Here is a 57,671-nt window from a genome sequence, read left to right as displayed (position 1 = left end):
TGGCCATGGCTAATGCCTGCTCCATAGACTCGGCGGCTCCCTGATCAAACAGGATTTGCGCGAAGTAGCCGACTATCATCTCGTTTTCACTGAAATCTTCGACAAACTTAAGCGCTATACCTCCACCGTTCCAACCCACATCGGTAAAGCGATAACCTAAGCTGGCATCGATATCTTGAGGCGTATTGATGTTTAGCCCCATGTAAGCTGGCAGAAGCGGCTGATTATCAGCGCGGCTGGCTTCCAGCTTATCGATCACATTCACCACCACATTGGCAATCTTAGGCCCCTGAGTGGCATCTGACAGAGAGTTCTCACTGCCACTCACTGCGATAGCCGGAATACCACGACTGAGCGCAATCATGGTCGCTCCTAAGGTGCCGGAGTTATTATTCATATAACCTAAGTTATTGCCTTCATTGGGACCGGAAACCACTAGATCCGGCGCCTTACCCCACTTCTTCTGCGCCGCGACATCTATGCCATACAAGACAGACATAACCGGCGTGCCTTCGACATAATCTTCGAAAGCTTGGCTAGTATCCACATCCCCAATACAGAACTCATACTGATCGGCCTTAGTCTCATCCACCTTCACCGATTTAAAGAAACCAAATGAGCCGCCCTTACCACTCTGCCCAGTACAAGGCGCTGCCATTATCACATCGTGCCCTTTAGCAACCAGCGCCTCTTTCATCGCCTTGATGTTATGGGTATTCCAGCTATCGTCGTTAGTTAACACAATATTCAACGCCGCAGCAGGAGCGGAAACCAATAGAGCTTGAGCAATCAGCGCAGACAAGAGACCAGTTTTAATTTTCATTTTATTCCCTACTTCTTTATCTAATACCAGACGAGCTATCACTAAGGCTATTTATCTGGACGAACACCAGAGTTGGCCACAGAAAACCTTTGATAGACGACATATCATTCACTAAAAGCCACCAACCATAGAGAAAGAAAATGAAGGGAATGTGACAACAGAACAGCTGAAACCATAAAAATACAAATTGATTCACTTGTCACCTCACATGAAGAGCACCAAGTGTGGCAAATAGCTTTGAAGGTTAGGATTTCGTTTCATTTGGCTGGTTGAATGTTTGATGGATTGAAGCGAGTAATACCTTCATTGTGACTTATCACCTCTTCGACTTAATTAGGTCGTTTCTGAAATAGCGAGTGTGGAAAGACTATTTTCAAGGAAAGGCATTAGAGCTTTGGGATCGTCAGATTCAAATAGAGTGATACTGTCTTCGTCATGTCCTATTTCGATATCCCATTCAGAAGCGCTGAAACGAGTAGCTGTGGCGGAAAATACAGTGTATCTATATAGCCTCTTCATAAGAGGTTAATTACCCATACTCTCAAGATATTCAACGAAAGGGGCGAAGTCGCCCTTATCAGCTTCTTTAAGACAAGAGATATAAGCACTGCGCTCATTGCTTATATTAGCAAGATCTCCTTTGGCCCATATTAGAGGTGACTCTATCCAATAGAAAAATACGAACGACGTCAGTAAAAATACGAGAATGCCTGCCATTGCCATTTGGAAACGGATGAATCCATACAAGCCTGTGCTGTATACGAGCGCAAAGCTCTAGATTTGAGTAGTGTTCATACTCTATCCAAAGCTTCGCATCTTCAAGAAAGTTGCCAAGATTTACTCGAACCTGGAGCGGATCACATCCAATGCTAAGCTCGCGAGTTCTTATGTTCCCAGCCCACATCCAAACATCACCAAATAGATTTTGATGTAGATCCAGAACAAAGTCTGTAGAGAAGATGGAATCAAGGGTTAGATCTGTCCTATAGCTAGCCCACATCTGCCCTGCAAGAATGTTGGCTTGCTCAAGTTCATTAAGCTGGTCTCTTGTTGTGACGTGCGCGTGTTTCAACCCTTCCATATCATCAGGATCGAGCGGTGTAGCGCCATCTGGCTCATCAATAATCAAGCTTTCTCGTCCTTACTCTGCAACCATAACTTGCGGCCGCCTTCACGCATGATCTCTTCAGCCAGCTCGTCAATCAAATACTGCTCCTTGTCCTTGCTAATGGATTGAGCTTCCAAAAACATATTCTTAGAAGCCTTTCTAACTTCCGTTGAGGCAATTTTAAGGGCTCGATCGCTAATAGTCTCAGCCACTGCCTTCTTAGGCTTTAGTGTGTATGAGAACTCACAATCCAAAGCATCTGCTAATGCTTTTAGCTGGTTGAGTGTTATATCCCCTCCAGCTTCTCGCCTCTCAAGAACAGAGACTCTATTCCTGGTCATCCCTGCACGAACAGCGAGTTGGGCGCCTGACATATCAAGCGCTTTTCTAATCGTTCGAACCCACCCCTCTTTTGGTACTGTGGGGGTAAATATATTAATCACGCCATCGACAATTTCTCGATATTGTCTAAGAAAGAACAACCAAGACACCCAGGATTGTCAGATGAAGATCCCTTGACTACGTTTAAGTAAGAGTTGTTGAGGAGGGGGTGTTATGCCAACACCAAGAAAAGCGTTAGTCAGTTTAGAGGACACACTCTATTATCACTGCGTATCTCGTTGTGTTAGAAAAGCATTTTTGTGCGGAGTCGATCATCATACTGGTCAATCTTATGAGCATAGACGGGGTTGGGTTGAAAGTCGGCTACTGGAGCTGGCATCTGTGTTTGCTATTGATATCTGTGCTTACGTAGTGATGAGTAATCATTTACATCTAGTGTTACGTATTGATGTGGAATTAGCTAAGCATTGGTCAGATGTAGAAGTGGTTACTCAATGGCAAAAGCTGTTTAAAGGCGATAGCCTTAACCATGATTTTGTTAAAGGTGAACCACTTGAGTCTTATCAACAAAACATTATCAATAAACGAGTAAAAGAGTACCGCTTAAGGCTGATGGATATCTCTTGGTTTATGCGGGCACTCAACGAACCTATCGCTCGTAGAGCCAATGCCGAGGACAAGTGTAAAGGCCGTTTCTGGGAGGGACGATTCAAGTCTCAGGCTTTACTTGATGAAGCTGCAGTACTTGCCTGTATGGCCTATGTCGATTTGAACCCTATCCGCGCTAAGATGGCTAAGACACCGGAAACCTCAGACTTCACTAGTATTCAAAAACGCATCCAAGCTGCCATGAAAGGTGAGCAGCCAACATCACTGCTGCCCTTTGTTGGTAATGAGAGTAAAGGCATACCTAAAGGACTCATGTTCAGCGCTAAAGATTATCTGCAACTTGTTGATGATACAGGGCGAATAGTCAGAGCAGACAAACGAGGCTCTATGAGTCAAGAGTCTGCTAATATTTTAAATAGACTTAATATCCCGCAAGAAAACTGGATAAAACTGACCACAGAGTTTACTAAGATTTTCAAAGGGGCTGTGGGCAACACCCAAGAATTAACAGCGTATTGTGAACATCTTGAGCGCAAGCGCCGGCAAGGTGCAGCCAATTGCCATCGATGGCTAGATAGCGCTTAATCAAGAGTTAGAGATACCCATTTCAAATTATTGTATTTAAGCATTACCAAATGACTGTTTGGTTCTTCTGATGTCTTATTTTCAAGGAGGTAGTCGAAATTTCACTCATAACAGAATATTTGAGTATTGTCTGGACAAGCAAGTGGGTGGATTGATACCGCAATGAGTTTATCTGGAAATCAGGCTGTAGTCGGTACTGGCTATCTAACGGAGAATAATCTTGGGTGTCTTGGTTATAGCCGTTGGTTATATTCAATATTTCTATCTGGAAATCAGGCTCTAGTCGGTACTGGCTATCTAACGGAGAATAATCTTGGGTGTCTTGGTTATATTTCTTTGCCAGTAATCAAGATGACCACAGTAAAAACTGGGCATTTTTGCAAGATGACTCGGGTCGCTGGAGTCCAGCACCGTTTTACGATACTACCTACAGCCCACATCCCTTTAATGAACACTCAACCTCATTTATTGGTCATGGGAAGCACCCCCCATTATCCACGGTTCAGAAGCTTGCCGAAACCGCAGGCTTTAACCGCTGGCAAGAGGCCAAGCAGCTTATAGAGGAGATCGTTGATATCACTGCTAGTTTTGCTGAATTAGCAAAAGATATTGGCGTATCTAAACAGACAATTAAAGAGGTTGAAAGCACACTTTCACAGCGTAGAATCGAAAACAGCTCACTATTTTGAGTTAAAACTGGAGTTAACTTACTTGTCAGCTAACAAGTTTGGGTAATGGCTTTTTGGTTTCATTGGGCTTAATTATTATTTGGCGGATTGAAGGTAATCGGACCTTCATTGTTACTTATCACCTCCGGTGAGGTAGGTGCAGATGCTTCTGCGAGACGCTGTGAAGCCATCCCTGGCCGCTTTACGGTTTCATCCTTGAAACCGAAACTCGCAGCCGCATCTACACCTGTTGGTAAAGCAAAAACCTACCTCTCCGATTTAGCTTCTACAGCCCAAAGAGACACGCCACCTTCCAACTTTTACCCAGTCAGTTAAACGAATATCAACTGCCTCAAATCGGGATAAAACCGATTTGAGGCAATTAGAAAGGCTATTAGCCTCACCATGTGAGGCAATTAAGCTTGTTATTCGCCTCGCATAGTGAGTAGAATAACAGTGTTATTTGACTAATAGCTACTCATAGAGGTTCTATATGTGGATTTGGCAACAAGCTAACTGGCCTGACTTTCGCTGGGAAACTGATAATATAGCCTTATTATTACGTCAGGTTAGTTTCAACCAGGGCTTGCTGCTTGGTAAATTAGATAGTGAGCCATCAGCTCAAATGACACTTGATACCTTGCTGGCAAATATCATTCATTCCAGCGCAATTGAAGGCGAAAAACTCAATGCCTTCTCGGTACGCTCATCTTTGGCCAACAAGCTAGGTATCAGTGATGAGAAGCCCTATCCCACCACGGTTCAAACTGATGGCTTAGCTGAGATGACACTAGATGCACTACAAAACTGGCAAACAGAGTTAAGTTTACAGCGGATCATGGATTGGCATACATTACTCTTCCCCGAAGGTTATACCCTGTTTAATCCCGTTCAAGGTGGCGTGTTACGGGGTAGCGAGCCTATGCAAGTTATCTCGGGGCGTATAGATAAGCCAAAAGTCCATTTTGAAGCCCCACCTCGCTCTGGGCTCGAAGATGAACTCACAAGGTTTATAGATTGGTTCAACAGATCACAGCAAGATGTGGCAATGGATCCCTTGATCCGTGCAGCCATCACTCACCTGTGGTTTGTGACTCTACATCCACTCGATGATGGTAATGGCAGAATAACCCGCTTACTAACAGATTTAGCTCTCGCACAGGCAGAAAACCGCTCTATCCATTTTTATGCCATGTCAGTGAGTATCCTAGAGCGCAGACAAGCCTATTACGATATTTTGGAAAGCACTCAAAAAGGCGAGTTAGATATTACCTCCTGGTTAGTCTGGTTTTTAGATACGCTCAATAGCAGTTTGCAGAAATCACTCAATGATATCGCCCAAACAGTAGCGAAAACTAACTATTGGCAGCGTGTCGATCAGACGTTATTGAGCGGTGAACAAGTGAAAGTGCTTAATAGACTGCTGGATGGCGAATTTGAAATAGGTATAAGCAGTAGCCAATACCAGAAGGTCACTAAAGTCAGTCGTGCAACAGCGACTCGTCATCTGGCACAGCTTGTTGAGCAAAGCTTTTTAGTGAAAGCGGGAGCTGGTGGGCGAAGTACAAGATACTTGCTAGCTAGCAAGTAACGCAAATAGCTTTCTGGTTAGGTTTTCGTTTCATTTGGCGTTATTTTTATTTGGTGGGGTTTTAGTCGTTCATAACATTTATGATGCTAATCGCCTCCAACGGGGTATGTGCATACGCTTCTGCGAGGCGCCGTAGTCCCTACTTCCCTGTCATCGAAGCTCGCAGCCACATCAACTCCTATTGGTAAAGCAAAAGACTCCCTCTTAGATTTAAGTTGATTTAACACTTGTGACTTGCAAAAAATGACTTACCTGGCATAGTTCTTCTCAGTCAAATATTATTTGAGTTTTATAATGCAAACAGGTATTTATGAACAACTTATAACGAAAGTTATCAGTAATAAGTTGGATAAAGATAAATTCTTTATTTCAGAAAGAAATATGGATACAACTGAGCAAACTCTGTGGTTAACTCGTGCATTAGTTCGTGTTTTTCACCTTGCTATATCTGAATCAAAAAATATAAAAGACTCACCATTAGCCCAAATAGAGCTCGCTAATGAGCTTATTTATTGGCTTCAGGAAAGAATAGATAACCTCGATTTATCTGATTACACCATAGCCCAACCAGCAAAACTACTTACTGCTATTTTCGATAAACAAGATCCTGTTTCGGCTAAATTATCCGCACATATCGATAAAATAACGCCTCTTACAGGCCTCACACAAAGCGAGTTATTTTGCGGTAGTAATCAAGGTATTTCACTGGAGAGTGAAATTAAGCGTGAAATACTATCTTCCAATAAAATCTGTTGGATCATTTCATTTATTAAATGGACGGGTCTCAGAATTTTCATGAATGAACTTCGGACTTTCACGAGTAATAACAAGCATAAGCTTCAAATTATTACGACATCTTATATGGGGGCTACGGATCTTAAAGCCGTTCAATGGCTAGCCAAGCTACCTAACACCGAAGTTAAATTAAGCTATAACCATAACCATAACCAAGAACGTCTTCATGCCAAATCTTATCTATTCATGCGAGATTCAGGATTTCATACCGGCTATATAGGCTCATCAAACCTCTCTCGTTCAGCACTCACTAATGGATTAGAGTGGAACTTGAAGATAACCAATCAAGAAATCCCACACATCATAGACAAGACATTCAGTACATTCGAGACTTACTGGCAGCAACCTGAATTTGATTTTTTTGATGGTTCAGAGAAAGCGAGTAGTAAACTAAATCGTTCACTTAGCCTTGGTCGCGGTGATAAAAATCACACAAATACAGTGTTTTTTGATTTAGCACCACATCAGCATCAAATTGAGATATTAGAAAAATTAGATGCTGAACGTAATCTACATGGCCGCAACAGGAATCTAATCGTCGCCGCTACAGGGACAGGAAAAACTCTAATATCAGCTTTCGACTTCAAACGTTTCTATCAAGAAAACCCTACAGCAAAAATTCTATTTATAGCTCATAGAGAAGAGATATTAAAACAAGCAATCGAGAGTTTTAGAGCAGTACTAAAACAGCCAAACTTTGGCGAGTTATGGGTAGGCCAACATAAACCAGACTCATACGATCAACTTTTCGCATCAATTCAGAGCTTTAATAATCAGATAGATAACATAAACCTTAAGTCAGATTACTATGATTTTATTGTTATTGATGAAGTTCATCATGTATCAGCTGAAAGTTATAGAAAGTTCATCAGCCACTTTTCACCTAAAATATTACTAGGACTCACCGCTACACCCGAACGTCATGACGGTAAAAACATATTGGATGATTTTGGCGGTGTTATAGCTGCTGAACTTAGATTACCAGAGGCTATAAATCTAAGGTATTTATGCCCTTTTCAATATTTCGGCATAGATGATAATACCGATCTAAGACAGGTTAAATGGGAAAATGGCCGTTATAACCCGAGTGAGTTGACCCAAGTCTATACCCAAAATGATCAACGACTGCAGAAAATACTTCAAAATATAGAAGAGCTTGTAACTAATCCATTAGAAATGCGCGCATTAGCTTTTTGTGTCAACCAAGATCATGCTCAGTATATGGCTGAAAAGTTTTGCCTTAAAGGAATACCAAGTGCGGTACTTACCAGTAAAAACGCTTTTGAAAGACACTCTGTAAGGCAAGATTTGCAACTAGGAAATATTAATATTCTTTGTGTTGTCGATATATTCAATGAAGGTGTCGATATCCCAGAAATAGATACACTACTCTTCTTACGACCGACAGAGAGTTTAACCATATTTTTGCAGCAATTAGGGCGAGGTTTACGTCATAACGATGGCAAAGAGTGTGTCACTGTTTTGGATTTTGTCGGTAATGCTAGAACCGAATATGACTTCTCTCAAAAGTTCAGAGCATTGATAGGAAAAACTCATACAGCTATAAGTAAAGAAATTGAGCACGGTTTTCCGCACCTTCCTCTTGGCTGTCACATTGAACTGCAGAAAAAAACTAAAGAAATAATCTTAAACAACATTAAAAAAGCCATATTAAATCAGCAAAAGCTAAAATCACATATTCAAAATTTTCAACACCATACAGTTCAAAAGCTAACGTTGAGTAATTTTTTAAACTTCTACCCTAATATCCGACTAATTGATATTTATAAGAAAAAACCTAAAGAAGGTGGTGGATGGACTAGCTTATTAAGCGATCTACTGTTAATCCCTAGAGTAAACGAAACTACAATTGCCGAAAATTATCACAGAGCTATTTTTAATAGCTTAATTAAATGTGACGCTCGGACTTATCTAAAATTTATTCGCTCATTAGCAATAAATCACTTTAAGTGGGTGGATAATGGCGATGCAATAGAGCAAAGAATGGCTTTAATGTGTCACTATGACTTTTGGAATTGTTCAGGAGATAAGCTAGGTTTCAACTCTCTATCTGAAAGCTTAGCAGCACTTACTCATCCTGAATATCAAAATGAGTTAATACAAGTTATCAATTACTTACTGGATAATAACGATACTCAAGTTCAAAGACTTCAAACAGACTTTCCTTGCCCACTTCAACTCAATGCTCGCTATACACGAGAGCAAATTATCGCAGGATTAGGAGGGGCGAGTTTCGAAAAGCAAGCTATGAGCCGTGAAGGTTACTTCAACCTAAAAGAACTCAATGTAGAACTACTCTTTGTCACACTACAAAAATCAGATCAACACTTTTCACCTACGACGCTTTATCACGACTATGCAATGAGCCCTACTCACTTCCATTGGCAGACTCAGAATTCAGCAAGACCTGATAGCGGTAAGGGCTTAGCCTATATCCAGCATAAAGATATTGGTAAAAAACTTATGTTATGGGTGCGAGAATCCAATAAAGACGAAAATGGAAATACGATGGGATTTGTGAACTTAGGTTGGGTTAACTTGGCAGAAACTAGTGGCTCCCAACCTATGAATATAACTTGGGAATTACATGAGCCAATGCCCAGTTATCTCTGGAAAGATGCAGCAAAGCTAGCAAATAGTTAAATATACAAGTCTAGCTAATCGAAGAAACCATCTGCTTTTTAGAGACAAGGTGTAGGTAGGCAAGAGGGTCTCGAAAACAAGGATGTTTTCGCGAAGCGGCCAAGGCCAATTTTATTCCATACAAAATTTGGCATTTCCTCCGTCCGTGGAGGTCAGATTGCTTTATCGCGTCCCGAGAGCTTACCTACACATACCCCGCTGGAGGCGATTAACACAAGAAAGGCCATAGTTTCCCATAATCAATCAAACACCCACACCGCCCAATGAAACCAAAGCCTAACCAAAAAAGTTCCTTCAACCTTGTGAACCGACAAGAGTCCAAATTTGTTGCCCTACGCTATCACTACTCTTCCTAAAGTATACAAACTAGTTTAAACAGCACTTCTTGTATTTCTTGCCACTGCCACAAGGGCATGGGTCGTTGCGGCCGGCTTTAATCTCTGCGATATGCGGCTCTTTTATTTCATAACTGTCCACATGAGCATCCAAATAAGAATCAAAGTCCATATCATCAAGCTTGTTGGGGGTATTCATCAAGTCATCGAAGATTTCCATTAATTCCGCATCGCTCATGTCACCTTCAGGACCGAATCCGGTCCACTGACTGAGGGCGTCTATAACATCATAATCCCCACTGATTAGGCCATTATCCCATTCTGAATAGCCAATACAGCTATTATTCCAATCGATGATGCTCTGGTTTTCGATTGGGCCTTCATCGATCACCTTGTTTTTTACATACTCTAAAAACTGAGCATGATACTGATTAAACTCATGAGAAATTAATAGATTAACTAATTCAAATAGGGCTATTGATTGGTCATTAGCGACTAGGTTTTCGATAAAAGCAGGAATGCTTTGATTCAGTGTCTCTCTATCGATTTGATCGGTGTGAAATTGAGCAAATAGGACCCCCAAGGCAGCCATTTTTACAATCTCACCGGCTTGATCTGAGTTAACCAGGCGACAAAGTTGCTCAGGTTTTCCTTGAGCCAAAATATAGTAAGCAGTCGAAAGGTCTGAACCAATGAAATCACCGAGTAGACGCTCTAATGGACTATCACAGTCTTCTTTATTGGTTAGGTTTATTAGAGAGTCAAAACAACTAAATTGCTTACGATCGATAATCAGACAGATGCCGAAGAAGAGGAGATTAGCTTCGGATTCGCTCAAGTCTTCTGTATCGATAAACTTTTGCATCAAATCATCTATCACAGGTAATAACTCCGACCACTGCTCTCTGGCACTCAGTAAAGCTGCAAGTGGAAGTTCTGTTAGGTCATCACTACTGAGAATGGAGATTATCTCTGCTAATTTCATTTTTAACTCAAACGGAAAGAGGTGAACTCGCATCATAGAATAGTAAAAGAGGAAGCTAAAGCCCCAAGTTATAATTGTGCACTTGTATATTGAACACAGCACAGATTAAGAGGGCGTAAAAAGAATATCTAGCTGGACTGATTAACTAGCAGATCACCGATATATTTATTATTAGACCGAACCAGTTTCCACTCTTGGCAGTGATTAAACCTGGCATATTCATTTATCGACAAGCCTAATGCTGCAACAAACTCTTCAAGCTCAGACTCACCGACTCTTGGTCTAGTACAGGATCTAGTGCTGGAGCTAATACAGAGCTTAGAGCTAGGAGAGAAAGCCTGCTCTTCAATCGTTAATTGCTGAAGTAACAGTAAACCCTGTTTACGCTCGGCTTTTACATCTAGCCTACCGACAAAGCGATCACGCCATAAGATAGGTAATGAGTAGTAACCATAGCGGCGCTTAACAGCGGGAACATATACCTCTATCTGATAATCAAACCCGAACCAATGCTTTAATCTCTGCCTTTGGATAACCAGATTGTCGAAGGGATTGAGTAACCAAACACGATCTGGCACTGGAATTAAGGGCTGCACCTCTGGAAAATAAAAGTACTCCTGTCCAGATTCAGAAAAGCGGGCTAGCTCTCCAGCGAGACACATCTCATTCAGAGTCTTAACTAAGATAGGTTTTATATTTTTACGCAGGTAGAAGATCTGTTGAATAGTGCCAAAACCATGAGCACTTAAATAGCGATGGATAAGGTAACGGGCGAACTCTGTTTCATCAGGCAGTTGATTGTCGACATGGGATGGCAACACACGTTCGGTTAAGTCATACACCTTTTGAAATTTATCCCTGTGAGCCACCATAAGCTCACCTTGCATAAATAATTGCTCCAGAGCCCTCTTAGCTGGCTTCCAATCCCACCACCCTGTGCTAGCGCCTGTCGAAGTAGAAGCAAAAGTAGAAGTATTGGCAAAATGGCTAGCCTTCAACGGCCCTTCGGCGGTGATCTTAGCTTTTACCTCCCGCATGACCTTATGCTCAGGTTCAAACCAATGCTTACCCCCCTGCTTTAGATGTGTTTTGTGATACAGGCTGTAACGGTAGTCGGATATAGGCAAGTAAGCAGCTGCGTGAGACCAATACTCAAAGATCTCCTTGTTAGCCATCGCCAAATCCAGTTGAGATGCTTGATACTCAGGTATTCGATTATGAAGCACATGATGATGCGCCCGCTCCACCACGTTAATAGAATCTATCTGAATATAGCTCAGCTGCTGAATCGCTTCACTCACCGAGCTGACAGGTTTCAACAGTCCCTGCTGCTGCAGATTTAACTGCAACCACTCCTGAGCTGAATATGGACTCGTCATAACTGCCCACCACAGGCGGTGCTTTTCAAGATACTCTTCATCCCTTTTACTCATATGCCACTTTCAAATACACTGCCACCAATATGACCTACACAAGGCACAATTTCAAAATAGAATTAACCAAGGTTTATAAGAAGAAAAATAAAAAACGAAGAAGCACACTCGCAGTTTTAATATCAAGTGTAGATGCGGCTGCGAGCTTCCAAAACATGGAAGTTTTGGCAGAGCCTATAGGGACATATTCACGGCGACTCGCAGAAGTATCTGCACATTCAGCGAACCGCAGGTTATAAATTTAAATGAAGCTATGGTTTCCTATCAACAAACCAAATACCTAACCAGCCAAATGAAAAATGTTATTTCACTATTGTTAACTGACAATAGACTTACTCACTGCCACAATCTGAATTGCTATCACAGCTCAGCTCTTCGATTAAGTTGTAGCGCTTAACCTCATTCAACTGGCTGTCTAACTGATGCTCTTGGTTAGCCAGCAGAGATTCGCTTGGCACTGGCTCATCGAGATAAGAAGTAACATCTTGGTAAGTTAACCAAAATGCGTAGACGATTATGATTGATAAAATAAAACGTAACATAAGGACTCTTTATTCACTGATTTAGTGAAGTAGTTCGTAAACTTATTCATGAAACTATTCATAAAAGAATTCGTGAAATTTCTATACTAGTGTCATGGCTAAAAACAGACAGTAAACCTGATGCTTTAATAGCGGTGACGAGATAATACAAACTATTTTAGAGTGAATTTCATACACTAGATACTGTCAAGATGTTGTCTGTTTTAGCAGCATTTTTTGAAATTTGACTGGTCATTAGTTGCGTCAAACATCCTACTCTGTGTCATTTTATTGAACGCTTAATAAGTGATGGCTAAATGTGGATTTTTTGAAGGGATGAACCAATAGATGCCAGCTTGTGACTAGGCCAATAACCAGCGAGTATAAATTTTATTGCGGAACTCATAACAAGCAAAAAAAACAGAAAAGACCAATATTTGATCAATTCAATTAGTCAGTTAGCTGTTACCCATAAATTTAGTCTAAAAAATATTATGCCATCGCGCTTGTTCGTTTGTTCACTTGTATCTAATCCAATCTGCTAGTAAACAAAGCGGTAAAAATCAAATTTACTAACCAGTAAAGCCTAGTTGTGAATTGAGCAACTTTTCTATTGGCACCAGGAAAACTGCAATATTTATAACTAAAAAATATAGTTAGTGAGTAAAACATTATAAAAAAACATCAGTCCTAACCTCATACAAGCCAGTGTTTAAGCCACTTTGACAATAATATGACGCTATTGCACTTAGGGTTTTACAAAAAACACCACTCTGTCTGAAACTTTACCCTAGTACAAATATCTCAGTATCCTAGTTTTTTTATAGCTAAGAGTTCTCAAAAACAATCGAGAAACTACTGCCGATAGACCGTGATAGAGGTAGAATGCCGCCGTCTGTTCCAACCTATGCATTTATGATGATCGATCTCGCTGTACTCCCACTGTATTTAACGACTGTTATCGCCCTTTTACTGATCCCTGGCCCGGACATGCTATTGATAGCAAGTTCTAGCTTAAGCTATGGCAAAAAAGTCGGTGTGTTTGCCAGCCTAGGCAATGCCACCTCAGGGCTAATACTGACACTATTGGCCGCCATGGGCGTGTCGGCATTAATCGCCATGAACCCTATGGCTTTGCAGGTGCTACGCATCTTAGGCGGAGCTTATCTAATGAAGATGGGTTGGGATTGTATGCGCAGTGGCGCTGCTGATGCCCCGGAAATTGAACAGCAATCGGGTCTGGCTAAAATGCTATATCGCCGCGCGGTATTCAGTAACCTGTTAAACCCTAAGGCCCTACTCTTCTTCGTGCTGTTCCTGCCTCAGTTTGTTTCGCCTCAGCTAACGGCGACGTCAGGCGAGCAAATGCTGGCGCTTGGCCTGCTACTCAATGTGATGGGGTTACTGTTTAACTTATTGCTGGTATTAATGGTGGGAACTTTGGGCAAGTCACTACTGAAAAATGACAAGTTCAGGGCTAATCAGAACAAGTTTATGGGGATAATATTCTTCGCCTTAGCTATCTGGTTACTGGGCTCTCAAGTTCAAGCCATGGGCTAGTAAAAACTAACCTGAGCGGGATGATAAGTTCTTTAATTAAAAAGAGTACGCCAATCCCGCCCAGCCGATTCTACTTATCGTTTTTGACCGTAATCTATGATGGTCTGACGGTAAAGAGACAACAGACGCTCATCTTCTACCGAAATCCCCACTCTTTGTGACTCATGACTTTGCCATTCATCGTGCATATAGTTACGTTTATCAAACTTTTGTATTGTCATGCCTTCTGCCGGACCATCGGTGACAACGCGCACGGGTCCTTCACGCAGAGTAAACAATGATGGGTCAATCACATAAGCGATAGCCGATGGATCATGCACATGACAACCTTCCAGCCCCACTTTCTCGGAATAGAACTTTAAATAGTAACGGCTAATGTCCCAGATAAACTGGCCAACCTCACCGGCATCATCCCTGAGTCGATCCAGATAATCCTTGGTGAAGAAGCTCTGTTCGGTCACATCCAGACCTATGATAACCACGGGCCAGGATGCACCAAACACTATATCGGCGGCGTGGGGATCGTCATGAATATTGGCCTCGGCATAGGGAGTCACATTGCCCCTGTGATCGTTGACGCCAAATGCACCACCCATCACCACGACTTCTTTCACCAGAGTCACGATTTCGGGAGCCGCCTCTAATGCCAGAGCCAGATTGGTCAGCGGACCCACGGCCACCAGAGTAATTTCACCTGGTTCGGCCCTAAGGGTATCGATAATGTATTGATAGGCTGGACGCGGATCGGCTTTAACGGATAATTCGGCTGGCGCCTGCACATCACCTAAACCTGACTCGCCATGTACTACAACTGTAGCCCCAACAGGCGGGCGAACGATAGGTTTAGCGGCCCCCTTAGCTACATCGGCCTGCAATCCGTATTTTTGCTTAAGAAAAAGTGCGTTATGAGTGCCATTTTCTATGGTGGCATTACCATAAACACAAGTAATGGCCTTAAGTTCTATCTCAGGGTGCGCCTCGGCAAAGATGATAGCCATGGCATCGTCGATGCCGGGATCTGTATCTAAAATTATTTTACTTGTCATAAATACTGCCACTTAAATTGAATAAATGCCTAATATACCCGCCTCTGGCAGGCATAAATGTGATGAAAATCTAACAGCATCTTATTTGTTTTGCCTGTTTTTTACCAAGCAGATTTCATAAAGCGGAGGCATTCTTACGAATTAACACATAGTCATGATAGAGAGTATCTTTATTGAAATGACGATTGCCGAAGGGATCGACACTCGGCTCAAACACGGCGTGCAGCCGGCCTTGTGGATCTAGCAGATAGATGGCAACCCCATGGCCCACCTGATAACTGTCTTCGCTCCCTATCTGAGTGCTTATTTTGACTTTTATTCCCAACTCTTGTTCGAACCGCTTGGACATGCCATCGAACACCCCAACCTCAACAGGCTTCAAGCCAATGATATCTTTACCGAAAAATGCCACGTATTCGGCCAATCTTTCAATCGAGTCCCTGCCTGGGTCTATGGTATAGAAGAGCAATTGAACATCTGTAAATTGATTATCTTTTTGCATACTATGCATCAGACTATTCAACAGCAGCAGAGTTGCCGGGCACACATCCGGGCAATTAAGGTATCCATAGGCCAACAAGTGCCACTGGCCGAGCAAGTCAGCTTGAGTAAAATCTTGGTTATGGTGATTAACTAAGGTGAAATTTGAGAGTGTGATCGGCTCTTGTAGCAGACTCGCACTTTGCAGCGGTAAATTAACCGAAGGGCTGGCCTTGACCAGAATAAATGAGATACTAATCAGCACTAAGGTGACTATGATAAGTATGCTGGCACCCAGCAAGAGTTTCGTCTTCACCTCGCGCAGCATGTTAGCGAGGCTCTTTCGCTAGCGGCTCATAAATCTCTGACTTATCTCTTTGCTTCCTTCTCACAGGCCTTAGCGCGTAGCGAAGGCTTTGCCTTAACCTAAGCCGAAGCATAACTTCATACCGAGATGAAGGATAATAAGCGATTAACAAAAGTGTAGTCTCCCTCTATGGCCATCAAGCTAATAAACACTACTATTGCCAAAGGCGGTAAGAACAACACCAGTTTTAATGCCATCCGTTCCCACCTGACATGCATAAAGATAGTGATGATAAGCCCGGCCTTCAATGACATAAATAACAAGATCAACGTCCATCTCAATATGCCCTGCACTTCGAAGAAATCCACCATATAGGACATGGTGCTGAGCACAAACAGTAGCCCCCATATTTTCAGGTAGAGACTGATGGGATGCACCTTAGGCTGCGCTTGTTCTTCCTCCGCTGGCACCGCATCTTTATTTGTAATCTGACTCATACACCACCTCAATACACTTATCACTTTTAACCTATTTTCTATATCGCTTACCAGAGATAACTCTTTACCAAAGATAGAAGATCACGAAGATAAACACCCAGACCAAGTCGACCATAATTGCGCCCAATAAAGCTCTTATTAATCACCACAAATAAAACAAAGCGAAAATAAACACCCAGACTAAGTCTACGAAGTGCCAATAAAGGCCTGTTATCTCGACTATGTGATAGCCTTTGCCTTCGTAGTGGCCTCTAGCGACCCGCCTTGCAATAACCAATAGAAAAATAACACCAGCGGTGACATGCAAACCGTGAAAGCCGGTGATCATGAAAAAGGTGGCACCAAATTGTGCCGAGCCCATGGGATTCCCCCAGGGACGCACCCCCTCCTCTACGATCAACTTAGTCCACTCGAACGCCTGCATACCGACGAAAGATGCTCCCAATAAAGCAGTTGCAGTCATAAACAGGACTGTCTTGCGTCTATCACCACGATAAGCAAAATTCACCGCCATCGCCATGGTGCCGCTACTGGTGATTAAGATGAAGGTCATGATGGCGATAAGCACTAGCGGGATATGGTGCCCGGCTATGGTCAGCGCGAACACTTCACTGGTGAGAGGCCAACTGTCCATGCTGGACATACGCACGTTCATGTAGCCGATCAAAAACACGCTGAAAACAAAGGTGTCGCTGAGCAGAAATAGCCACATCATCAACTTGCCCCAAGGCATATTGAAAACCTGCTTGTCGGCTCCCCAATCACTCACGGCACCCTGCCAATTGTCGGAGGCTATGGGCGCTGCTACTTTTTCTTGTTTATCATCTATGCTCATGTGTCTACTCCACTCCTAACACCAGCCTTAACACGAGTCCTACAAGCCACATCAGGCACTTTTTCCTGTTTATCATCTATGCTCATGTGTTGATTACTACAAACCTTACAATGACAAATCCTACAAACCACACCAGGCTGCGATGGTGTTATAGGTACTGGGTGAAGCCGTCAACAAGGCGAAGATAAACAACCAGAGCAACCAGAGGTAATGCCAATACCAGGCGCATAAGACTAAACTTCGCTGCAATATATCCAGCTTCACTTTGCGGCTAAAAATAACCAGCACCCGAGCCAAAGCAAATAAGCCCCCCAGCAAGTGCAGACCATGAATGGCGGTCAGCATGTAAAAGTAACTGTTGGCCGGATTAGAGTTGATAACAAAACCTTGCAGACTCAGCTGTTGCCATACACTCCACTGACCGAATATGAAGAATAGGGAGAAGATCACACTCAGTGTCAGCAGACCCAGTAACCTGTTGATCTTATCTTCGCTCACCTGGCCGACAGCAAAATGCAGACTCAGGCTAGCCATCAATAACCAGCCCGTATTCACCCATAACCAGATAGGTTGATACAGAGGTGACCAGGGCTCACCACCCAGAGCCTGAAAGTCGGCATATTGAGAACGCGACAGATAAGTCACGCTAAACAGGAAGAAGATGACGGTGACCACGGCGATGAAAAATTTCAGCCCCGTCTTGCCGGGAGAGCTAGGTTGATATTCGATTAAGCCTTGATCCAATGCTCCTGCAGGCTGGGCCAACCAAGGCTTCTCTGTAAGCTTGCTGAAAATGCTCATCAAGCGCCTCCCTTATCATCGTCCGGCTGTGCTTGTTTAATATGGGGAAAAATATCTAGCACAACCTCTTGCTTAACATCTGCTTTAATCTTGCTAGTGCCAGATGTCGGCTCATCCATCATCTCGACCTCTTCCGGAGAAACATTCTGCGGAATAAAATCGGCCTTCACACCAGGTACGCTGTAATCGTAGGCCCAACGATAAACCACAGGGATCTTTTCCCCCCAGTTACCGTGTCTTGGCGGCGTATATTCGGTTTGCCATTCCAAGGTGGTGGCATTCCAGGGATTAGGCCCAGATTTCTTGCCTTTAAAAGTGCTCCAGATGATATTGAACAGGAATATCAGCTGCACTACGCCGACAATCAGTGCAGATATGGTGATACTGGCATTGAGGGATTGAGCCGACTCGGGAATAAACTCGGTTGGCCCCATGGCGAAGTATCGCCGCGGTACCCCGAGAAAACCCAGATAATGCATAGGAAGATAGATAGAATATGTGCCGATGAAGGTCATCCAGAAATGAAACTTACCCAGACCCGTATGGAGGAAACGTCCAGTGACCTTAGGGAACCAATGATAGATGGCGGCGAACAGCACCATGATAGGTGAAACCCCCATCACCATATGAAAATGAGCCACCACAAAGTAGGTATCAGACAGAGGTAAGTCGACCACCACATTACCGAGAAATAGTCCGGTTAATCCGCCGTGAGTAAACGTGAAGATGAAACCTATGGCGAACATCATCGGCACAGTCATATGTATGTTGCCCCGCCACAGAGTCAAGGACCAGTTATAGACCTTTAGCGCCGTGGGTATGGCGATAATCAAGGTAGTGGTGGCAAAGAAGAAACCAAAATAGGGATTCATGCCGCTGACATACATGTGGTGTGCCCAGACGACAAAACTTAGCCCGCCAATAGCGACGATGGCCCACACCATCATGCGATAACCGAAGATATTTTTTCTGGCATGGGTCGCTATCACATCGGACACCATGCCGAAGGCCGGCAGCGCCACAATATAGACTTCAGGATGACCGAAAAACCAAAATAGATGCTGAAACAAGACCGGACTACCGCCGGTGTAATTGAGAGGCTCACCCAATGACAAGATGGCGGGCATAAAAAAGCTGGTTCCCACTAGCTTATCTAACATCATCATGATGGCACTCACCAATAATGCCGGAAATGCCAACAAGCCTAAAATGGTGGCGGTGAAGATCCCCCAGATAGTTAGCGGCATACGCATCAGGGTCATGCCTCTGGCGCGAGCCTGCAATATGGTAGTGACGTAGTTGAGTCCGCCCATGGTGAAGGCAACAATAAATATCGCCAGAGACACCAACATCAAGATGATACCGCCATCATTTCCCGGTGTGCCGGGTAAGATAGTTTGCGGTGGATACAGGGTCCAGCCAGCGCCAGTCGGGCCTCCGGGAACGAAGAAGCTTGCTAACAGAACGATGACCGCCAGTAAATAGGTCCAGTAACTGAGCATATTAAGGTAGGGAAAAACCATGTCCCTGGCGCCCACCATCAAGGGGATCAAATAATTACCGAAGCCACCGAGAAGTAAGGCGGTGAGCAGATAGATCACCATGATCATGCCATGCATGGTGACAAACTGTAGGTAACTGCTGGGGTCAATAAAGGAGAAACTATCGGGAAAGCCTAGCTGCAAACGCATCATAGCCGACAATGCCAAGGCAACTAAGCCAACGAAGAGAGCCGTGATGGAATACTGAATGGCGATAACCTTATGATCTTGGCTCCAGATATACTTAGTCATAAAGCTGGTGGGATGATGGGACTTGTCGGCTTGATCGACAATGGCGGTATAATTCATCGGCTCACCTCCTGTGTGTTATGGCTCTGGTCTTTGATGATCCGGAATTCAATGCCTCTAACCGCCCTACTCGCCGATTGATGATAACCAGCATCAGAAGCTGGCTTTAATCTGGTGATATAGGCAATAACATCATCTATGGCTTGTTCGTTCTGCAGTAATCGCGACATCATAATCATCTGAGTGCCGTAGAGATCTTCTCGATGAGCACCGCGGATGCTGGCTCGATAATTTTGTAGCTGACGCTTGAGATACCAGGCATGTTGCCCCGCTAATCTGGGAGCATTAAGGGCAAACTTACCTTCAGCCTTGTCACCATGGCAGTATGCACAGTTAGTAAATAGCCGTTGACCGCTCTCTATGGATCGAGCCAGAGGACCGTTATTCACCGCGGCAGGAAAGATAGCCAGAGCTGGCAAGGATGCAATATAAGCCGTGACATCTTTTACCGCTTTAGCATCGACTAAGGTATTGGCCATAGCGGCCATCTGCTGACCATAAATATCCTGCTGGTGGCTGCCACGAACCTGACTCTTGTAATAGTTAAGCTGGCGCGTTAAATACCAGGCTGGCTGGCCCGCCAACATAGGTGCATTGAGCGTTTCATTACCCTGAGCCTTATTGCCATGACAGACGGCGCAGCTAGCATATAAATTTTGACCTAACTGCAGATCCCCCGCTGGGGCGTCGAGTGACTCTCTGAAGGTTAACTGTTTATCCAGCCAAGCTTGATAGTCTTGGGCCGTGTCCACCACAATCTGGCCTCGCATGGTGTAGTGAGCCATGCCGCATAACTCCTCACACAACATCTCGAAACGACCAAGCCGTGTAGGCGTAAACCAAAGGTAGGTCTCGATCCCGGGCACCAGATCCATCTTGACCCTAAATTGCGGCACAGCGAAGTTATGTAATACATCTTTAGATCGCATCAACACCTTGACCGGCTGATCCAGCAAGATATGCATCACATTGCTGGGGATCAAAATGTCATCTTGAGCATTAATATCATCGGGATTAAGACCGAAAGGGTTTTTCTCATCCATCAAGTCGACGGCGCTTTGGCCTAAGACACCATCTTTACCAGGTAATCGATAACTCCAATGCCACTGCTGACCCACGACCTCGAATGTCTCTGCATTGTCGGGAACCGTGACAAAATCCCCCCAGACGATCAATCCGGGAGCAAGCATGGCCGCCACTCCGATAGTAGTGAACACAGTGAGCCAAACTTCGAGTTTCTTATTCTCTGGTTCATAATCGGCACGTTTGTTTTTATCAAAACGAAAGCGGAAAACACAATAAGCGAGAAAGCCATTTACCGCGATAAAGACGATACCTGTGATCCAGAAGGTGATAGTGATGGTATCGTCGATGGCGGTCCAATTGGACGCGATAGGTGTAAACCACCAAGGGCTTGCGAAGTGAAATACCACAGATACGAGTACTAATAACAGGATAACAACCGCTATAGCCATGCCACCCATCCCTATAAAATCTAGCCTCACACGCCTACTAAGAGAAGATGTGTAGCGACCAGACTGAAAAACAACCAGATAATTCAGTTTTTCTGACTAAATATACTTATTAAGATAGACCATATTTTGCATTCTCTCCTGATCTTGGGCTAAACATCAGCAATAAAAAAAGCGCCTCAATGGCGCTTAATCGTGACAAACACAGTCATGCTTCGGCATGAAATATGGGCAAGCTTTAAGACTTAGATTTAGGGCATGGTCTTCATGAAACTGTGGAACTTATCTTGCCAGCGAACCACCCAATGTGGGGTCGCCGCTCCCAACCCCGCAGGCTCTAACTTTGGATGAGCATTAATAATCTTGGCAAAGACGGGCTCCTGATTAGGGTCGACATCGACAAATAGCACATGTTTGCCCTTATGAAGTAGCTCCTGAAATCGTTCGAAATGTACATTTGGTTTCTGTATACCGATAAAACCGCCTTCCCAGGTACAGAAACCCAGTATCACTATGGCTAGAAAGATAAACGGTAGCCAACCCGCCGCACTCTCGGTCCAGCCCATCTCATAAGCAAGCATCAAGGTCGCGGATGAGATAACAAAGCCTATCACGGCACCTATTTCAGTCGAATGAACCACATCCTGCTTTAACACAGGCTCAACTTCATGCAGATGATGATTTTCGACATCGGCATCTTGTTCACTCAATATATGTATCTGTGGTTCTGTTATCCCTTCGGCCTCGAGCTCCTGTTCTACCTTTTCTAGATCGTCGAGATCACTGGTAATAAAGTAATGTCTTAACATGCCCTTACCCTCACAATAGATCTTTTCATTCTTTAGGTGATACCTTGAACGGGTATCTCAAGTAATGAAATTGATACCTCAAGTATAGCAGTGATTCATTATTCGCTAATATGTGCAACAGAGCGGATAAGCAGCTGTGATAAGGAATAAATAGAATGAGGAAGACTTGGTATAATCATATTAATGACTAATTTTGAGCAAAATATATTGTGTTAGACAGAAGCAAATTAACTTGTAGTCACAGTACGGGCCTTGATACGGCTAAAGAAATCGCTAAGTTTGATCGCTTAGCCGAAGAGTGGCGCGATCCCAAGGGAAAATTCAAACAGGTATTGGCATTTAACCAGACACGGTTAATCGCCATCGAGAAGATGATAGCTCAGCACTTAGCCCGCGATCTTAATAACCCAGATCCTCTGGCAGGTCTAAGTTTACTGGATATAGGCTGTGGTGCAGGACTCCTATGTGAGCCTTTAGCCGAACTTGGCGCAGACGTCACAGGGATAGATGCCAGCGAGAACAACATATTAGTCGCTAGCCAACATGCTAAAACAAATTCTATTTCAGTCAATTACATTCATTGTTTAGCCAGTGACCTTGAAGATAAAGCCGAAACTAATCGATACGACATAGTGCTTAATACCGAAGTCATAGAGCATGTCGCCGATCAACAAGGATTAATAGATACCTGCTGTAAGCTACTAAAACCCGGTGGTTTATTGGTAATGGCGACCCTAAATCGAACCATAACATCATATATAGTTGGTGTCATTGGCGCCGAATATGTCATGAGGTACCTCCCCATAGGCACACATGAATGGCGCTATTTCGTAAAACCACAGGAGATATCGGCCATGCTCTCGAAACAAGGTCTCGAGACAATAAATGTAACAGGTATGACGTTTAACCCTTTCACTAAACACTGGTCTGTAAACCAGAATACTCGGGTTAACTACTTACTTTTCGCAGCAAAACCATCTGATATCTCATCCGTTTAGTTCAGGCTGCGAGTCATAATCAGCTAGATTCCAGATGTAAATCCCACTAACTAGCAAGATCCAAGCAGGCTTTTCACTTACTATTAAAGCCAATTGGGAAGCATCTCTGGTCACTTATAGAGTCAAACTTGGCCTGTTCAGCACTATATACCAACCCTATTAAACAGACATAGCAGTAAGAATAAGGAAACAAGATGGCAAAAATAGACATATTAGTAGGCACAACTCTGGGTAATGCTGAGTACGTTGCCGACGAATTCTCGGCAGTTTTAAGCGGATTAGGCCATGAAAATGTCATACATATGACCCCTAAATTCACCGATCTTAACCTAAAATCATTGTGGCTGATCGTCTCTTCTACACACGGTGCAGGGGATCTTCCGGACAATATAATGCCATTTTTAGAGGAGATCTTGTCTCAAAAACCCGATCTTAGCGGTACTAAATATGCGATTTGTGCGATCGGAGATTCGAGTTACGACACTTTCTGTCAGGGACCGGAAAAATTAGCTCAAGCATTGGAGAGTTGCGGTGCACAAGTCTATGTGGATAAGATCCAGATCGATGTGCAATACGATCATGTACCAGAAGATCCCGCACTGGCTTGGTTAGAGCAATGGCAAGATCGTCTTTAAGATCTTTTTAGAGGATAAGTTAAGGATCGGCTCACAGATTAGATCTAACTTATCCACATATTATGATCTAAAATGATAAATATGTGGATAACCTATTATTTTCTTCTGATTAAGCTCTGTATTATTCAAGGTCCGATCCGGTCAAGGATCCACCCTGTGGATAAGTGGTCGATCTACCCACAGGCTTATATTAGTTTGATCATAATAAGATCACAGGATCTGATCCTTGCTAACTCATGAATTATAAAGGAAAAAAGCGGTTACCCACAGAAGATCGCTCCCTTAATAGTAATAATAATAAAGGATCTATATAAAGATCTTAAGATCTATTAAGCAGATCCACTTGCGATCAAACGATCGAAAATGATCTTTCACCTTGGGTCCATCAGGTGCTAAAATATGCACCTCAAATTCACATTAGTTCTTTATCGACGTCAGTTTTAATTTAAGGTTTTGTAATGCATTTTCATGAACGGTTCGATGTAATTGTTGTTGGTGGTGGTCATGCCGGTACGGAAGCAGCCCTGGCCGCAGCAAGAATGGGATCAAACACCCTGTTGCTGACACATAACATCGATACCTTAGGACAGATGTCCTGTAATCCTGCGATTGGCGGGATCGGCAAAGGACACTTGGTAAAAGAGATTGATGCATTGGGCGGAGCTATGGCTGTAGCCACTGATTTTGCAGGCATTCAATTTCGAACCCTCAACTCAAGCAAGGGACCGGCGGTAAGAGCCACTCGAGCACAGGCTGATAGAGCACTCTACCGAGCTAAGATCCAACAGATACTGCAAAACCAACCGAATTTAAGATTGTTTCAGCAAGGCGTCGATGACCTGATTGTTGAAAACGGCCGTGTCACCGGAGTAGTCACTCAGATAGGACTCGCCTTCGAAGCTCCTACCGTTGTCTTGACTGCAGGTACCTTCCTCAGTGGTAAGATCCACATAGGAATGCAAAACTACAGCGGCGGACGAGCCGGTGATCCACCATCGATCGCCCTTGCCGATCGTTTACGTGAACTACCGATCCGTATTGGTCGATTAAAGACGGGTACCCCACCAAGAATCGATGCCAATACTATAAATTTCGATCTTATGGCCGAGCAGAAAGGCGATACACCCTTGCCGGTTATGTCGTTTATCGGTGATGTAAAAGATCATCCTCGCCAAATCTCTTGTTATGTGACTCATACCAATGAGCGTACTCATGACATTATTCGCGGTGGTCTGGATCGTAGTCCTATGTATTCAGGGGTTATCGAAGGTATAGGTCCACGTTATTGCCCTTCTATTGAAGATAAGATTAATCGTTTCGCCGATAAGACATCTCATCAAATCTTTATCGAACCCGAAGGGCTCAATACCAATGAGATCTATCCAAATGGTATTTCAACCAGTCTGCCCTTCGATGTACAACTGGATCTGGTTAGATCAATCAAGGGAATGGAGAATGCACAGATCATTCGTCCTGGTTACGCTATCGAATATGATTATTTTGATCCCAGAGATCTGAAGAACTCTTTAGAGACTAAATCGATCGGCGGACTCTTCTTTGCAGGACAGATTAACGGTACAACAGGTTACGAAGAAGCTGCTGCTCAAGGGTTATTGGCTGGCATGAATGCATCTTTACAGGTTCAGGGTAAAGAATCTTGGGCTCCTCGTCGCGATCAGGCTTATTTAGGCGTTTTGGTTGACGATCTTTCGACTCTTGGCACCAAAGAGCCTTACCGTATGTTCACCAGCCGCGCCGAGTATCGCTTATTGCTTCGTGAAGACAATGCAGATCTGCGTCTGACCGAGAAAGGCCGGGAGTTTGGCTTGGTCGATGATAACCGCTGGAGTCAGTTTAGTGAGAAGCGTGAGTCTATCGAGTTGGAGTTGCAACGTTTAAGGGGCCTGTGGGTTCACCCTAATTCACCTCTGTTAGATGTGCTAAATCCTGAATTGAATACGCCAATTTCACGCGAAGCGTCTTTCGAAGATCTACTTCGTCGTCCTGAGATGGATTACCCTAAATTAATGAGTCTTGAAGGCTTTGGTCCTGGACTCGAAGATCAACGCGCCGCTGAGCAAGTACAAATCCAGATTAAATATTCTGGTTATATTCAGCGCCAGCAAGATGAAATAGACAAGGCACTTAAACATGAGACTACCGGACTGCCGTTAGATCTGGATTATCAAGAAGTGCCGGGATTGTCGAATGAAGTGATCGCTAAGATGAATGAACATAAGCCTGAAACCATAGGTCAGGCGTCGAGAATTTCGGGGATGACCCCGGCTGCTATCTCGATTTTATTAGTTCATCTGAAGAGACGTGGTTTACTTCGCAGAAAAGCTTCGTAAATTTTTACTCTTTTTCATGAATTGTTAGTAAGGGAAGCGCTAAAGGCTTCCCTTACTGTTTTGACGGCTTCATAATAGCCTGTTCATGCCGATTTAAGTTTGTTATTAAGGATTAATCCCGTGTTATCAGCCCTATTAGATGAATATCTAGCTGAAATGAATTTGACTGCCACCGAGCAGCAGAAAAAACAGCTGGTTGGATTTGTTGAGATGCTCAACAAATGGAATAAGGCGTATAACCTGACATCGGTTAGAGATCCTGAGCAGATGTTGATCAGGCATATCATGGATAGTCTGGCTGTGTCGGCACATCTGGTGGGTGAACGCTTCATCGATGTTGGCACCGGACCGGGTTTACCCGGGATCCCGTTGGCGATAATGAATCCAGATAAACATTTCGTTTTATTGGATAGCTTAGGCAAGCGAATTCGCTTCCAAAAACAGGTTCAGTTTGATCTGGGTATCGATAATATTAGCTCTGTAGAGAGTCGTGTCGAAGCCTATGAGCCTGAAGAAAAATTTGATGGCGTGCTCAGTCGAGCCTTCGCCTCTATCGAAGACATGTTGCACTGGTGTCATCATCTGCCGGCGGATAACGGCTGTTATTACGCACTTAAGGGTCAATTGGCCGAAGATGAAATGACAAAAATTCCTGAGGGTTACGAGCTCACTGATGTCATTGAGCTGAGTGTCCCCCGTCTGGATGAACAGAGACACTTGCTAAGAGTCGTTAAAAAGTAGTGTTTCAGTTGCTTTCTTATAGTGATTCAAGCAACTTGGTATTGGATTCAATTACGCGACATACAGGATGGTATTGTGGGTAAAGTGATTGCCGTGGCTAACCAGAAAGGTGGTGTCGGAAAAACAACAACTTGTGTCAACTTAGCAGCATCTTTGGCCGCCACAAAGCGCAAAGTGCTGTTAATTGATCTCGATCCCCAGGGGAATGCGACCATGGGAAGTGGTATCGACAAGTACAGTGTCGAGAATACCGCTTATGAGTTGTTAGTCGATGAAAAATCTTTCGATGAAGTTGTCTATAGAGATACGAGCGGAAAATATGATCTGATCGCGGGTAACGGTGATGTTACTGCGGCAGAGATCAAGTTAATGGAGTTCTTCGCCCGTGAAATTAGATTAAGAAATGCATTAGCACCGATTAAAGACGATTACGACTACATCTTTATTGATTGTCCTCCCTCACTGAATATGCTGACGGTGAATGCCATGTCGGCTGCAGATTCGGTTCTGGTTCCTATGCAGTGTGAATATTATGCACTCGAGGGCTTAACAGCTTTAATGGATACCATCAGTAAGATTGGCGCCATGGTTAATCCTGGTCTGCATATCGAAGGGATACTGCGTACCATGTACGACCCCAGAAACCGTCTGGCTAATGATGTATCCGATCAGCTTAAGCAGCATTTCGGCGAAAAAGTTTATCGTACCGTCATTCCAAGGAATGTCAGGCTGGCTGAGGCGCCGAGCTTTGGTGCTCCGGCCATGTATTACGACAAATCGAGTGCCGGCGCTAAGGCTTATTTAGCCCTGGCAGGCGAAATCATTCGCAGAGCGGAACAGCATCAAGAGCTAGAACAAGCTTAAATAAAGGCAGTGGAAATGACATTGAAAAAACGTGGACTGGGTAAAGGCCTGGATGCATTACTCAGTACTAGCCATGCGGCAAGTAAGAAACTTTATTCAGCTGAAGAAGCCGCTGAAGTGACGGCTAAAACAGATGACCTGTTAATGCTGGCCATAGATTTGATGCAGCCTGGTAAGTACCAACCGCGTAAAGATATGTCGACCGAGGCGCTCGAAGAGCTTGCCGAGTCGATAAAGGCTCAAGGCATCATTCAGCCGATTGTCGTGCGTAAAGTTTCTGCGACCATGTTTGAGATCATTGCCGGCGAACGTCGCTGGCGTGCGGCTCAAATAGCTAAGCTGGATAAGGTGCCTTGTATCGTCAAGCAGGTGCCTGATGAAGCCGCTGTCGCCATCTCACTAATCGAAAATATTCAGCGTGAAGACCTCAATGCAATGGAGGAAGCGATTGCATTAGATCGATTAATGCGCGAATTTGAGCTGACTCATCAACAAATTGCTACTGCTGTGGGAAAATCTCGCGCGACAGTGTCTAATTTACTGCGTCTCAATGGCCTCAATGAGCCTGTAAAACGCATGTTAGAATATGGTGACATCGACATGGGGCACGCTAGAGCATTACTCGCCATCGAGGGTGATGAGCAAACAAATATTGCCAGATTAGTCGCAGCTAAAGAATTAACCGTTCGAGAAACTGAACGTTTAGTCACCAAAACACTAAACCCACCAAAAATCACCGATAAACCCGTAAAAGATCACGATGTCACCCGCCTGGAAGGCCTGTTAGTCGAAAGATTAGGTGCTAAGGTCTCAATTACCCATAATAAAAAAGGTAAAGGCAAACTGGTAATTAATTATCAGGATCTAGCTGAATTAGACGGTATTATCAATAAAATCCACTAAAAATCCCAAGTTAACGTCATATTATGTAATTTTGTGACATGTGTTAAATTTACGGTTTTGCATATTTGGCGTTAGATCACGTTAAAAGAGTCGATTTTCCTCAGCTTAAACTTGCTTTGAAGGCCCGAAAAGGTATACTTTCGCAAGCTTTTTGTCCATCGTCATGTCTGGATTTATGTAGTCCGGTCATAGAAACAAAAAGTATTAATGCGGAGAAGATGAATTGAGTAAGATTTTAGCACGTCGTGGCCGGTGGTCTGCCTATAAATTGGTTTTGATGCAGGCGGCGGTGGCTGGGGGTGCTTCGGTTTTCTTTTTCGCTCTGTGGGGAGTTCAGTATGGCTTATCTGCTTTGGCAGGTGCTGCTATCGCTGTACTTCCTAATTTTGTATTCGCAACCCTAGCTTTCTCTCATACGGGAGCAAGTTCATCGGCAAAAGTTGTTAAAACTTTTTACTGGGGGAAGCGGTAAAGTTGCTGTTAACCATAGCTATGTTTTCGTTCGTGTTTATCAATTGGAAAGTTGGGTTTATGCCACTTTTTGTTTGTTATACATTAGCGTTAATAGTGCATTGGACGGCTCCTTTATTTTTCAAGCAAAGTTAAGTGGGATGAATCATGGCTGCAACTGGTGAAGCGTTAACACCGCAGGGCTATATCCAGCACCACCTTACCAACTTAAGTGTTGGCGAAGGCTTCTGGACATGGCACATTGATTCGTTGTTCTTTTCGGTTGGGCTTGGTGTTCTGTTCTTATGGCTATTCCGTAGCGTTGGTAAGAAGGCAACTACTGGTGTTCCCGGCAAACTTCAATGTTTTGTCGAAATGATCATCGAGTTTGTCGACTCTAGCGTGAAAGAAACCTTCCATGGCCGCAATCCTGTTATTGCTCCGTTGGCACTGACTATTTTTGTTTGGGTATTCATGATGAACTTCATGGATATGGTTCCAGTTGACTGGATCCCATCACTGGCTGCTGCAGCTGGTATCCCTTACATGAAAGTCGTACCAACGACCGACTTAAACATTACCTTTAGCATGGCTATCGGCGTGTTTTTGCTGATTATTTACTACAGCATTAAAGTCAAAGGCGTATCAGGTTTTGTTAAAGAGCTGACTATGCAGCCTTTTAACCATTGGACAATGATACCCGTCAACTTCTTGTTAGAATCAGTTACTTTGATCGCTAAGCCAATCTCATTGGCACTGCGTCTGTTTGGTAACTTATATGCAGGTGAGTTGATATTCATCCTTATTGCGTTGATGTACGGTGGAAATATGGCGCTTTCAGCTCTAGGTGTAACTTTACAGCTAGGTTGGTTGATCTTCCATATTTTGGTTATTACCTTACAGGCGTTTATCTTCATGATGTTGACCATTGTTTACTTAAGCATGGCACATGAAGATCATTAGGGATTGCTGTAAAACTTTTTTTACTAAATCATAAACTAACTAGATTTAGAATATTTGGAGATAGAGATGGAAACTGTATTAGGCATGACAGCTATCGCTGTTGCTCTACTAATTGGTATGGGTGCTCTTGGTACCGCTATCGGTTTTGGCCTACTAGGTGGCAAGTTCTTGGAAGGCGCTGCGCGTCAACCAGAAATGGCTCCTATGCTGCAAGTTAAAATGTTCATTGTTGCGGGTCTTTTAGATGCGGTAACTATGATCGGTGTTGGTATCGCATTATTCATGCTTTTCACTAACCCTCTTGGTGCAATGCTGTAATAAACGCTTCTGTCTTTAAACTAAATAGGAGGCTGTTGTGAATATCAACGCTACCCTAATCGGTCAGACGGTTGCCTTTATTCTCTTCGTGTGGTTCTGCATGAAGTTTGTTTGGCCACCTTTGATGAATGCCATCGAAGAGCGCCAAAAAAGGATTGCCGACGGTTTAGCTGATGCTGACCGCGCCGTAAAAGACCTTGAGTTGGCACAGGCGAAAGCCACTGACCAGCTAAAAGAAGCTAAAGCTACTGCTAACGAGATCATTGAGCAAGCGAACAAACGCAAAGCTCAGATCGTCGATGAAGCAAAAGCCGAAGCAGATACTGAGCGTGCGAAAATCATCGCTCAGGGTCAAGCAGAAATTGAAGCTGAACGTAATCGCGTTAAAGAAGACTTGCGTAAGCAAGTTGCTGCTCTTGCCATTGCTGGCGCAGAGAAGATTCTTGAACGTTCGATTGATGAAGCCGCCCACAGTGACATAGTTAATAAACTAGTTGCTGAACTTTAAATAAGGAGTTTGAGTTATGGCTGAAATAACTACCATCGCTCGTCCTTACGCAAAGGCAGCTTTTGACTTTGCCATTGAACAAAATGCAGTAGACAGTTGGGCAGAAATGCTGAACTTCGCGGCTATGGTGAGTGAAAACGACACCATAAAGCCTCTGCTATCTGGCGCACTTTCCAGTGATAAACTGGGCGAACTCTTTATCGGAGTTTGTGGTGAGCAGATCAATGTGCAAGTTCAAAATCTGTTAAAGGTAATGGCTGAAAACGGTCGTTTAGTAACGCTACCTGCTGTATTTCAACTATTTGTTGAGATGAAACATGAATGGGCAAAAGAGATTGAAGCTAATGTAGTTTCAGCGATTGAGCTTACTTCAGTTCAGCAACAGGATATTAGTGTTTCTTTAGAGAAACGTCTAGCACGCAAAGTTAAGCTTAATTGCAGCATAGATGCCAGCCTTATAGCTGGTGTAATTATCACGGCAGGAGACTTAGTCATAGATGGCTCGGTTCGCGGAAAAATTTCGCGTCTGTCTGATTCGCTGCAATCGTAATTGGGAGTTTGAGCATGCAACTGAATTCCACTGAAATCAGCGATCTGATTAAACAGCGGATCGAGCAGTTCGAAGTCGTTAGTGAAGCTCGCAACGAAGGTACAATCGTTGCAGTAAGTGACGGCATCATTCGCATCCACGGCCTAGCCGACGTGATGCAGGGTGAGATGATCGAGCTGCCTGGTAACCGTTATGCAATCGCGTTGAACTTAGAACGTGATTCTGTCGGTGCCGTAGTAATGGGTCCTTATGCCACTTTGGCAGAAGGCGACAAAGTAAAAACAACTGGTCGTATTTTGGAAGTCCCAGTTGGCCGTGGTCTATTAGGCCGCGTAGTCAACACATTGGGTGAGCCAATCGACGGAAAAGGACCTGTCGATCACGATGGTTTCTCTCCTGTTGAAGTAATCGCACCAGGTGTTATTGAACGTAAGTCAGTATCTCAGCCAGTTCAAACTGGTTATAAAGCCGTTGACTCTATGATCCCAATCGGTCGTGGACAACGTGAATTGATCATTGGTGATCGCCAAATCGGTAAAACCGCTTTAGCAATCGATGCCATCATCAATCAAAAAGATACTGGTATCAAGTGTGTATACGTAGCTGTAGGGCAGAAAGCTTCTACTGTCGCTAACGTTGTACGTAAGCTTGAAGAGCACGGCGCATTAGCGAACACCATTGTTGTTGTTGCTACAGCTTCTGAAGCTGCTGCACTACAATACTTGGCTCCATACTCTGGCTGTTCAATGGGTGAGTACTTCCGCGACCGCGGTGAAGATTCACTGATTGTCTATGATGATCTTTCTAAGCAAGCAGTTGCTTACCGTCAGATCTCATTGTTGCTTAAGCGTCCACCAGGACGTGAAGCATACCCAGGTGATGTATTCTATCTTCACTCTCGTCTGTTAGAACGTGCTTCACGTGTTAACGTTGAGTATGTTGAGAAGTTCACTAAAGGTGAAGTTAAAGGCCAGACTGGTTCTTTAACTGCTCTACCAATTATTGAAACTCAAGCGGGTGATGTATCTGCATTCGTACCGACTAACGTAATTTCGATTACCGATGGTCAGATCTTCCTTGAAACTGATCTGTTTAACTCTGGACTACGTCCTGCTGTTAACCCAGGTATCTCGGTTTCTCGTGTTGGTGGTGCGGCTCAGACTAAGATCATCAAGAAACTGTCTGGCGGTATTCGTAGCGCACTAGCACAGTATCGTGAGCTTGCAGCGTTCTCACAATTTGCATCTGACTTAGATGATGCAACTCGTGCTCAACTTGAGCATGGTGAGCGTGTTACCGAACTTATGAAGCAAAAGCAATACGCACCTATGAGCGTTGCCGATCAAGCTGTGTCTATTTTCTCAGCTGAAAAAGGTTACCTCCAGAGCGTTGAGCTGAATAAAATCGGTGATTTCGAAGCATCTCTGCTCTCATATATGAACAGCGAGCATGCTGACCTGATGAAGACCATCAACGAGACTGGCGATTACAATGCCGACATCGAAGGTGAGTTGAAGGCTGGCCTCGATAAGTTCGTCGAAACCCAAACCTGGTAAATCGAAGAGGTGTCGTAAGGCACCTCAGGTCCAGATTGGAGAGTAAAGATGGCTAACGCTAAAGAGATTAAAACCAAGATCGCGAGTGTTCAAAACACTCAGAAGATCACGTCTGCAATGGAAATGGTTGCCGCGAGCAAAATGCGTAAAGCACAAGAGCGCATGGCAGCGAGTCGTCCATATGCAGAAAATATGCGTAAGGTGATCGGTCACGTGGCGCAAGGTTCTCTCGAATATAAGCATCCATATTTGGAAGTGAGAGAGGCTAAGCGTGTTGGTTACATAGTTGTGTCAACCGACCGTGGTCTTTGTGGTGGTCTGAACGTCAACCTTTTCAAGAAGGTTGTCGCAGACGTGAAGAAGCAACGTGCAGCCGGAGCAGAAGTTGAATTCTGCGCCATTGGTGCACGTAGCATACAATTCTTCAATAGCTTTGGCGGCCCAGTATCTGCTTCTGCATCGGCTTTAGGCGACGCTCCGTCGTTGAAAGATCTGATTGGAACAGTACGTGTCATGCTAGAAGCATACAACGAAGGCAAGCTGGATCGTCTGTACGTGGTATTTAACAAGTTCGTTAATACCATGAGCCAGACGCCTGTGATCGAGCAGCTGCTACCTTTGCCTAAGTCAGAAAGTGATGTGAAAACACATCGCTGGGATTACCTGTACGAGCCAGATCCAAAAGAACTTTTGGATACCTTACTGGTACGTTATGTGGAGTCTCAAGTTTACCAAGGTGTTGTCGAGAATATTGCATCTGAACAGGCGGCTCGTATGGTCGCCATGAAAGCTGCAACAGACAATGCTGGTGATCTTATCACTGACTTGGAGTTGGTCTATAACAAGGCTCGTCAGGCTGCGATTACGCAGGAACTGTCGGAAATTGTTTCAGGTGCCGCTGCCGTTTAGGCTAGGTAACGAATACAAGTTTTAGAGGATTAATCATGAGCACAGGTACTGTTGTCCAAGTTATTGGCGCGGTTGTGGACGTTGAGTTTCCACAAGATGCTGTACCTCAGATATATGACGCTCTAGAGATCAAAAGTGAAGGCTTGGTGCTGGAAGTTCAGCAGCAAATCGGTGGCGGTGTAGTTCGTACTATCGCCATGGGTTCTTCAGATGGTCTGCGTCGTGGTCTTGAGGTGACAAACACAGGTTCTCCAATTACTGTTCCGGTTGGGTCTGTGACCCTAGGCCGTATCATGAACGTATTGGGCGAGCCTATTGATGAAGCGGGTCCAATTGGTGGAACAGATCGCTATGTGATCCACCGTGAAGCTCCTACATTTGAAGACCAATCAAGCTCGACTGAACTTTTAGAGACTGGCATCAAGGTTATTGACCTTATCTGTCCGTTTGCTAAGGGTGGTAAAGTTGGACTGTTTGGTGGTGCTGGTGTTGGTAAGACCGTCAACATGATGGAACTTATTAACAACATCGCTAAAGCACACTCTGGTTTATCAGTATTTGCCGGTGTAGGTGAGCGTACTCGTGAGGGTAACGATTTCTACTACGAGATGGAAGATTCTGGTGTTCTCGATAAAGTGGCCATGGTTTATGGTCAAATGAACGAGCCTCCAGGAAACCGTCTACGTGTGGCACTTACCGGTCTGACTATGGCTGAGAAGTTCCGTGACGAAGGTAAAGATGTTCTTTTCTTCGTTGATAACATCTATCGTTACACCTTAGCGGGTACTGAAGTATCTGCACTGCTGGGCCGTATGCCTTCAGCGGTAGGTTACCAGCCAACTTTGGCTGAAGAGATGGGTGTACTTCAGGAACGTATTACATCGACTAAATCAGGGTCTATTACCTCTGTGCAAGCCGTATACGTACCTGCGGATGATTTAACGGATCCGTCACCAGCAACAACTTTCGCTCACTTAGATGCGACTATTGTATTGTCACGTAACATCGCTTCTATGGGTATTTACCCAGCGGTTGACCCATTGGATTCGACTTCACGTCAATTGGATCCTCTGGTTGTTGGTCAAGAGCACTATGATGTTGCTAACGGTGTACAAACCGTACTTCAGCGCTATAAAGAGCTGAAAGATATTATTGCGATTCTAGGTATGGATGAATTATCTGATGAAGATAAGACTACCGTAGCTCGTGCTCGTAAGATTGAAAAATATCTTTCACAGCCTTTCTTCGTAGCTGAAGTATTCACCGGTTCTCCAGGTAAGTACGTTTCTCTTAAAGACACAATCCGTGGCTTTAAGGGCATTCTAGAGGGTGAGTTCGATCATCTTCCTGAGCAAGCGTTCTACATGGTTGGTTCAATCGACGAAGCCGTTGAGAAAGCTAACAAAAAATAACTAGGTGCTCTGCAAATGCAGGGTACTAGTTTAAGGAGAACCGATGGCAGCCATGACAGTACAGCTTGATATTGTAAGTGCAGAAAGCAGCATCTACTCTGGTCTTGTAGCACACTTACAAGTTACCGGTGGAGAAGGCGACCTGGGTATTATGCCTGGTCATGCACCTCTGCTTACTCATATCAAACCTGGCATGGCGCGCATCGTCAAGCAAGACGGAAAAGAAGAGGTGTTCTACCTTTCGGGTGGTATCCTGGAAGTACAACCTTCTTCTGTTTCAGTATTGGCTGACGTCGTTATGCGTGCCGATGAAATTGACGAGCAAGCAGCTGTAGAAGCTAAACGCCACGCCGAAGCCTCTATGGCCGAAGCTGGTGCAGACTTCAACTATGCAGCTGCAGCAGTTGAGTTAGCCCAGGCTATCGCTCAGTTGCGCGTTGTCGATACCATCAAGAAGAACATTGCCAGATAAGGTTATTGTTTGATAAAAAAGGCGCCTAAGGGCGCCTTTTTTGTTACTTGCTGCGCAAGCTGAAATTATTTTATAAGAGATGCTTCATTTATCGTCTTTCCGGCGCAGGCCGGAATCCATGCTTTTAGCCAACTCGTTGGTATCTGCTAGCTTACTTGTAAGTATCGAGCAGGCGTAGCCGTCGTCTTAGCCTTTTTCCCCTATAACTTCTTATTTCTTGTTTTATTAGCGTGATCTATGCTGAAACCTAACAAAGGTTTGGGTGTTACCATTTAGTCACTAATTTATGGCAAGAGTATTCCTTCCTATGCAACAGGTTTTAATTATCGTCAACGACGCACCTTACGGCTCAGAGCGGTTATTTAATGCTTTGCGTTTAGCTATTCAGCTTAATGAGCAAGAGGGGTCACCCGCTAAGGTGAGTTTGTTTCTGCTGTCTGATGCGATTACTGCTGTTCTGCCAAAACAGCTACCGGCAGAGGGCTATAATATTCAGCAAATGCTGGAGATTCTTATTGCACAAAAAAGTGAAGTTAAGTTCTGTGGATCCTGTATGCATGCCCGTGGTTTGACTGACTTGAGTGTGATTGAAGGCTGTGAAGTGGCTACTATGGATGACTTGGCACTTTGGGTACTGGCAGCGGATAAAACGTTAACCTTTTAATTTAAAAAAGGACGCTGCGCTATAAGACGTTCGCTGTGAGCTCTGTAAGTAACAGAGTGGCTAAATTATGAGAGACTTTGTCATACTTCTCTTTCTCATCTTTCTGTCTTTCCGGTGTAGGCCGGAATCCATCTGTTGGCGTCTAACAGGCTTAACTGTCGTCTTAGCCCTTGTTATGACCTTCTTCTTAGCTTTTCCCCTGCTTTTCCGTTAAAATCAGCCCCACAAAAATTTCTCTCTCATTTTCTTTATTATTTTTATAAGCATTAGCTCAAGGATTACTCCATGGCATTGAACGTAGTGATTTTGGCCGCAGGCAAGGGAACCCGCATGCGCTCAGATCTTCCTAAAGTCTTACACCCTATTGCACATAAGAGCATGGTGCAGCATGTGATCGATACCGCCCATAACGTGGGCAGCGATGCGATCCAGTTAGTGTATGGCTATGGTGCGGATAAGCTACAGAGTGTCTTAGGTGAGCAGCAACTTAACTGGGTGCTTCAAGCCGAGCAGTTGGGTACAGGTCATGCAGTGGCTCAGGCAAATGCAAATATCAAGGATGACGATACCGTGCTGATCCTCTATGGTGATGTGCCGCTTATTCAGGCTAAGACACTGGAAGCTCTGCTGGCTGCAAAATCTGATAATGGTTTGGCTGTGTTGACTGTGAACCTGCCTAACCCTACAGGCTATGGCCGCATCGTTCGTACTCCTTGTGAAGGTCAAGAACTGGGCAAGGTCGTGGGTATCGTCGAGCAGAAAGATGCCAATGCGGAGCAGTTACTGATCCAAGAGGTCAATACCGGCATCATGGCGGCTCCAGGTAAGCAACTTAAAGATTGGCTTGGGCAGTTATCATCAGATAATGCCCAAGGAGAGTACTACCTGACAGATATCGTTGCTATGGCTAATAGAGACGGCGTTGCTATCACAACGGCCCAGCCAGAGTCGGCAGTCGAAGTGGAAGGCGCCAACAACCGAGTACAGCTCGCTCAGCTGGAGCGTGCCTATCAGGCTCGTGAGGCGGAGACGTTGATGTTGGCCGGTGCTAACTTGCGCGATCCTGCCCGCATCGATATTCGTGGTGAGGTGACTGTTGGCATGGATGTGATGATAGATATTAATGTCATCATTCAGGGCAAAGTCACCATAGGCAATAACGTGACTATCGGTGCCGGCGCCATTCTGATCGATTGTGAGATTGGCGATAATGCCGAGATTAAGCCTTACTCTATCGTCGAGTGTGCCAAGGTAGGCATTAAAGCCAGTGTCGGACCATTCGCACGCCTGCGCCCCGGCACAGAACTAAAAACAGATGCTCATGTTGGTAACTTCGTTGAGATTAAGAAGGCTGTGTTAGGTGAGGGCTCCAAGGCGGGTCATTTGGCCTATATCGGCGATGCCCAGATAGGTGCCGGCGTGAATATAGGCGCAGGTACTATCACTTGTAACTATGATGGTGCTAACAAGCATCTCACTATTATCGAAGATAATGTATTTGTCGGTAGCGACACTCAGCTAATTGCCCCCGTGACTATTGGTAAAGGCGCGACCTTAGGTGCAGGCTCTACTATCACAAGTGACGTTGCCGAGAATGAGTTGGTGATCACTCGGGTTAAGCAACGTCATCTGAGTGGCTGGGTTAGACCGGTAAAGAAACCTAAATAAAGAACCTAAAACACGAGTATTAACAAGCGACCTAATACCATTCCATATAAGTATCTGGTCAGTTCAGAGACTCTCAGTTTTTTCAATTCAAGGCACATTGATGAGGAAATGGTTATTCCCTTTTAAGTCAATGTAACGCAGAAGTGGAAACACTGAGAGCACTCACGCAGTGCGGGTTTCAAAGCCCTTTATGCTACGTTGAATGTTTTCGATATAGAATAACTATTAGCTTCAAATATTCGCCTTGCCTACAGTGCTTTGAACTCCCGCTGAATTATCAGATACTTATACGGAATGGTATTTGGGTCGCTTTTTTGTTTTACGGCTATTTAATTTTAGTTAAATGACTTAGCTCGTCGTGATACAAAGCGATGCTTTTGTTGTGTTTTTAATTTTTATATCTTTTGTTTCTCAATTGTTTGAGCTGCATCAAGTTGTAATGTAAATACGTGTAAAGAAACTTAAATAAAAATAATTCTCATTTATATTGCTGCCAACTTTGTTTGATATCCATTTTGAGGTTGGCCATGTCACTACTTTCTCGTTCTTTTAAAGTCTCACCTATTTGTGTAGCAGTTGTCTCTGCTCTAGCTCTTGCCCCAGCTGTTGCCGATGAGACCAAGACTGAAGCAGTCTCTAGCACAAATATAGAGCGTATCTCGGTGACGGGTCGTAGCTTCAATGACTACAAAGTTGGCAGCGCTTCCGGCGCCATGCGTGGCGACATAAGCCTTATGGACACCCCACAGTCTGTAGCGGTTATTCCTGATTTTATTACCGACGAACAGCTAGCTACAAACTTATCTGAAGTATTGGTAAACGATTCTAGTGTCACAGGCGGTTCTGAGAAGTGGAACCGTCAGGTGTTCAGTATTCGTGGTTTCGAACTTTCTTCAGGTTCAGGTTACTTGATTAATGGTCAGCAGCAGTGGTCTCACTATGTACAGCCTATCGAGACCCTGCAGCAGGTCGAAGTACTAAAAGGTCCATCTAGCATGCTTTATGGTCAGTCGGGTCCTGGTGGCTTGATTAATATGGTCACTAAGAAGCCTACCTATGACACTGTTTTCGACCTTGGTTTCGATACCGATGAGCATGGCTCAACCCGTTTTCAGCTAGATGCCGGTGGCGCAATTAATGAAGCTGAGACCATTCGTTATCGTACAGTATTGGTCAAGCAGGACTCTACCTATTGGAGAGAGTACCAAGATGGCACTAACCAGGAGCGTGATCGCTGGTTAGGATATCTGAACCTTGAATTTGATATTACCGACGATCTTTTGTTATCACTTAAATACGATCACACCCAAGATAAGACAGGTATCGACCGCGGTGGTTGGTTAGATAGCAGCGGTGATTTGATCGGCGGCGAAGATATCATTTGGGATCAGCCTTGGGCCTTTACCGATAACACCATCACTAATATGGGCGCGGATATCACTTACTTCATCAGTGATGATTGGAAAATTAAAGCGGGTTATAACGAGCAGCAGTTTAATCGCCAGCGTCTGGATTCCTCTCCATCATTAATGAGTGGTTCAGAAGATCCATTTACCGATGGTTATTATGTGAGCCCATTCGATCGTTACGATGATTGGCAGCACAAGACAGGTTACGTCGACTTTGTCGGTAATTTCTCTACTGGTGGGCTAGATCACCAATTCCTGATTGGCGCTAACATGTTGGATTACTATTATGGTCAGCTAAAAGATTCTGGTGCGAAGAAACAACTTGTTATGCCAGGGCAACCATTGCCTAAGCCGGATCTTGATTACAATAATGATGAGACTCTTTACGAGAGCGAATACAAGCATTATGGTTTCTATATTCAGGATTTGATCACCATTAATGATGAGTGGCAGGTATTGGCAGGTGTTCGCTATGACGAGCAGAAGAAAGAGGGGGCTGGTAACAATAGCTACGCCGTATCACCTAAGTTTGGTGTTATCTATTCGCCGGCGGCAAACGGCAGCATCTATGTCAATTACTCTAAGAGTTTCACCCCGCAGGGTATCGTTAACAACGATGAAGATGCTAGCAATGGTATGAATCTTGACCCTGAATACGGTGAACAGTATGAGATCGGTACTAAGTGGGAGTTGTTTGACGGTAGCCTATTACTAACTGGTGCTATATTTGATATCACGGTATCAAATGTTACGGTTCAGCAGGAACTTGAAACCCCTGATCCTGAAGGTAATATCTACATGACTACTCAGGAAGGTGAGCAACGTCATAAAGGTTTTGAGATGGGCGCTCAAGGTCAGGTCAGTGATAACTGGTTTATGACAGGTTCTATGATGTATCTAGATGCTGAGTACGTCACAAGCACCAGCGATAAGAAAAACTTAGATGGCATGACTCCGGTCGATGCCCCTGAATGGTCGGCTAACATCTGGACCCGTTATGAGATGACAGATAACCTGGCACTTAACTTCGGTGCCATCTATGTGGGTGAGCGTTTCGCTAATACAAGCAATACAGTGACTAAAGATGGTTACGTACGTTTCGACATGGGCGCAGCATACACCATGGATGTGATGGGCAGCGATGTCAGTGTTCGCTTAAATGTTAAGAATCTATTCGATGAAGAATATCTGGCCGGCGGTACAACTACCGATGTAACTGTTGGCGAGGGACGTCACTTCGGTCTGGCGTTAGAAGCTAAGTTCTAATTCTAACGTAAACGCTAAGCTTACATTTAATAGGAAGGCAGCCAAGTGGCTGCCTTTTTCATTTATGGGGCTTTCGAGCATCAGTTATGAATAAAATACAATCGAATTAGTTGACTATAATTTGTCTAATTAATTGCAAATATGTTTCGTTTGTCTATAATCCTGCTTTCGAAACGAAACTTAAGTGAAACTTTAATGACTAAACGTAATACTCAGCAGCGACGTCATACCATAATCACCCTCTTAAATGAGAATGGTGAGGTGAGTGTCGATGAGCTGGCATTACGTTTCGAAACGTCTGAAGTCACTATTCGTAAAGATCTCAGCGTATTAGAAAAAACGGGCCTGTTACTACGTCGCTATGGTGGTGCCGTTTCGGTTCCTAGAGAGATGACTCAAGTTGCTACCGAATCGATATCCATGAACAAGCAGAGTATTGCTAAGGCGGCAGCCAGACTGATTAAAGATCACAATCGCATTATCATAGATAGCGGTAGTACTACCTCGGGTCTAGTTCAAGAGCTAGGCAGCAAACGAGGTTTGGTGGTGATGACTAATGCCCTGCAACTTGCCTGTGCTATCCACGAGTTAGAGCATGAGCCGACGCTCTTGATGACGGGCGGAACCTGGGATCCTCATTCTGAATCTTTTCAGGGCCAGGTTGCCGAACAGGTATTACGCTCCTATAACTTCGATCAACTCTTTATCGGTGCCGATGGTATAGATATCGAGCGTGGGACCACGACTTTCAATGAGTTAACTGGGCTTAGTAAGGTGATGGCCGAAGTTTCCCGTGAAGTCATCGTTATGCTTGAGTCCGATAAGATAGGCAGACGCATTCCAAATCTTGAGCTGCCCTGGGGTGATATCAGCGTCATAGTCACAGATGATAAACTTCCCGATGAGGCAGCTGAAAAAATTTCCGAGCAAGGCGTACGTGTGATCGTCGCGCCTTATTCAAACTAATCCAAATTTTCGATTTTAACTTTTCAATTTATATAACACTTTAGGTATTAATATGTGCGGAATTGTTGGCGCGGTAGCGCAAAGAGATGTGGCTGAAATACTAGTCGAAGGTTTACGTCGTTTAGAGTATCGCGGCTATGATTCGGCAGGTGTTGCGGTAATTAACAATGCAGAGTTAACGAGTACTCGCCGTGTGGGTAAGGTTCAGGAACTATCTAGCGCACTAGAGGCTGCGCCTTTAAGCGGCGGAACCGGTATCGCTCACACTCGTTGGGCTACTCATGGTGAGCCCAGTGAACGCAATGCACACCCTCATCAATCACAAGGTGATATTGCGGTTGTTCATAATGGCATCATAGAAAATCACCACAAGCTGCGCGAGATGCTAAAAGGCTTAGGTTATAGCTTCGCCTCAGATACTGATACCGAAGTTATCTGTCACCTGGTTCATCACGAGCTTAAGTCACATAAGACTCTACTGGCAGCGGTTCAGGTCACGGTTAAACAGTTGGAAGGCGCCTATGGCACTGTGGTTATCGATCGCCGTGACAGTGACCGCATGATTGTCGCTCGCTCGGGTAGCCCCTTGGTTATCGGTTATGGCTTAGGTGAGAACTTTGTCGCCTCGGATCAGCTGGCACTACTTCCTGTTACCCGCTCTTTCTCATTCCTCGAAGAGGGAGATGTTGCCGAAGTGACTCGTCGCAGTGTAGATATCTATGATATCGACGGTAATGCGGTTGAGCGCGAGGTTAAAGAGTCTGAAGTGACCCATGATGCTGGTGATAAGGGCGAATACCGTCACTATATGCTCAAGGAGATCTATGAGCAGCCACTGGCCTTGAGTCGCACCATAGAAGGACGTATCGCCAATAAGCAGGTATTAGATACTGCCTTCGGTGACAATGCCGCCGAGTTCCTTAAAGATATTAAGCATGTGCAGATCATCGCCTGTGGTACTAGTTATCATGCCGGTATGGCCGCACGTTACTGGTTAGAAGATTGGGCCGGTGTTTCATGTAATGTGGAAATTGCTTCCGAGTTCCGTTACCGCAAGTCGCACATGTTCCCTAACAGCTTGTTGGTGACCATCTCTCAGTCTGGTGAGACGGCTGATACCTTAGCCGCGCTACGTCTGGCGAAAGAGATGGGTTACAAGGCCACCATGACCATATGTAACTCCGCCGGATCGTCTCTGGTACGTGAGTCTGATATGGCTTATATGATGAAAGCGGGCGCCGAGATTGGTGTTGCCTCGACTAAGGCCTTCACGGTTCAGTTAGCCGGTTTGCTTATGCTAACGGCCGTTATCGGACGTCATAATGGTATGTCCGATGATATTCAGGCTAAGATAACTCAGAGCCTGCAGTCTATGCCTGCGAAAGTAGAACAAGCACTTGGGCTAGATACTGCAATTGCCGAGCTGGCCGAAGATTTTGCCGACAAGCACCATGCACTCTTCCTTGGCCGCGGCGATCAGTACCCCATAGCCATGGAAGGGGCGCTCAAGCTCAAAGAAATCTCCTATATTCACGCCGAAGCTTATGCATCGGGTGAGCTGAAACATGGCCCATTGGCGCTTATCGACGCCGATATGCCAGTGATAGTGGTTGCACCTAATAATGAACTACTAGAAAAGCTTAAGTCGAATGTCGAAGAGGTGCGTGCTCGTGGCGGTCTGATGTATGTGTTTGCCGATGTAGACGCTGAGTTCAAATCTGATGACACCATGAAGGTGATTCCTGTGCCTCACTGTGATGAGTTTATGGCAGCGCTTATCTATACTATCCCAATGCAGTTACTCTCGTATCATGTTGCCCTAATCAAAGGAACCGACGTTGACCAACCGCGTAATTTGGCGAAGTCTGTGACGGTTGAATAACGAGTGATTTTTCTCTAGTAGCATCATAAAAAACCGCCTAAATGGCGGTTTTTTTGGTTTTATCACTGACTAGATTATTCGGCTAAAAAGCGTTGACTAAAGGCGGTTGTGGTCACCTTAAGTCAGTTTTAATATATGTGTATCGTCACAGTTTTACTTATTTTGCGGGTTCAATTTGTTTGTTTTTGGTTAAATTTGAGTTGACTGTGTGCTCTTTGTGTTTTAATTAAGGTTTATTTAATATTAAGTCAGCTTTATCAGCGGGATTTGCTTTCATTCGATAGCCTCTTCTTGCTATTCTCCGCTTCACATCACGTTCTGAATATTTTTTATTCGATCTATTTAACGATTTTAAGCCCAGTCGGACGCGTTCATTGAAATTGACTCTTTGCCAATTCCTTGTTGAAAAGTTGAACTCAGCAGCAAGGTTTTCCAATATAGGTAAGCCAAACTTAACTCTATTTCTAGGGTCAGTGTTTTTGCTGTCTCTGTCTGACGGTTTATCTGTGTCTGTTGGTGGCTATGTCGATATCAGCGAATTGGTGGCTTTGAGTGATGGTTTGTTTGCCGAATGCTTGGGGGTGAGCTTATTTAGTCTCTTGATAAATCCCTTAGTCATTGAGATTTTGTGGCGATTAATCCACCTTATTTTCAAATACCTTAACAGCTTAGGTTTAAGTAACTCCTTCCCTGTATTATCTTCTCCAGAACTAAGCTCCATCGAGCACACGGCACACGGTTGCCGCGCCCCTCCAGCATAAACTTATCTTTCTCGTTCAAAATTTAGCTATTTGCTAATTAAAGCAGATCTTTGAATTACCGATTGAGCCGACTTAGGTTGGACTCTTATGGACTTCCTGTCTGTTTTATCTGCGTTAAGCCACTACTGTACGGCTACCCAATATCTATGGATTGAGTCGTAAACTATTAAGGTTAGAGGAATCTTCCTTTGTTAATTAGAAATTTAAGTAAAGCAGCACTGGCCGCATTGACATTTATGCTGGCTGGTTGTGAAGGCGGTGTGCTGGATCCCAAGGGGCAAATTGGCATAGATGAGAAACATCTCATCATTGTGGCCACTCTCTTGATGCTGATTGTCGTTATCCCAGTTATTTTCATGACGTTATATTTTGCATGGAAATATAGGGATGGTCGTGATCACGAAATTTATGCGCCGAAATGGGCGCACTCGAAAACGATTGAAATCGTTGTCTGGGTGGTACCTATTATTATTGTCATTATATTAGGAGTCATTACCTGGACCTCTACTCATGATCTGGATCCTTATAAGCCGTTAGATCATGAAGCTACACCTATCACGGTTGAAGTCGTTTCTCTCAATTGGAAATGGCTGTTTATCTATCCTGAGTTGGGTGTTGCCTCGGTTAATGAAGTGGCTTTTCCTGCCAATGTACCGATTAATTTTAAAATCACTTCAGATACGGCAATGAATTCATTCTTCATTCCTCAGTTAGGCAGCCAAATTTACTCTATGGCTGGCATGGCGACTCAGTTACATCTGATTGCCAATGAACCTGGTACCTTCGATGGCATTTCGGCTAATTATAGTGGTGCTGGATTTGCTGATATGAAATTTAAAGCTATTGCTACACCGACAGCTAAAGACTTCGATGTCTGGGTAGCCAAGCTTAAACAGCAGGGAAAGAGACTCGATCCCCAAAGTTATCAGCAACTCGCTGAGGAAAGTAAGAATAATCCTGTCGAATATTACGGCTCAGTGAGCAAGGGTATGTTTAATCATATCGTTATGCAGTATATGCATCACGATATGGATATGGACATGTCACATCATTCTGGACATTCATCCTCTAAAAATGAGGGGGCGGAGTAATCATGTCTTTTTTCGGAAAATTAACATTAGAATCAATCCCATATGATGAACCCATCATAATGGTGACCCTAGCGGCTGTCGCTGTGATAGGGATGATCATCGTGGCTTTGATCACTAAAAATAAAAAGTGGGGCGTGTTATGGAACGACTGGTTTACCTCAGTCGATCATAAACGCTTAGGTATCATGTATATAGTGTTAGCAATGGTGATGCTTATTCGTGGCTTCTCTGATGCCATCATGATGCGTACACAGCAAGCATTAGCCACTAATGGCGCAGCGGGTTATTTACCGCCTGAGCACTATGACCAGATCTTCACGGCTCACGGAGTCATCATGATTATCTTTATGGCTATGCCATTTATGATAGGCCTGATGAACATAGTGTTGCCGTTGCAGATTGGTGCTCGCGATGTTGCCTTCCCATTCCTGAACAACTTAAGCTTTTGGCTCACCGCATCGGGTGCCCTGTTGATCAATCTCTCATTGGGCTTAGGTGAATTCGCTAAGACTGGCTGGGTAGCTTATCCGCCATTGTCTGAGCTGTCGTTCAGTCCCGGAGTTGGAGTAGATTACTATATTTGGGCCTTGCAGATATCCGGGATAGGAACGACCTTAACCGGGGTTAACTTTATCGCCACAGTGCTCAAGATGCGTGCACCTGGGATGAAGTTGATGCAGATGCCTATCTTCACCTGGACTTGTACCTGGGCCAACATTCTGATTGTGGCATCTTTCCCAATCTTAACTGCTGTGCTGGGCATGTTGACCTTAGATCGTTATTTGGGTTTCCACTTCTTTACCAATGATGGTGGCGGTAACGCCATGATGTACATCAATCTGTTTTGGGCTTGGGGTCATCCGGAAGTTTACATTCTAGTTTTACCAGCTTTTGGTATTTTCTCCGAGATCATCTCGACGTTCACTTCTAAGCGTCTGTTTGGCTATACATCTATGGTTTGGGCTAGTGGTGCCATCTCCATCTTAGGCTTTATTGTCTGGTTGCATCACTTCTTCACCATGGGGTCGAGTGCTAACGTTAACGCCTTCTTTGGTGTGATGACCATGGTCATTGCTGTGCCAACCGGAGTTAAGTTATTCAACTGGCTATTTACTATCTATCGTGGTCGTTTACGACTAACTGCACCTGTGTTGTGGACTTTAGGCTTTATGACGACTTTCACCGTAGGTGGTATGACTGGCATCTTGTTAGCCTTGCCGGGAGCTGATTTTGTATTGCATAACAGTATGTTCTTAGTCGCTCACTTCCATAACACCATCATAGGCGGTGCGGTATTTGGTTACTTCGCTGGCTTCGTTTACTGGTTCCCGAAAGTCATGGGCTTCAAGCTTAATGAACGTTTAGGTAAGTCGGCATTCTGGTGTTGGTTGGTTGGTTTCTACTTTACATTTATGCCTCTGTATGTGCTTGGCTTCTTAGGTATGACTCGTCGTGTCAACCACACTGATAACCCGGCTTGGAATTTCTGGCTTTATGTTTCTGTGGTGGGAGTCTTTATCATCTTCTCTGGCGTGATATTGCAGTTTGTACAACTGTATGTGAGTTTCCGTGATCGTGAGCAAAACCTGGATACCACAGGTGATCCATGGAATGGCCATACATTAGAGTGGTCAACCTCATCACCACCTCAGTTCTATAACTTTGCTAAGTTCCCTAAAGTGTCAGATATAGACACCTTTACCGACATGAAGGAGAAGGGTGAGGCTTATCAGCGTCATGAAAGTTATCAGCCAATCCATATGCCTAAAAATACCTCTAGCGGTATCTTAATGGCCTTAGGTATTACGGCCGCTGGTTTTGCCGCTATTTGGCACATTCTTTGGTTGGCTATCGCTGGAATGCTGGGTGCCTTCGCGGTGTTCCTGTTCCGTGCCTATAGCAATGACCATGATTATTATGTTCAACCTGATGAAATTGCCAGAATTGAAAATGCGCACTTAGATAAGGTTGCAAGGGGGCTGACATGAGTATTGCTATCCGAGCAGATTTAGAAGTTGTACAGGCTGAAGAGCATCATGACGAACATCATGATGCCAGTGGTAATACGCTATTAGGTTTTTGGATCTATCTGATGACCGATTGCATCTTGTTTGCTTCGGTTTTCGCAACCTATGCCGTGCTCTTTATGAATACCGACGGCGGTGTTTCCGGTAAAGATATTTTCGAATTGAACTTCGTCGCAATCGAAACCGCTGCACTGCTGATCAGTAGTATTACCTTTGGCTTCGCATTAATTTGCGCTAAGCACCAGAAGAGAGCTGCAACCTTGATCTGGTTGTTGATCACTTTTGTCTTAGGTTGTGCGTTTATCTCCATGGAAATCTATGAGTTCCATCATCTGATCGAACATGGTAACGGACCTCAGCGTAGTGCCTTCCTGACTGCTTTCTTCACCTTAGTTGGCATGCATGGTTTGCATGTGACTGCCGGACTTATCTGGATGGCGATCATGATGTTGGAAGTCACTAAGTCGGGTTTAAATAACCGCAGCATCACACGTTTGGGCTGCTTAAGCTTGTTCTGGCACTTCCTAGATGTGGTTTGGATCTGTGTCTTCACCGTGGTTTATTTATTGGGGATGCTGTGATGAGTCAAGCACATACAAGTGAAAGTCTTACTTCAGATGATTTCATGGCTAGCGTTAAATCTTATCTCGTAGGCTTTGTGTTATCAGTTATCTTAACCGGCATTCCATTTTGGGCGGTCATGACACATCACTTCGAGAAGCCTATAACCTTAGGTTTAGTGTTGGTGATGGCTATAGTGCAGATAGTGGTGCATTTAAAGTACTTCCTGCACTTGGACTTCTCTAAAGAAGGCAAGATCAATACATTCTCATTCCTATTCACCGCCTTGATTATTGTCATGGTCGTGGGCTTATCGGTGTGGATTATCTACGAAGCTAACGCTTTGATGATGTAGGGAAACAATCATGAATAATCAAGGTTTGAGTATGTCTGCAAAATTGAAGTCACGTCTACAAGCTTATGTTCAGGTCACTAAACCTGGCATTATCATGGGGAATCTGATTTCTGTCGCTGGTGGCTTCTTGTTAGCCGCTAAAGGCAACGTGGATTTGACCTTGATGTTTACAACCATGATTGGCTTGTCCTTGGTGGTAGCTTCGGGGTGCTCGATCAATAATTGTATCGATCGCGATATAGATGCCAAGATGCAGCGCACTCGCAATCGAGTCACAGTGACCGGGAAGCTCTCTGTGCGTGCCGTGATGATTTATGGCATAAGCTTAGGTGTCATCGGTTTTGGCATGTTGGCGATATTTACCAATAGTCTGGCGGTTCTATTTGCCGCCATTGGCTACATAGTCTATGTGGGTGTTTATAGCCTGTATATGAAGCGTCATTCCGTATATGGCACCTTAGTCGGTAGCTTCTCGGGAGCGGTGCCGCCAGTTGTTGGCTATTGCGCCGTCAGAGGTGAGATGGATGCGGGAGCTGTTATCTTGCTGCTGATGTTTAGCTTATGGCAGATGCCACACTCCTACGCCATTGCTATTTTTCGTTTCAATGATTATGCCGCCGCCAATATACCTGTGTTACCGGTGGCAGAAGGGATCACTAAGGCTAAATTGCATATCGTGCTCTATATTGCGGTATTTGCTTTAGTGGCAGCTTTACTGCCGTTGGCGGGTTATACGGGAATCGCCTTTATGGCGGTTACTTTTGCTACCAGCTTGTGGTGGCTGGCCATGGCGTTGAGAGGTTATCGCCATGGTACTAATCTGCAGAGCTGGGCACGTCAGGTGTTTGGATTTTCCATCGTGACCATTACCGCTTTGAGTGTGACCATGGCACTGGATTTTCAACCCGTTGTGCAAACACCTCTTTTTAGCTTGGTAAATTAGAGAGATGTAGCGGAATATCGAATGAAAATACCGCCTGATTGGCGGTTTTTTTTACTCTGTCGGTGAGCCCGGAGGTATTGATTGCCATAGATGATGGTGTTTCGATGCTCCATACCTGTATGGGGCGCGTTAATACCATTCCATATAAGTATCTGGTCAGTTCAGAGGCTCTCAGTTTTTTTCAATTCAAGGCACATTGATGAGGAAATGGTTATTCCCTTTTAAGTCAATGTAACACAGAAGTGGAAACACTGAGAGCCTCACGCAGTGCGGGTTTCAAAACCCTTTATGCTACGTTGAATGTTCTCGATATAGAATAACTATTAGCTTCAAACATTCGCCTTGCCTACAGTGCTTTGAACTCCCGCTGAATGTTCAGATACTTACTCGGAATGGTATCGTTTAGCTAGGGGGCTTTTTGTTTAAGCTACCCCTTTCAGCTGCACCTTTATCTTTTGATATTTTAATATCAAAATTGTCCAGTAAAAGCAGAGTATCTGCAATTGCGGCTTTCAATTTTGATGATGGTGGTAAGCCCTGTGTTCTGGCTTGTCCTAAAGATTCGCGTCGGGTAACGCACTCGAGCAATACTTCAAGGCTTTCAGTGTTATCTACAGAGATCGGTGGTAATTTCTTAGATGTTGCTTTGTTATAGATTTCGAATTCGTTTTTAAGGTGTTCCTGAACTTCTTTCATTCTTTCCATATGAATTTTGACCTTATTTGCGATAAACCCATACTTCCTAAGCTATCTCATTAGCATGATTGAAACAAGTCACCTTTATGGCGTATGAGGATATTAAATACAAGCTAACCGAACTCGCCGCTGACATAGCCTTGGGTGCGTTTGTCGTTGGGCTGATTAAACACTTGAGATGTTTCGCCGTGCTCAACGAGCTCACCCATCCAGAAGAAGGCTGTCTTGTCAGAAATTCGCTTCGCCTGGTTCATGGAGTGAGTCACAATCACTATGGTGAATTTTTTACGCAGTTCATCCATCAACTCCTCAATCTTGTGAGTGGCAATAGGATCCAGTGCGCTGGTAGGTTCATCCATCAAGATCACCTCGGGCTGCATCGAGATTGCCCTGGCAATGCAGAGACGTTGCTGCTGTCCGCCCGAGAGGCCAAATGCGGCAGAGTCCAGGCGGTCTTTAACTTCGTCCCACAGTGCTGCGCTTCGCAGCGACTCTTCAACCACAGCGTCTAATTTCCTCTTATCCTTGACCCCCTGCGCTTTTAAGCCGAAGGCGACATTTTCATAGATACTCATGGGGAAAGGATTTGGCTTTTGAAATACCATGCCGACACGCATTCTAAGCTGCTTAACGTCGACATTCGCATAGATGTCTTCTCCATCAAATTTTACGTCGCCGGTGATCTTTACCCCTTCGACCAGATCATTCATGCGGTTTAGGGTTCTGAGTAGTGTCGACTTACCGCAACCAGAAGGTCCTATAAGTGCCGTTACCTGACGTGATGGGATCTTCAACGAGATATCTTTCAGTGCCTGATTATCACCATAGAAAAGGTTAAGGTTACTCACTTCAAATTTATTCATGTTACTGGCCTTCTTTAAGATTTAATTCGCGTGGCAATAAACTTGGTTGCCAGATTCAAAATCAGAACGAGTACAATCAAGACGGTTGCGGTTGCATAAGCTTGATCCCATTCATGTTGAGTAAAAAGTTCTTGTGTCAGCTTATACAGGTGCACGGTCAAGGTGCGGCCCGAATCTAACACCGACTCGGGGATTTGAGTCACCATGCCAGCGGTTAAGAAAACCGGCGCCGATTCACCTATGACTCGACCTATGCTTAATATCACTGAAGTGACGATTCCAGGCATGGCACTGGGTAATATGAGCCGCCATATGGTGTAGATTTTTGAGCTGCCTAAGGCGTAACCGCCTTCACGATAGCTCATAGGCACAGCAAGCAAGGCTTCCTCTGTGGTACGAATGAGTACAGGTAGTATCAACATGGCTAAGGTGAGTGAGCCTGCAAGTATTGAGAAGCCTAAGCCTAAGGTGGTAACGAAGAAAGTCATACCAAATAGGCCGTATACGATAGAGGGAATACCCGCCAAAGATTCGGTACAGAAACGGATAGTCTTAACTATTTTGCTGCCTGGCTTGGCATATTCAGTAAGGTAGATGGCTGTCATTATGCCGATGGGTGCCGCTATCGCCAGAGATAGCCCTACCATGTAGACCGTCGAGACTATCATGGCCCAGATCCCGGATGCTTCACCTATGCGGGTATAGGCACTGGTGATAAATTCCCAACTCACATAAGCCAGTCCATTGCTAAGAATGTGCCACACGACCCAAAGCAAGAATAGAATGGTGATTGCCGCTGAGCCCCAAATAGCGGCCAGTAATAGTTTGTCTTGAGTGTCTCTGTTGAAAATACGTTTATCTTGAAGCATTAGTAGCTCCTCTTACGGTTCAGGTATAACAGACTTGCATTGAGTAACACGATAAACACCAAGAGCACTATCCCGGTCGAGTAGAGGGCACTTCCATGAATACCTGTGGCGTAAGACATCTCCATGGCTATGTTGGCGGTCAGGGTTCTGGCTGGTTCAAGTAAGGAACCCGGCATAGCGGGAGCATTACCCATGACCATTATTATGGCCATAGTTTCGCCGATAGCGCGGGCAATACCCAGAGCCACACCCGTGAAGATACCGCTACGCGCGGCAGGAATAAGAACTTTGAATATGCTGTAGATATGGGAAGCGCCTAGTGCCAGGGCTCCTTCTTTATATACACTAGGTAGCGCGCGTAAGGAGGTTTCTGAAATCGTGATAACCGTAGGCAAAATCATTATTGCCAGTACTATGATCCCGGCCAGAATTGTATTACCAGCCGGAATATTAAAAAGAGTCTCTATGGTAGGCACTATGATAACCAGGCCAAAAAAACCATAAACGACTGATGGAATACCCGCAAGCAGCTCTACTGCAGGCCTAACGATATTGGCCAGCCATCTTGGGGCGAGTTCTGCGAGAAAAACAGCCGTAAGAATCGCAATCGGAACACCTATAATCACAGCGCCAGCCGTAGAGATAAGCGTGGCGACGATCATAGGGAATATGCCATATAGGGCTGGTGGTAACCACTCTCTGCCGAGGACCATATCTAGCACACCAGCTTGGTTAAAGGCGGGTAATCCTTCTTGAAAGACAAACCAACCTATGGTCGCTACAGAGACTACGCCAACCATAGCGCTGGCAAGAAAGAGTAGATGAAAGAATAGTTCCTTCCAATCATATTTTTTCGCAGGAGCGAGCTCTAGTCCTGTGGTACGGACTTTACTTGCTGTATTCATCACTTTGCCTCGGGAGCTGATGTTTCGTCTATTTGAGAGATAAATTTATATAAAAGAATTCAAGCAGCAAAGAGGAGCTAGGCTCCTCTGTGTCTTTATCCGCTCATTACTGAACTCGGATATAGCCCTCTTCGGCAACTATGCTCTGTCCATCTTCAGATAGTATGTAGTTAACGAAATCCTGAGCATTGATATGCGCATTTTTATCTATTAACACAATGAATGGACGAGCAATTTGATAGTCACCAGCCGCAATACTGGTATCTGTTGCGGCAATACCGTTTACATCCAGGGCGCGAAGCGAGTCGTCTATACTGCCCAATGAGATGTAACCTATGGCGTATGGGTTATTGGCAACAATAGTCTTGATCATACCGTTACCATTACCAACTTGGGCCCTAGGTGAGATAGCCGTGACTTTATGGCCATTAACGGTTCGTTGAAGTTTCATTATCTCTTCGAAAGCACCACGAGTGCCGGACCCATTCTCTCGAGTGACAACGACAATGGGTTTAGCTTCGCCGCCAACTTCACTCCAGTTGCTAATTTCACCACGATAGATCTTCGAGATCTGTGCTTGAGTCAGGTTTTTTACTGGGTTGGCATTGTTGACTGCCGCAGCAATTCCGTCTCTAGCGATGACAATCTCTTTAGTATCAGAGTTCAATTCACTCTGTTTAACATTACGGGATGACATTCCTATCATGCTGGTGCCGTCTTTAGCTGCACGGATGCCGGCGGAAGAACCGGTACTCTGCACTTCAATATTCTTGTTCGCTACTTTTTGATAGTTTTCGGCGAGGACTTCCATCACATGTGCAACAGAGGTCGAACCCGATACCGTCACTGTGCTTGCCTGAGCAAGTGGTGCTGTCAATAAGCTAACAGCGGCTAATAAACCAATAACTTTTTTCATCACAAGTTCCACTCTTATTAAGTCGTCATACAAGTTCAAATTAGGACTTCCTCTCTTGGAAGCAAGCGCATTAAGACAGACTTATATGACAGCTAAGTTACAGTGTCTTCGGTGGGGCTTTAGTCATGGCAAGGTGAGGAATTCAGTTGATCGTTTTTTGTTGCGCACTTGTGGGTTTCACTCTTCTTGTATCGATTTTTATACGAAGAGTTCTTAAGGTTAGATGTGAAGCCTTGAGTCAATGACTATGGGAGGTTAGAGCTAGTTTTGAGACCATATATAGGTATGTTTCTCGTGGCCTTTATATCGGGTTAAGCTTATTTTAAGTTTGGCTGTGGAATTTGTTAACAAGTCTTTTTAGCTACTAATTGATAAAATTTTTGTGAAGCTTTTATGACAAGAGTTTGATTCACTATCTAATGATGGCGTTGGTTAAACTTGCCATCAGCATGACTACTCGTTAGCTGACAGAAACAAGTTAATAGTCGCCGATAGGCTTGCTCAAAGATTAGTAATCTAGTTTACGAGTAAGCTTTCTTGTTGCTGCTCTATTTTTTTCCATACTTTTTCATGGAAGTAAAAAACAACGGTATTAACAGCAGGCTCGATTAAGGCGATGGCTCCACCTAAGATTACGCTACCGGTTAGCAGGTAAGTAACAGTAAATGCGACTGTGAAGTGTAAAATGGCAAAGGTGAATGTTTTAGTCATGGTGAGAGCCTCTCGGTAATATTTAACTAAATGATAATCGTTATCATCTGTGTAATAAAGAGGATTCCCTAGATAAGCTTAATTATATTTACCGATTAGAATTTGGTTTTAACGTTTGTTCTGTCGATTTTGTGGATAGGCTAAATGATGACCTTGGCTGGAAAATAAAAGAGCCATCGATAACTACGGCTCTATTTAGATAAAAAAATTGCTCGCTTACTCACATTAGAATAAAGAGGTGCTAGTAGTGCCAGGGGAACTTACTGAAGTCTTGATCGCGTTTCTCGAGGAAGGCATCTCTTCCTTCTTTCGCTTCTTCGCTTGCATAGGCTAAACGTGTGGCTTCTCCGGCAAAGAGTTGCTGTCCGACCAGACCGTCATCAGCCATGTTGAAGCCATATTTCAGCATGCGCATCGCCGTCGGCGATTTAGAGTTGATCTCTCTCGCCCAATTTAGCGCTTCAGTTTCAAGTTCGGCATGAGGGATAGAGCGGTTAACCATGCCCATATCGAAGGCTTCATCTGCGCTGTAGTTAAAGCCAAGGAAGAAAATTTCTCGAGCACGTTTCTGACCTATCATCTTCGCCAGATAGGCGCTGCCATAACCTGAGTCGAAACTTCCCACATCTGGATCTGTCTGTTTAAAGATGGCATGTTCTTTCGAAGCCAGAGTCAGGTCGCAAACGACATGCAGACTATGACCCCCGCCCACGGCCCATCCTGGAACGACTGCAATAACCACCTTAGGCATGAAGCGGATTAAACGCTGAACTTCGAGTATGTGTAAACGACCCATACGTGCAGGATCCGGTTTACCTTCTTCGACACCTTCATATTTATAGCCGTCTTTACCGCGAATACGCTGATCCCCACCGGCGCAAAAGGCCCAACCTCCATCTTTAGCCGAAGGACCATTGCCTGTAAGCAGAACACAGCCAACATCAGACCACTGCCTTGCGTGATCCAGCGCGATATAGAGTTCATCGACGGTTTTAGGCCTGAAAGAGTTCCGGCACTCAGGACGGTTAATTGCAACTCGTACCGTTCCTTGATCTTTGGCCCTATGGTAAGTAATATCTTCGAAATCGAATCCGGAAACCTGTTCCCACAGAGTGGGATCAAATATGTCTGAAACCTGCTGGGTCATTGCTATAGCCTTTTCAACGTTATACCTAATGGCATTTGTGTCCAAAGGCTAGGCGGAAAGCGAACCTAGGTCAATGATAGGCAGAGATAAATGCCGTTTGAACCTAGAATCATGAATAAAGCTATTGGGAATTATTTGATAGGGATTATCTGAGCTTGTCGCAGATATATTGCAGGTTATCCCGGCTTAAACTCTCGTGTCTTGGGGCTGAGCCACTACAATATTCATCTTTAAATGATTGAACGCTGTATTCGGATTCCAATATATCATCGAGCGCTCCGAGCTCCCCGGTAGACATGCGTTGGGATATCTCTTTCTTGAGTTGAGATGTCTTATTATCCACCCTGATTATCTTAGTGCCTCTCATGGCATCTAGCTTGCGTTCTATCTTCTGCAGAAGGGCATCTGTCTGTGCCATTGGTTCATCTAACTTATTGGTCTCTGTTGCCAGGTAATACAGCACACCAGCTCCTAACCCTAATATTATCCAGCCTCTCATTTTTAAATCCAACTTTGTTTATTAGATGTACTATAGGGGTATAATAAGCTAATTTTCGTGCAAGATTAAAGCGGTAAGGTTACAAAGATGAGCGCAGACTCTAATAATAAGGATTATTCTAAGGCTAAGCGGATTAAAATCCACCAACCGGATGCTAGTAAAGCAGATAGGTTTAACCCCCGCAATAGAATTTACGTTAGAGCTATCAACGGCCTGTGGACTAAGCTCAGGAGAAGACTAGGTTGGATTACCATGTCATTTTTTCTCATACTTCCCTGGATCCCTTGGGGGAACCGTCAGGCGGTGTGGTTTAATCTGGCTGAGCAGAAATTTCACATATTTGGACTCACCATCTGGCCGCAAGATCTGACACTCCTGGCTGCACTATTTACTATAGCCGCATTCGCACTCTTTTTCGTGACGACTTACCTCGGCCGGGTTTGGTGTGGGTTCACCTGCCCGCAGACTGTTTGGACCTTTATCTTTATCTGGTTCGAAGAGAAGTTGGAGGGAGCGAGAAATAAACGTATGAAGTTAGATCAGTTGCCCTGGAATTTTAATAAACTATGGCGCAAGGCTGCTAAGCATACGGCATGGATTGCGATATCCCTATTGACGGCAATGACCTTCGTCTCTTACTTCGTTCCGAGTAGAGAGGTATATATAGAAGTCTTTACCCTGAATGCAACTGGGGGCATCTATTTCTGGGTGGCACTCTTTACCTTAGCTACCTATGGTAATGCCGGCTGGATGCGAGAGATCATGTGTATTCATATGTGTCCCTATGCTCGTTTTCAGGCGGTGATGTTTGATAAGAACACCTTTATAGTCGGTTACGATACTAAGAGAGGCGAGACCCGTGGTCCTAGATCTCGTAAGGCTGATCCAAAAGAACTTGGTTTAGGTGACTGTATCGATTGTGATCTGTGCGTTCAGGTTTGTCCGACAGGAATCGACATTAGGAACGGTCTGCAGTATGAGTGTATTAACTGTGGTGCCTGTATCGATGCATGTGACAATACCATGGATAGAATGGGATATAAGAAAGGCTTAATCTCATATACCACAGAGAATAAGCTCGAGGGTATTAAAGAGAAGGTTCTTAGGCCTAAATTAGTCGGCTATGGTGTAGTGTTAGCGGCGATGATATTGGTCTTTGTCTATGCCAGTGCAACCATAGCGCCAATTAGAATTGATATCATCCGAGATCGTAACCAGTTATTCAGGGAGAATAACGATGGACTGATCGAGAATACCTTTACTATAAAGATCCTCAATAAAACCGAACAAGCCCATGAATATAAATTGTCGGTGCAAGGTCTACCTGAGTATCAATGGTTTGGTCCACAGCAAGTCAAAGTCGCTGCGGGGGAAGTGTTAACCTTGCCTATCAGTGTAGCTGTCGACCCTGTAGAGCTTTCACATCCCATGATCAAAATTGATTTCAAGGTCACGACGACAAATACCGCAGACAATGAGTTAATAGAAGCAACGCAGGAGTCTCGCTTCTTTAGCCAATAGTATTAGCTAATACTATAAGCACTACTCGCTAAATCAATAGCGAGTAAAGATCAAATAAAAGGAGCTAAGGCTCCTTTTTGGTTTATATAGTCCGTTACAAGCCCATATTTGTAGCTTAAGTAAGCTCATCGTCCGTAAAACACCCACTCGGAAGTTATTAGCTAATTTTCTTAAGTTTAGCCCTTGTGCTCACATCGAAACTCCC

General features: G+C 44.4%; 54 protein-coding genes and 1 pseudogene (1 of these 55 only partly in view). 33 read left to right on the top strand and 22 right to left on the bottom strand.

Annotated features, from left to right (window positions below):
• The 3 genes from FM037_RS28290 to FM037_RS28280 all read right to left on the bottom strand — a co-directional run.
• Positions 1-823: the 5' portion of a 5'/3'-nucleotidase SurE gene (locus FM037_RS28290; protein WP_144048745.1), read on the bottom strand. The gene continues 182 nt to the left of window position 1, outside the view; 823 of the gene's 1,005 nt are visible here — the first part of the coding sequence; its start codon is at positions 821-823; the stop codon falls past the left edge of the window.
• A gap of 625 nt (positions 824-1,448) precedes the next feature.
• The gene (locus FM037_RS28285) at positions 1,449-1,952 is read right to left on the bottom strand and encodes a mobile mystery protein B (protein ID WP_229381036.1); all 504 of its coding nucleotides are present in this window, start codon (positions 1,950-1,952) and stop codon (positions 1,449-1,451) included.
• Positions 1,949-2,413: a mobile mystery protein A gene (locus tag FM037_RS28280; protein ID WP_229381035.1), complete on the bottom strand. Its 465-nt coding sequence runs from the start codon at positions 2,411-2,413 to the stop codon at positions 1,949-1,951. Before FM037_RS28280 ends, FM037_RS28285 begins: the two co-directional genes overlap by 4 nt.
• 73 nt (positions 2,414-2,486) lie before the next feature.
• On the opposite strand from FM037_RS28280, the gene FM037_RS28275 reads away from it, so the two are divergent.
• The 5 genes from FM037_RS28275 to FM037_RS28255 all read left to right on the top strand — a co-directional run bounded on the left by FM037_RS28275 (position 2,487) and on the right by FM037_RS28255 (position 9,185).
• The gene (locus FM037_RS28275; RefSeq protein WP_144048743.1) at positions 2,487-3,467 is read left to right on the top strand and encodes a transposase; all 981 of its coding nucleotides are present in this window, start codon (positions 2,487-2,489) and stop codon (positions 3,465-3,467) included.
• A gap of 317 nt (positions 3,468-3,784) precedes the next feature.
• A complete protein-coding gene (locus FM037_RS28270) occupies positions 3,785-4,156 on the top strand; it encodes a HipA domain-containing protein (RefSeq protein WP_144048742.1) in 372 nt (123 codons plus the stop codon).
• A gap of 108 nt (positions 4,157-4,264) precedes the next feature.
• On the top strand, positions 4,265-4,471 hold the full coding sequence (locus FM037_RS28265) for a hypothetical protein (RefSeq protein ID WP_144048741.1): 207 nt from the start codon (positions 4,265-4,267) through the stop codon (positions 4,469-4,471).
• Between the two features lie 157 nt (positions 4,472-4,628).
• The gene (locus FM037_RS28260) at positions 4,629-5,726 is read left to right on the top strand and encodes a Fic family protein (RefSeq protein ID WP_144048740.1); all 1,098 of its coding nucleotides are present in this window, start codon (positions 4,629-4,631) and stop codon (positions 5,724-5,726) included.
• Between the two features lie 294 nt (positions 5,727-6,020).
• A complete protein-coding gene (locus FM037_RS28255; RefSeq protein WP_229381034.1) occupies positions 6,021-9,185 on the top strand; it encodes a DUF3427 domain-containing protein in 3,165 nt (1,054 codons plus the stop codon).
• A gap of 366 nt (positions 9,186-9,551) precedes the next feature.
• On the opposite strand, the gene FM037_RS28250 is transcribed toward FM037_RS28255, so the two are convergent.
• The 3 genes from FM037_RS28250 to FM037_RS28240 all read right to left on the bottom strand — a co-directional run bounded on the left by FM037_RS28250 (position 9,552) and on the right by FM037_RS28240 (position 12,480).
• Complete coding sequence (locus FM037_RS28250) at positions 9,552-10,505, bottom strand: YecA family protein (RefSeq protein ID WP_229381033.1); 954 nt, start codon at positions 10,503-10,505, stop codon at positions 9,552-9,554.
• A 128-nt stretch (positions 10,506-10,633) separates the two neighbouring features.
• Positions 10,634-11,884, bottom strand: a complete 1,251-nt coding sequence (locus tag FM037_RS28245; RefSeq protein ID WP_144049170.1) for a winged helix-turn-helix domain-containing protein — start codon at positions 11,882-11,884, stop codon at positions 10,634-10,636.
• Between the two features lie 386 nt (positions 11,885-12,270).
• Complete coding sequence (locus tag FM037_RS28240; RefSeq protein ID WP_144048739.1) at positions 12,271-12,480, bottom strand: hypothetical protein; 210 nt, start codon at positions 12,478-12,480, stop codon at positions 12,271-12,273.
• 897 nt (positions 12,481-13,377) lie between these two features.
• Between FM037_RS28240 and FM037_RS28235 the strand changes: the two genes are divergently transcribed.
• Positions 13,378-14,019, top strand: a complete 642-nt coding sequence (locus tag FM037_RS28235; protein WP_185977101.1) for a LysE family translocator — start codon at positions 13,378-13,380, stop codon at positions 14,017-14,019.
• A gap of 74 nt (positions 14,020-14,093) precedes the next feature.
• On the opposite strand, the gene FM037_RS28230 is transcribed toward FM037_RS28235, so the two are convergent.
• From FM037_RS28230 to FM037_RS28195, 8 genes are all read right to left on the bottom strand, one after another.
• Positions 14,094-15,065: a nucleoside hydrolase gene (locus FM037_RS28230; RefSeq protein ID WP_144048738.1), complete on the bottom strand. Its 972-nt coding sequence runs from the start codon at positions 15,063-15,065 to the stop codon at positions 14,094-14,096.
• A 115-nt stretch (positions 15,066-15,180) separates the two neighbouring features.
• Complete coding sequence (locus tag FM037_RS28225) at positions 15,181-15,861, bottom strand: SCO family protein (RefSeq protein ID WP_229381032.1); 681 nt, start codon at positions 15,859-15,861, stop codon at positions 15,181-15,183.
• Positions 15,862-15,989: 128 nt separating this feature from the next.
• Positions 15,990-16,349, bottom strand: coding sequence for a cytochrome C oxidase subunit IV family protein (locus FM037_RS28220; protein WP_144048736.1), 360 nt, complete (start codon positions 16,347-16,349; stop codon positions 15,990-15,992).
• Between the two features lie 142 nt (positions 16,350-16,491).
• On the bottom strand, positions 16,492-17,184 hold the full coding sequence (locus FM037_RS28215; RefSeq protein ID WP_144048735.1) for a heme-copper oxidase subunit III family protein: 693 nt from the start codon (positions 17,182-17,184) through the stop codon (positions 16,492-16,494).
• A 120-nt stretch (positions 17,185-17,304) separates the two neighbouring features.
• Complete coding sequence (locus tag FM037_RS28210; protein ID WP_144048734.1) at positions 17,305-17,985, bottom strand: cytochrome c oxidase subunit 3; 681 nt, start codon at positions 17,983-17,985, stop codon at positions 17,305-17,307.
• Positions 17,985-19,835 (bottom strand): cytochrome c oxidase subunit I, encoded by a 1,851-nt coding sequence (locus FM037_RS28205; protein ID WP_227993347.1) that lies wholly within the window; start codon positions 19,833-19,835, stop codon positions 17,985-17,987. The genes FM037_RS28210 and FM037_RS28205 overlap by 1 nt, the downstream gene beginning before the upstream one ends.
• Positions 19,832-21,310 (bottom strand): c-type cytochrome, encoded by a 1,479-nt coding sequence (locus FM037_RS30260; RefSeq protein WP_144048733.1) that lies wholly within the window; start codon positions 21,308-21,310, stop codon positions 19,832-19,834. The genes FM037_RS28205 and FM037_RS30260 overlap by 4 nt, the downstream gene beginning before the upstream one ends.
• A gap of 248 nt (positions 21,311-21,558) precedes the next feature.
• A complete protein-coding gene (locus FM037_RS28195) occupies positions 21,559-22,116 on the bottom strand; it encodes an NAD/FAD-utilizing enzyme (RefSeq protein ID WP_144048732.1) in 558 nt (185 codons plus the stop codon).
• A 209-nt stretch (positions 22,117-22,325) separates the two neighbouring features.
• Here FM037_RS28195 and ubiG point away from each other — a divergent pair, with 209 nt between their 5' ends.
• The 26 genes and pseudogenes from ubiG to cyoE all read left to right on the top strand — a co-directional run bounded on the left by ubiG (position 22,326) and on the right by cyoE (position 49,339).
• Complete coding sequence (gene ubiG, locus FM037_RS28190) at positions 22,326-23,114, top strand: bifunctional 2-polyprenyl-6-hydroxyphenol methylase/3-demethylubiquinol 3-O-methyltransferase UbiG (protein WP_144048731.1); 789 nt, start codon at positions 22,326-22,328, stop codon at positions 23,112-23,114.
• Between the two features lie 194 nt (positions 23,115-23,308).
• Complete coding sequence (mioC, locus tag FM037_RS28185; RefSeq protein WP_144048730.1) at positions 23,309-23,749, top strand: FMN-binding protein MioC; 441 nt, start codon at positions 23,309-23,311, stop codon at positions 23,747-23,749.
• Positions 23,750-24,207: 458 nt separating this feature from the next.
• Positions 24,208-26,100: a tRNA uridine-5-carboxymethylaminomethyl(34) synthesis enzyme MnmG gene (gene mnmG, locus FM037_RS28180; RefSeq protein WP_144048729.1), complete on the top strand. Its 1,893-nt coding sequence runs from the start codon at positions 24,208-24,210 to the stop codon at positions 26,098-26,100.
• Between the two features lie 120 nt (positions 26,101-26,220).
• Positions 26,221-26,841, top strand: a complete 621-nt coding sequence (rsmG, locus tag FM037_RS28175) for a 16S rRNA (guanine(527)-N(7))-methyltransferase RsmG (RefSeq protein ID WP_144048728.1) — start codon at positions 26,221-26,223, stop codon at positions 26,839-26,841.
• A 75-nt stretch (positions 26,842-26,916) separates the two neighbouring features.
• On the top strand, positions 26,917-27,705 hold the full coding sequence (locus FM037_RS28170; protein WP_077755491.1) for a ParA family protein: 789 nt from the start codon (positions 26,917-26,919) through the stop codon (positions 27,703-27,705).
• Between the two features lie 15 nt (positions 27,706-27,720).
• Positions 27,721-28,608, top strand: coding sequence for a ParB/RepB/Spo0J family partition protein (locus FM037_RS28165; RefSeq protein WP_144048727.1), 888 nt, complete (start codon positions 27,721-27,723; stop codon positions 28,606-28,608).
• Between the two features lie 223 nt (positions 28,609-28,831).
• Positions 28,832-29,214: pseudogene (locus FM037_RS28160) on the top strand (ATP synthase subunit I).
• Positions 29,215-29,226: 12 nt separating this feature from the next.
• Entirely contained in the window at positions 29,227-30,021 is a 795-nt protein-coding gene (gene atpB / locus FM037_RS28155) for a F0F1 ATP synthase subunit A (RefSeq protein WP_144048726.1), read from the top strand.
• Positions 30,022-30,087: 66 nt separating this feature from the next.
• Positions 30,088-30,339, top strand: coding sequence for a F0F1 ATP synthase subunit C (atpE, locus tag FM037_RS28150; RefSeq protein WP_011639455.1), 252 nt, complete (start codon positions 30,088-30,090; stop codon positions 30,337-30,339).
• A gap of 37 nt (positions 30,340-30,376) precedes the next feature.
• Positions 30,377-30,847 carry a F0F1 ATP synthase subunit B gene (atpF, locus tag FM037_RS28145; protein ID WP_013053593.1) on the top strand — a complete coding sequence of 157 codons (471 nt, stop codon included), beginning with the start codon at positions 30,377-30,379 and terminating at the stop codon, positions 30,845-30,847.
• A gap of 16 nt (positions 30,848-30,863) precedes the next feature.
• Positions 30,864-31,397, top strand: coding sequence for a F0F1 ATP synthase subunit delta (gene atpH, locus FM037_RS28140; RefSeq protein WP_144048725.1), 534 nt, complete (start codon positions 30,864-30,866; stop codon positions 31,395-31,397).
• A 14-nt stretch (positions 31,398-31,411) separates the two neighbouring features.
• Positions 31,412-32,953, top strand: coding sequence for a F0F1 ATP synthase subunit alpha (gene atpA, locus FM037_RS28135; protein WP_144048724.1), 1,542 nt, complete (start codon positions 31,412-31,414; stop codon positions 32,951-32,953).
• A gap of 48 nt (positions 32,954-33,001) precedes the next feature.
• Positions 33,002-33,862, top strand: a complete 861-nt coding sequence (gene atpG / locus FM037_RS28130; RefSeq protein WP_144048723.1) for a F0F1 ATP synthase subunit gamma — start codon at positions 33,002-33,004, stop codon at positions 33,860-33,862.
• 35 nt (positions 33,863-33,897) lie between these two features.
• Complete coding sequence (atpD, locus tag FM037_RS28125; protein ID WP_144048722.1) at positions 33,898-35,274, top strand: F0F1 ATP synthase subunit beta; 1,377 nt, start codon at positions 33,898-33,900, stop codon at positions 35,272-35,274.
• 43 nt (positions 35,275-35,317) lie between these two features.
• A complete protein-coding gene (locus FM037_RS28120; RefSeq protein ID WP_144048721.1) occupies positions 35,318-35,746 on the top strand; it encodes a F0F1 ATP synthase subunit epsilon in 429 nt (142 codons plus the stop codon).
• 307 nt (positions 35,747-36,053) lie between these two features.
• Entirely contained in the window at positions 36,054-36,410 is a 357-nt protein-coding gene (locus FM037_RS28115) for a DsrE/DsrF/TusD sulfur relay family protein (protein ID WP_144048720.1), read from the top strand.
• 285 nt (positions 36,411-36,695) lie between these two features.
• Entirely contained in the window at positions 36,696-38,078 is a 1,383-nt protein-coding gene (gene glmU, locus FM037_RS28110) for a bifunctional UDP-N-acetylglucosamine diphosphorylase/glucosamine-1-phosphate N-acetyltransferase GlmU (RefSeq protein WP_144048719.1), read from the top strand.
• A gap of 527 nt (positions 38,079-38,605) precedes the next feature.
• Positions 38,606-40,753, top strand: coding sequence for a TonB-dependent siderophore receptor (locus FM037_RS28105; RefSeq protein ID WP_144048718.1), 2,148 nt, complete (start codon positions 38,606-38,608; stop codon positions 40,751-40,753).
• 195 nt (positions 40,754-40,948) lie between these two features.
• Positions 40,949-41,719: a DeoR/GlpR family DNA-binding transcription regulator gene (locus tag FM037_RS28100; RefSeq protein ID WP_144048717.1), complete on the top strand. Its 771-nt coding sequence runs from the start codon at positions 40,949-40,951 to the stop codon at positions 41,717-41,719.
• 52 nt (positions 41,720-41,771) lie between these two features.
• On the top strand, positions 41,772-43,601 hold the full coding sequence (glmS, locus tag FM037_RS28095; RefSeq protein WP_144048716.1) for a glutamine--fructose-6-phosphate transaminase (isomerizing): 1,830 nt from the start codon (positions 41,772-41,774) through the stop codon (positions 43,599-43,601).
• A 374-nt stretch (positions 43,602-43,975) separates the two neighbouring features.
• Positions 43,976-44,362, top strand: coding sequence for a hypothetical protein (locus FM037_RS28090; RefSeq protein ID WP_144048715.1), 387 nt, complete (start codon positions 43,976-43,978; stop codon positions 44,360-44,362).
• 188 nt (positions 44,363-44,550) lie between these two features.
• Positions 44,551-45,453, top strand: coding sequence for a ubiquinol oxidase subunit II (cyoA, locus tag FM037_RS28085; RefSeq protein WP_144048714.1), 903 nt, complete (start codon positions 44,551-44,553; stop codon positions 45,451-45,453).
• Between the two features lie 2 nt (positions 45,454-45,455).
• Complete coding sequence (gene cyoB / locus FM037_RS28080; RefSeq protein ID WP_144048713.1) at positions 45,456-47,441, top strand: cytochrome o ubiquinol oxidase subunit I; 1,986 nt, start codon at positions 45,456-45,458, stop codon at positions 47,439-47,441.
• A complete protein-coding gene (gene cyoC, locus FM037_RS28075) occupies positions 47,438-48,061 on the top strand; it encodes a cytochrome o ubiquinol oxidase subunit III (protein WP_144048712.1) in 624 nt (207 codons plus the stop codon). Before cyoB ends, cyoC begins: the two co-directional genes overlap by 4 nt.
• On the top strand, positions 48,061-48,396 hold the full coding sequence (gene cyoD / locus FM037_RS28070) for a cytochrome o ubiquinol oxidase subunit IV (RefSeq protein ID WP_144048711.1): 336 nt from the start codon (positions 48,061-48,063) through the stop codon (positions 48,394-48,396). Before cyoC ends, cyoD begins: the two co-directional genes overlap by 1 nt.
• 10 nt (positions 48,397-48,406) lie before the next feature.
• Positions 48,407-49,339 (top strand): heme o synthase, encoded by a 933-nt coding sequence (gene cyoE, locus FM037_RS28065; protein WP_144048710.1) that lies wholly within the window; start codon positions 48,407-48,409, stop codon positions 49,337-49,339.
• Between the two features lie 402 nt (positions 49,340-49,741).
• Here the strand turns inward: cyoE and FM037_RS28060 are convergent, their stop codons facing one another.
• The 8 genes from FM037_RS28060 to FM037_RS28025 all read right to left on the bottom strand — a co-directional run bounded on the left by FM037_RS28060 (position 49,742) and on the right by FM037_RS28025 (position 55,945).
• On the bottom strand, positions 49,742-50,044 hold the full coding sequence (locus FM037_RS28060; RefSeq protein ID WP_144048709.1) for a hypothetical protein: 303 nt from the start codon (positions 50,042-50,044) through the stop codon (positions 49,742-49,744).
• A 104-nt stretch (positions 50,045-50,148) separates the two neighbouring features.
• Positions 50,149-50,898, bottom strand: a complete 750-nt coding sequence (gene pstB / locus FM037_RS28055; RefSeq protein WP_144048708.1) for a phosphate ABC transporter ATP-binding protein PstB — start codon at positions 50,896-50,898, stop codon at positions 50,149-50,151.
• 14 nt (positions 50,899-50,912) lie between these two features.
• Positions 50,913-51,767: a phosphate ABC transporter permease PstA gene (gene pstA / locus FM037_RS28050; RefSeq protein WP_144048707.1), complete on the bottom strand. Its 855-nt coding sequence runs from the start codon at positions 51,765-51,767 to the stop codon at positions 50,913-50,915.
• The gene (pstC, locus tag FM037_RS28045) at positions 51,767-52,672 is read right to left on the bottom strand and encodes a phosphate ABC transporter permease subunit PstC (protein ID WP_144048706.1); all 906 of its coding nucleotides are present in this window, start codon (positions 52,670-52,672) and stop codon (positions 51,767-51,769) included. The genes pstA and pstC overlap by 1 nt, the downstream gene beginning before the upstream one ends.
• Before the next feature lie 106 nt (positions 52,673-52,778).
• Positions 52,779-53,588, bottom strand: coding sequence for a phosphate ABC transporter substrate-binding protein (locus tag FM037_RS28040; RefSeq protein WP_144048705.1), 810 nt, complete (start codon positions 53,586-53,588; stop codon positions 52,779-52,781).
• 516 nt (positions 53,589-54,104) lie between these two features.
• Positions 54,105-54,299 (bottom strand): DUF2061 domain-containing protein, encoded by a 195-nt coding sequence (locus FM037_RS28035; RefSeq protein ID WP_144048704.1) that lies wholly within the window; start codon positions 54,297-54,299, stop codon positions 54,105-54,107.
• A 241-nt stretch (positions 54,300-54,540) separates the two neighbouring features.
• On the bottom strand, positions 54,541-55,446 hold the full coding sequence (locus FM037_RS28030) for a 1,4-dihydroxy-2-naphthoyl-CoA synthase (RefSeq protein WP_144048703.1): 906 nt from the start codon (positions 55,444-55,446) through the stop codon (positions 54,541-54,543).
• Between the two features lie 145 nt (positions 55,447-55,591).
• Positions 55,592-55,945 (bottom strand): hypothetical protein, encoded by a 354-nt coding sequence (locus FM037_RS28025; RefSeq protein ID WP_144048702.1) that lies wholly within the window; start codon positions 55,943-55,945, stop codon positions 55,592-55,594.
• 87 nt (positions 55,946-56,032) lie between these two features.
• Between FM037_RS28025 and ccoG the strand changes: the two genes are divergently transcribed.
• Positions 56,033-57,466 (top strand): cytochrome c oxidase accessory protein CcoG, encoded by a 1,434-nt coding sequence (ccoG, locus tag FM037_RS28020; RefSeq protein WP_144048701.1) that lies wholly within the window; start codon positions 56,033-56,035, stop codon positions 57,464-57,466.
• Positions 57,467-57,671 lie beyond the last annotated feature (205 nt).

The organism is Shewanella psychropiezotolerans (assembly GCF_007197555.1).
Taxonomy (GTDB): domain Bacteria; phylum Pseudomonadota; class Gammaproteobacteria; order Enterobacterales; family Shewanellaceae; genus Shewanella; species Shewanella psychropiezotolerans.
Note: the sequence above shows the minus strand (reverse complement) of the source record. Positions and strands in the feature narration are given on the sequence as shown.

Bases quoted from the DNA above. Each gene is read 5' to 3' on its own strand.
- FM037_RS28275 (WP_144048743.1), top strand. From the start codon at position 2,487: ATGCCAACACCAAGAAAAGCGTTAGTCAGTTTAGAGGACACACTCTAT.
- FM037_RS28260 (WP_144048740.1), top strand. From the start codon at position 4,629: ATGTGGATTTGGCAACAAGCTAACTGGCCTGACTTTCGCTGGGAAACT.
- FM037_RS28255 (WP_229381034.1), top strand. From the start codon at position 6,021: ATGCAAACAGGTATTTATGAACAACTTATAACGAAAGTTATCAGTAAT.
- FM037_RS28250 (WP_229381033.1), bottom strand. From the start codon at position 10,505: ATGAAATTAGCAGAGATAATCTCCATTCTCAGTAGTGATGACCTAACA.
- FM037_RS28245 (WP_144049170.1), bottom strand. From the start codon at position 11,884: ATGACGAGTCCATATTCAGCTCAGGAGTGGTTGCAGTTAAATCTGCAG.
- FM037_RS28240 (WP_144048739.1), bottom strand. From the start codon at position 12,480: ATGTTACGTTTTATTTTATCAATCATAATCGTCTACGCATTTTGGTTA.
- FM037_RS28235 (WP_185977101.1), top strand. From the start codon at position 13,378: ATGATCGATCTCGCTGTACTCCCACTGTATTTAACGACTGTTATCGCC.
- FM037_RS28230 (WP_144048738.1), bottom strand. From the start codon at position 15,065: ATGACAAGTAAAATAATTTTAGATACAGATCCCGGCATCGACGATGCC.
- FM037_RS28220 (WP_144048736.1), bottom strand. From the start codon at position 16,349: ATGAGTCAGATTACAAATAAAGATGCGGTGCCAGCGGAGGAAGAACAA.
- FM037_RS28215 (WP_144048735.1), bottom strand. From the start codon at position 17,184: ATGAGCATAGATGATAAACAAGAAAAAGTAGCAGCGCCCATAGCCTCC.
- FM037_RS28210 (WP_144048734.1), bottom strand. From the start codon at position 17,985: ATGAGCATTTTCAGCAAGCTTACAGAGAAGCCTTGGTTGGCCCAGCCT.
- FM037_RS28205 (WP_227993347.1), bottom strand. From the start codon at position 19,835: ATGAATTATACCGCCATTGTCGATCAAGCCGACAAGTCCCATCATCCC.
- FM037_RS30260 (WP_144048733.1), bottom strand. From the start codon at position 21,310: ATGGCTATAGCGGTTGTTATCCTGTTATTAGTACTCGTATCTGTGGTA.
- FM037_RS28195 (WP_144048732.1), bottom strand. From the start codon at position 22,116: ATGTTAAGACATTACTTTATTACCAGTGATCTCGACGATCTAGAAAAG.
- mioC (WP_144048730.1), top strand. From the start codon at position 23,309: ATGGCAAAAATAGACATATTAGTAGGCACAACTCTGGGTAATGCTGAG.
- mnmG (WP_144048729.1), top strand. From the start codon at position 24,208: ATGCATTTTCATGAACGGTTCGATGTAATTGTTGTTGGTGGTGGTCAT.
- FM037_RS28165 (WP_144048727.1), top strand. From the start codon at position 27,721: ATGACATTGAAAAAACGTGGACTGGGTAAAGGCCTGGATGCATTACTC.
- atpB (WP_144048726.1), top strand. From the start codon at position 29,227: ATGGCTGCAACTGGTGAAGCGTTAACACCGCAGGGCTATATCCAGCAC.
- atpE (WP_011639455.1), top strand. From the start codon at position 30,088: ATGGAAACTGTATTAGGCATGACAGCTATCGCTGTTGCTCTACTAATT.
- atpH (WP_144048725.1), top strand. From the start codon at position 30,864: ATGGCTGAAATAACTACCATCGCTCGTCCTTACGCAAAGGCAGCTTTT.
- atpA (WP_144048724.1), top strand. From the start codon at position 31,412: ATGCAACTGAATTCCACTGAAATCAGCGATCTGATTAAACAGCGGATC.
- atpG (WP_144048723.1), top strand. From the start codon at position 33,002: ATGGCTAACGCTAAAGAGATTAAAACCAAGATCGCGAGTGTTCAAAAC.
- atpD (WP_144048722.1), top strand. From the start codon at position 33,898: ATGAGCACAGGTACTGTTGTCCAAGTTATTGGCGCGGTTGTGGACGTT.
- FM037_RS28120 (WP_144048721.1), top strand. From the start codon at position 35,318: ATGGCAGCCATGACAGTACAGCTTGATATTGTAAGTGCAGAAAGCAGC.
- FM037_RS28115 (WP_144048720.1), top strand. From the start codon at position 36,054: ATGCAACAGGTTTTAATTATCGTCAACGACGCACCTTACGGCTCAGAG.
- glmU (WP_144048719.1), top strand. From the start codon at position 36,696: ATGGCATTGAACGTAGTGATTTTGGCCGCAGGCAAGGGAACCCGCATG.
- FM037_RS28105 (WP_144048718.1), top strand. From the start codon at position 38,606: ATGTCACTACTTTCTCGTTCTTTTAAAGTCTCACCTATTTGTGTAGCA.
- FM037_RS28100 (WP_144048717.1), top strand. From the start codon at position 40,949: ATGACTAAACGTAATACTCAGCAGCGACGTCATACCATAATCACCCTC.
- glmS (WP_144048716.1), top strand. From the start codon at position 41,772: ATGTGCGGAATTGTTGGCGCGGTAGCGCAAAGAGATGTGGCTGAAATA.
- cyoB (WP_144048713.1), top strand. From the start codon at position 45,456: ATGTCTTTTTTCGGAAAATTAACATTAGAATCAATCCCATATGATGAA.
- cyoC (WP_144048712.1), top strand. From the start codon at position 47,438: ATGAGTATTGCTATCCGAGCAGATTTAGAAGTTGTACAGGCTGAAGAG.
- cyoD (WP_144048711.1), top strand. From the start codon at position 48,061: ATGAGTCAAGCACATACAAGTGAAAGTCTTACTTCAGATGATTTCATG.
- cyoE (WP_144048710.1), top strand. From the start codon at position 48,407: ATGAATAATCAAGGTTTGAGTATGTCTGCAAAATTGAAGTCACGTCTA.
- FM037_RS28060 (WP_144048709.1), bottom strand. From the start codon at position 50,044: ATGGAAAGAATGAAAGAAGTTCAGGAACACCTTAAAAACGAATTCGAA.
- pstB (WP_144048708.1), bottom strand. From the start codon at position 50,898: ATGAATAAATTTGAAGTGAGTAACCTTAACCTTTTCTATGGTGATAAT.
- pstA (WP_144048707.1), bottom strand. From the start codon at position 51,767: ATGCTTCAAGATAAACGTATTTTCAACAGAGACACTCAAGACAAACTA.
- pstC (WP_144048706.1), bottom strand. From the start codon at position 52,672: ATGAATACAGCAAGTAAAGTCCGTACCACAGGACTAGAGCTCGCTCCT.
- FM037_RS28040 (WP_144048705.1), bottom strand. From the start codon at position 53,588: ATGAAAAAAGTTATTGGTTTATTAGCCGCTGTTAGCTTATTGACAGCA.
- FM037_RS28035 (WP_144048704.1), bottom strand. From the start codon at position 54,299: ATGACTAAAACATTCACCTTTGCCATTTTACACTTCACAGTCGCATTT.
- FM037_RS28030 (WP_144048703.1), bottom strand. From the start codon at position 55,446: ATGACCCAGCAGGTTTCAGACATATTTGATCCCACTCTGTGGGAACAG.
- FM037_RS28025 (WP_144048702.1), bottom strand. From the start codon at position 55,945: ATGAGAGGCTGGATAATATTAGGGTTAGGAGCTGGTGTGCTGTATTAC.
- ccoG (WP_144048701.1), top strand. From the start codon at position 56,033: ATGAGCGCAGACTCTAATAATAAGGATTATTCTAAGGCTAAGCGGATT.